Annotated in this window: 32 protein-coding genes (1 of these 32 only partly in view); 19 read left to right on the top strand and 13 right to left on the bottom strand. The window is 66.6% G+C overall.

Annotated elements, in window-relative coordinates; all coding sequences use genetic code 11:
* Window positions 1-435: 435 nt before the first annotated feature.
* Window positions 436-1,467, bottom strand: coding sequence for an AraC family transcriptional regulator (locus G6038_RS10005; protein WP_165037517.1), 1,032 nt, complete (start codon window positions 1,465-1,467; stop codon window positions 436-438).
* A 151-nt stretch (window positions 1,468-1,618) separates the two neighbouring features.
* Here G6038_RS10005 and G6038_RS10000 point away from each other — a divergent pair, with 151 nt between their 5' ends.
* The 9 genes from G6038_RS10000 (at window position 1,619) to G6038_RS31255 (ending at window position 12,036) form a co-directional block, all read left to right on the top strand.
* Window positions 1,619-2,698 carry a TauD/TfdA family dioxygenase gene (locus tag G6038_RS10000; RefSeq protein ID WP_165037516.1) on the top strand — a complete coding sequence of 360 codons (1,080 nt, stop codon included), beginning with the start codon at window positions 1,619-1,621 and terminating at the stop codon, window positions 2,696-2,698.
* Between the two features lie 107 nt (window positions 2,699-2,805).
* Window positions 2,806-3,780, top strand: coding sequence for a quinone oxidoreductase (locus G6038_RS09995; RefSeq protein ID WP_165037515.1), 975 nt, complete (start codon window positions 2,806-2,808; stop codon window positions 3,778-3,780).
* A gap of 91 nt (window positions 3,781-3,871) precedes the next feature.
* Window positions 3,872-4,783, top strand: coding sequence for a TauD/TfdA family dioxygenase (locus G6038_RS09990; protein WP_165037514.1), 912 nt, complete (start codon window positions 3,872-3,874; stop codon window positions 4,781-4,783).
* Between the two features lie 50 nt (window positions 4,784-4,833).
* Window positions 4,834-5,886 (top strand): 3-keto-5-aminohexanoate cleavage protein, encoded by a 1,053-nt coding sequence (locus tag G6038_RS09985; protein ID WP_165037513.1) that lies wholly within the window; start codon window positions 4,834-4,836, stop codon window positions 5,884-5,886.
* Between the two features lie 154 nt (window positions 5,887-6,040).
* A complete protein-coding gene (locus tag G6038_RS09980) occupies window positions 6,041-7,366 on the top strand; it encodes an MFS transporter (RefSeq protein WP_165037512.1) in 1,326 nt (441 codons plus the stop codon).
* A gap of 28 nt (window positions 7,367-7,394) precedes the next feature.
* Window positions 7,395-7,973 carry an alpha/beta fold hydrolase gene (locus G6038_RS09975; RefSeq protein WP_165037511.1) on the top strand — a complete coding sequence of 193 codons (579 nt, stop codon included), beginning with the start codon at window positions 7,395-7,397 and terminating at the stop codon, window positions 7,971-7,973.
* 44 nt (window positions 7,974-8,017) lie between these two features.
* Window positions 8,018-10,009: an acetoacetate--CoA ligase gene (locus tag G6038_RS09970; protein ID WP_165037510.1), complete on the top strand. Its 1,992-nt coding sequence runs from the start codon at window positions 8,018-8,020 to the stop codon at window positions 10,007-10,009.
* Window positions 10,010-10,130: 121 nt separating this feature from the next.
* On the top strand, window positions 10,131-11,660 hold the full coding sequence (locus tag G6038_RS09965) for a long-chain fatty acid--CoA ligase (RefSeq protein WP_165037509.1): 1,530 nt from the start codon (window positions 10,131-10,133) through the stop codon (window positions 11,658-11,660).
* Between the two features lie 133 nt (window positions 11,661-11,793).
* Window positions 11,794-12,036: a recombinase family protein gene (locus G6038_RS31255; RefSeq protein ID WP_240918387.1), complete on the top strand. Its 243-nt coding sequence runs from the start codon at window positions 11,794-11,796 to the stop codon at window positions 12,034-12,036.
* 1,036 nt (window positions 12,037-13,072) lie between these two features.
* Here the strand turns inward: G6038_RS31255 and G6038_RS09955 are convergent.
* Together G6038_RS09955 and G6038_RS09950 are read right to left on the bottom strand one after the other, a co-directional pair.
* Window positions 13,073-14,677, bottom strand: a complete 1,605-nt coding sequence (locus G6038_RS09955; RefSeq protein WP_346772789.1) for an MFS transporter — start codon at window positions 14,675-14,677, stop codon at window positions 13,073-13,075.
* 9 nt (window positions 14,678-14,686) lie between these two features.
* On the bottom strand, window positions 14,687-16,585 hold the full coding sequence (locus tag G6038_RS09950) for a CoA transferase (RefSeq protein ID WP_165037508.1): 1,899 nt from the start codon (window positions 16,583-16,585) through the stop codon (window positions 14,687-14,689).
* Between the two features lie 446 nt (window positions 16,586-17,031).
* Here G6038_RS09950 and G6038_RS09945 point away from each other — a divergent pair, with 446 nt between their 5' ends.
* The 4 genes from G6038_RS09945 (at window position 17,032) to G6038_RS09930 (ending at window position 22,406) form a co-directional block, all read left to right on the top strand.
* Entirely contained in the window at window positions 17,032-17,766 is a 735-nt protein-coding gene (locus tag G6038_RS09945) for an enoyl-CoA hydratase/isomerase family protein (protein WP_165037507.1), read from the top strand.
* A gap of 344 nt (window positions 17,767-18,110) precedes the next feature.
* Window positions 18,111-20,084, top strand: a complete 1,974-nt coding sequence (locus G6038_RS09940; RefSeq protein ID WP_240918386.1) for an NAD(P)/FAD-dependent oxidoreductase — start codon at window positions 18,111-18,113, stop codon at window positions 20,082-20,084.
* Complete coding sequence (locus G6038_RS09935) at window positions 20,081-20,851, top strand: enoyl-CoA hydratase/isomerase family protein (protein ID WP_165037505.1); 771 nt, start codon at window positions 20,081-20,083, stop codon at window positions 20,849-20,851. The genes G6038_RS09940 and G6038_RS09935 overlap by 4 nt, the downstream gene beginning before the upstream one ends.
* 64 nt (window positions 20,852-20,915) lie before the next feature.
* Entirely contained in the window at window positions 20,916-22,406 is a 1,491-nt protein-coding gene (locus tag G6038_RS09930) for an aldehyde dehydrogenase family protein (RefSeq protein ID WP_165037504.1), read from the top strand.
* Between the two features lie 264 nt (window positions 22,407-22,670).
* Here G6038_RS09930 and G6038_RS09925 read toward each other — a convergent pair whose 3' ends face one another.
* The 5 genes from G6038_RS09925 to G6038_RS09900 all read right to left on the bottom strand — a co-directional run bounded on the left by G6038_RS09925 (window position 22,671) and on the right by G6038_RS09900 (window position 28,146).
* Window positions 22,671-23,789: an NDMA-dependent alcohol dehydrogenase gene (locus G6038_RS09925; protein WP_165037503.1), complete on the bottom strand. Its 1,119-nt coding sequence runs from the start codon at window positions 23,787-23,789 to the stop codon at window positions 22,671-22,673.
* Window positions 23,790-24,767: 978 nt separating this feature from the next.
* Window positions 24,768-25,247 carry a MaoC family dehydratase gene (locus tag G6038_RS09915; protein WP_165037502.1) on the bottom strand — a complete coding sequence of 160 codons (480 nt, stop codon included), beginning with the start codon at window positions 25,245-25,247 and terminating at the stop codon, window positions 24,768-24,770.
* Window positions 25,248-25,614: 367 nt separating this feature from the next.
* A complete protein-coding gene (locus G6038_RS09910; protein WP_165037501.1) occupies window positions 25,615-26,655 on the bottom strand; it encodes an NAD(P)-dependent oxidoreductase in 1,041 nt (346 codons plus the stop codon).
* A gap of 64 nt (window positions 26,656-26,719) precedes the next feature.
* Window positions 26,720-27,583, bottom strand: a complete 864-nt coding sequence (locus tag G6038_RS09905; RefSeq protein WP_165037500.1) for a CoA ester lyase — start codon at window positions 27,581-27,583, stop codon at window positions 26,720-26,722.
* Window positions 27,580-28,146: a MaoC family dehydratase gene (locus G6038_RS09900; RefSeq protein ID WP_165037499.1), complete on the bottom strand. Its 567-nt coding sequence runs from the start codon at window positions 28,144-28,146 to the stop codon at window positions 27,580-27,582. Before G6038_RS09900 ends, G6038_RS09905 begins: the two co-directional genes overlap by 4 nt.
* A 158-nt stretch (window positions 28,147-28,304) precedes the next feature.
* Between G6038_RS09900 and G6038_RS09895 the strand changes: the two genes are divergently transcribed.
* From G6038_RS09895 to G6038_RS09880, 4 genes are read left to right on the top strand one after another with little or no spacing between them, the layout of a single operon-like run.
* On the top strand, window positions 28,305-29,471 hold the full coding sequence (locus G6038_RS09895; protein ID WP_165037498.1) for an acyl-CoA dehydrogenase family protein: 1,167 nt from the start codon (window positions 28,305-28,307) through the stop codon (window positions 29,469-29,471).
* A complete protein-coding gene (locus G6038_RS09890) occupies window positions 29,471-30,229 on the top strand; it encodes an SDR family NAD(P)-dependent oxidoreductase (RefSeq protein ID WP_165037497.1) in 759 nt (252 codons plus the stop codon). Before G6038_RS09895 ends, G6038_RS09890 begins: the two co-directional genes overlap by 1 nt.
* A complete protein-coding gene (locus G6038_RS09885; RefSeq protein WP_165037496.1) occupies window positions 30,229-31,401 on the top strand; it encodes a thiolase family protein in 1,173 nt (390 codons plus the stop codon). Before G6038_RS09890 ends, G6038_RS09885 begins: the two co-directional genes overlap by 1 nt.
* Window positions 31,402-31,409: 8 nt before the next feature.
* Entirely contained in the window at window positions 31,410-32,660 is a 1,251-nt protein-coding gene (locus G6038_RS09880; protein WP_165037524.1) for an acetyl-CoA hydrolase/transferase family protein, read from the top strand.
* A 79-nt stretch (window positions 32,661-32,739) separates the two neighbouring features.
* On the opposite strand, the gene G6038_RS09875 is transcribed toward G6038_RS09880, so the two are convergent.
* The 5 genes from G6038_RS09875 to G6038_RS09855 all read right to left on the bottom strand — a co-directional run bounded on the left by G6038_RS09875 (window position 32,740) and on the right by G6038_RS09855 (window position 38,448).
* Window positions 32,740-33,495 (bottom strand): IclR family transcriptional regulator, encoded by a 756-nt coding sequence (locus G6038_RS09875; RefSeq protein WP_165037495.1) that lies wholly within the window; start codon window positions 33,493-33,495, stop codon window positions 32,740-32,742.
* 303 nt (window positions 33,496-33,798) lie between these two features.
* On the bottom strand, window positions 33,799-35,130 hold the full coding sequence (locus G6038_RS09870; protein WP_165037494.1) for an MFS transporter: 1,332 nt from the start codon (window positions 35,128-35,130) through the stop codon (window positions 33,799-33,801).
* Between the two features lie 848 nt (window positions 35,131-35,978).
* Window positions 35,979-37,019, bottom strand: a complete 1,041-nt coding sequence (locus G6038_RS09865; RefSeq protein WP_165037493.1) for a hypothetical protein — start codon at window positions 37,017-37,019, stop codon at window positions 35,979-35,981.
* A 5-nt stretch (window positions 37,020-37,024) separates the two neighbouring features.
* Window positions 37,025-38,206 (bottom strand): tyrosine-type recombinase/integrase, encoded by a 1,182-nt coding sequence (locus tag G6038_RS09860; RefSeq protein WP_165037492.1) that lies wholly within the window; start codon window positions 38,204-38,206, stop codon window positions 37,025-37,027.
* Entirely contained in the window at window positions 38,203-38,448 is a 246-nt protein-coding gene (locus tag G6038_RS09855) for a hypothetical protein (protein ID WP_165037491.1), read from the bottom strand. The genes G6038_RS09860 and G6038_RS09855 overlap by 4 nt, the downstream gene beginning before the upstream one ends.
* Window positions 38,449-39,247: 799 nt before the next feature.
* Between G6038_RS09855 and G6038_RS09850 the strand changes: the two genes are divergently transcribed.
* Window positions 39,248-39,454, top strand: a complete 207-nt coding sequence (locus tag G6038_RS09850; RefSeq protein ID WP_165037490.1) for an IS110 family transposase — start codon at window positions 39,248-39,250, stop codon at window positions 39,452-39,454.
* Between the two features lie 108 nt (window positions 39,455-39,562).
* Window positions 39,563-40,571, top strand: partial view of an AAA family ATPase gene (locus G6038_RS09845; protein WP_165037489.1) — the 5' portion only. Its footprint extends 803 nt past the window's final position; only the first 1,009 of its 1,812 coding nucleotides appear in the window; the start codon lies at window positions 39,563-39,565; its stop codon lies beyond the right edge, outside the window.

The following is a 40,571-nucleotide window of genomic DNA, read 5'->3' as shown; positions in this document are numbered from 1 at the left end:
GTTCTGCCGTCCGGGGCCGGGGGCGAGGTGGTCGTTCACCAAGGACAACTGCGACAGGTCCCGGTCCTCGTGCACGCCGGGGTGCCGACCCAGCACGGAGACGAACGGTGCCGGCGTCGGCTCACCGGCGACGACACCGGCCCCGGTTCGCGCTGCGCCGGCCCCTCTGCCGGACAGCGGTGCGGGCGGTGCCGGTGGGGTGAGGTCCGGGCTCGGACCGGCCGCGGGTGCACGCGGCTCCTCCACGTCCCTGCGCGGCGTCTTCACCCCTGGTCGCCGGCGCCCGGGGGCATTGCGCGGCAGGCCACCGGGCTGCGTCAGGAGATCCTCGAACTGTTCGACCCTCGACCCTCGGCAAGTCGAATTGTCCCAGTTCAAGGCACCATTCTTCGTTTTCGAGACAGGGTTCCGCTCAATCAGCGCGAAAGCGCGAGGCTAGAGGTCGGTTCTCTGGGGCGGTTGAGGTTGATTCTGTCGGGCAGCCCGCCACTGACGGGGACTGCACCCGAACTGGCCGTGAAACCACCGCGAGAAGTTGCTCGGCGCCGAAAACGACAGGAGTTCGGCGATCTCGGCGAACGTGTGCCGCGTATTCCCGACCATGCGTTCGGCGAGGTCGGCGCGCGCCGAGTTCAGTATCGACGAGTACGACTCGCCGGTCTGGGCGAGGTAGTTGTGGACGGTCCGGCGGTCCGATCCGAGGCTGCGGGCGACCTGCTCGGCCGAGCATCTGCCGGTGGGGAGCAGCAGTTCGATCGATTCTCGGACCCGGCCGGCGACGGTCACGTCGTTCGGGGACCCGAAGGACTCGAGGATCTGCTTGGTGTACGGCCGAAGCAGCGGATCCGACATCCGGTTCGGCGCATCGAGGTCGCTGGCGACGAGGACGATTCCGCTGAAATCGTGATCGAAGTTGACCACCGGCCCGAACAGGTGACGATGGGTACCGGTCTGGGTGGGGGCGGGATGGGTGAAGCAGACCGCGACCGGTCGCCAGCGTGCACCGAGGAACCCGACCAGAAGTCGATACGTGACGGCCACTGCCAGTTCGATGAACTGGCGGATCGCCACGGGTTCGCCGACGTCGGCTTCGATGCGGAGGGTCGCGACATTGTTCAGCTCGCTCATGCGCATGTGCAGCGCTTCGTTGTACATGTGCTCGTAGCGCGACAAGATGCGCAGCGCACTGCGGATGTCGGGTTCGTCGCGCACCACCAGGCTCAGGGGACCGAGATTGGAGAACTGTCGATGCTCGGCCATCCGCAACCCGAAGTCTTCGCACCCCGACAGTGCTGCGGACTCCTCGAGGACCTGCGCGACGGCGGCGGCGGGAATCCACCGATCCTGTAGACCGAGGCCGGCCGGATCCAGCCCCGCACCCTTGAGCAGCGGTGCCGGCTCGATCCCGAGGGACCGGCACAGATCGAAATAGCCGTACAGCGAGGCGTAGCGCGCAAGGGGCTTCACGGCTTACTCCCACCGTTCCCAGAATGATAAGAATTCCTCCCGTCAGGATACGTCGAACCCGGGAATGCCACCTAGAGTTACTTACATCACAGCCGGGGCGCGCAGCGACCCGCCTCACCCCATCTGATCTCGATGTCGAACGGAGGACTCGGTGGCCGACCAGCCGAAGAGCGCCGAACACCGCGCCTCCCTCGACGCGACGACCACGTCCGGCGACGTCCGCCCCGAGGAATCGAAGGCGCCCGCACCCTGGACGGCCGACATTCTCACCGCCCCGGACCGGTGGCGCCTCGACCTCACCGCCGCCCACCTCGACGAGCTGAGTTCGGCGTTGAGACTCGTTCGGCAACACGGAATCCCGCTACTGCGGCTCAGCCGAGAGCAGTTCCCGCTGCCGACGCTCGCGGCGGATCTGCACCTGCTCGCGGACATCCTTGAGCACGGTTGCGGGTTCACCGTGATCAAGGGGCTTCCCGTGCAGCGGTACAGCGAGAGCGACCTCAAGACGATCTTCTGGGGTCTGGCACAGCATCTGGGCCTGCCCGTCTCGCAGGATGTCGGCGGTCATCTGATCACGACGATCGGCCCGGCCGGCGAGGAGCCGCACGGCGCGGGGCCGGCGGTGCCGCACTCGTCTCAGCACCTGCGTTTCCGTACCGGCGGTTCCGACGCTGTGGCTCTGTTGTGCGGCTTCGGCGGTGGTCGACGGTCGGTGGCCGGTTCCGCGGCGATCTACAACACGATCCGCCGGCAGCGCCCCGAGCTGATCGACCGCATGTACCGCCCCTTCTCCTTCGACCGACGCGGTGAGCACGCCCCGGAGGAACTCCCGTCGGTGCCCCTGGCGTGCTGGTTTGCGGGCAGGCTGAGCATTCGCTACGAGAGGGCACAACTGGAGTCGGCCCAACGGTTCCCGCAGGTGCCTCGGCTCGAACCTCTCGACATCGAGCTGTTCGACCTGATCGATGCGCTGGCCCACTCTCCCGAGCTCCGAGTGGATCTCGACATCGAGGCCGGTGACATCGAGCTCTACAACAACTACTCCGTACTGCACACCCCCTTGCATCCCGCCGGTCCTGACCGAGCGAGGGTGGGCGCCCAGTACCGGCTGTGGTTGACCCTTCGTGCTGGCCGACCGCTGCCGCCGGAGTACGTGTGGGAATCCCGCCCGCCCGGTGAGCGGTGGGGCCGCGGCGGCGTGTCCCCGCGCGACGTCATCGCTCGCACCTGATCGCAGCGGAGAAGAGGCGCAGGCGCCCGCCGCCTGACACGTCTCGTCCCCGAGACACAACACACCCGGACGGGTGTACCCGTCTGCAACCAATGAGGAGAAAAGTCGTGGCAAAAGCCGTCCGCTTCTACGAGACCGGCGGTCCGGACGTCCTGAAATGGGAGGCCGTCGAGGTCGGCGACCCCGGCCCCGGCGAGGTGCGCATCCGGCACCAGGCGGTCGGGCTGAACTTCGCCGAAATCTATTTCCGCACCGGGCTGTACCCGGCCGCGCTTCCCGCGGGCATCGGCGTCGAGGCCGCGGGAGTCGTCGAGGCCGTCGGCGACGGGGTCACCGACGTCGCCCCGGGAGATCGGGTGACGTACACCGGAAGCCCGCTCGGCGCCTACAGCACCGAGCGGGTGATGCCCGCATCGCATCTGATCAAGTTGCCGGACACCATCTCCTTCGACACCGCCGCGGCGATGACGATGCGCGGGCTGACCACGTCGTACCTGCTGCGGCGCATCGCTCCGCTGAAGGCGGGTGACACCGTGCTGCTGCACGCGGCCGCCGGGGGTGTCGGTCTGATCTTCAGTCAGTGGGCGAAACTGCTGGGTGTCAACGTGATCGGCACCGTGTCGAGCGAGGAGAAGGCCGCGGTCGCCCGGGCACACGGGTGCGACGAGGTCATCATCTACACGCGGGAGAACGTCGCGGAGCGGGTCCGGGAGTTGACCGACGGTGCCGGGGTGCCGGTGGTGTACGACAGCATCGGTGCCACGACGTTCGAGACCTCGCTGAACTCGCTGGCGCGGCGCGGCCTGCTGGTCTGCTTCGGCACGGCCTCCGGTCCCGTTCCCCCGATCGACGCCATGCACCTGTGCCTGACGGGGTCACTGTTCGTCACCCGCCCGGCCCTCGCCGACTACATCGCCGATCCGGCGGAGCGGGCCGAGTTGGCCGGCGAACTCTTCGACCACGTCGGGTCCGGCCGGATCACGATCGAGATCAATCAGCGTTACGGGCTCGAGGATGCCGTGCAGGCGCACCGCGACCTCGAATCCGGCAAGACCACCGGTTCCTCGGTGTTCACGCTGTGAGATTCGGAAACCGCCCATGCCGCACTCGACGACCAGCGAATCCGTACGCCCGGCAGGGCCTCGATCTTCACGCCATGACAGGAGTCCCCAGATGAATGCCCCCGTTGACCTGGCCTCGGATCGGTCGTCCACCGTGACCGTGGCGAGGCCATCCATCACCGTCGAACCGCTCACCTGCTCCATCGGAGCGGAGCTGAGCGGCATCGACCTCGCCGAGGTCTCGCGCGACGACAACCTGTTCGCCGAGGTGCGCTCGCTGCTGCTCGAGCACAAGGTGCTGTTCTTCCGGGACCAGGACATGACCCGGGCCGAGCACGTCGCGCTGGCCGAGCGGTTCGGCCCGCTCGAGGACCACCCGGTGGTCGGCAGCGATCCCGAGCATCCCGGCCTGGTCCGGATCTACAAGGACCTCGACACCGCGCCCGAGCGCTTCGAGAACGCCTTTCACTGCGACGCGACGTGGCGGGAGAACCCGCCGATGGGATCCGTGCTCCGGTGCGTCGAGGGCCCGGAGGTCGGCGGCGACACGATCTGGGTGAACATGGCGCTCGCCTACGAGCGGCTGCCCGAACGTGTCAAGGAGCAGATCGCGGGCCTGCGGGCACGTCACAGCATCGAGGCGACCTTCGGTGCCCGGATGCCGATCGAGGCGCGCCTCGATCTCAAGGAACGGTTCCCGGACCCCGAGCACCCGGTCGTCCGCACCCACCCGGAGACGGGCGAGAAGGTCCTGTTCGTCAACGCCTTCACCACCCACTTCACCAACTTCCACACCCTCGAGAACGTGCGCTGCGGCATCGACTACGCCCCCGGGGCCGGCGACCTGCTGCGCTACCTGATCAGCCAGGCCTCGATCCCCGAATACCAGGTGCGCTGGCGGTGGACGCCGAACAGCGTCGCGATCTGGGACAACCGGTCGACCCAGCACTACGCCGTCCAGGACTACTGGCCGGCCGTCCGCAAGATGGAACGCGCCGGGATCCGGGGCGATCGCCCCTTCTGAGCGTCCTCGACCCCCCGAACTCACACCCCCTCACCGATTGGAGAACCCTCATGCATTTCCTCGACGACTCCCTGTTCCCGGAGAACCAGGAAAAGCTCGTCATCACGGTCGCACCCTATGGGCCGGAGTGGGAGCTCGACGACTTCCGCGACGACCTGCCCCTGACCATGGACGAACACGTCCAGCAGGCGGTGGACTGCTTCAACGCCGGCGCGACGGTCCTGCACATCCACGTCCGTGAACTCGACGGCAAGGGCAGCAAGCGGCTCTCGAAGTTCAACGAACTGCTCGGCCGCCTCCGCGAGGCCGTGCCGGAGATGATCCTGCAGATCGGCGGCTCGATTTCCTTCGCCCCCGAAGGTGAAGGCGCCGACGCCAAATGGCTGTCCGACGACACCCGGCACATGCTGGCCGATCTCGACCCCAAGCCCGATCAGGTGACCATCGCTATCAACACCCAGCAGATGAACCTCATGGAGTTGATGACCCCGTCCGACATCGCCGGCACCTCCTTCGAGCGGCCGGAGATCGCGGAGGCCTACCGTGAGATGACCGTGCCGGCCGGTCCCGGCTGGGTCGAAGAACACCTCAAGCGGCTGCAGGCAGCCGGCATCCAGCCGCACTTCCAGTTGGCCGGCACCCACCAGTTCGAGACGGTCGAGCGGCTGATCCGCCGCGGGGTGTACACCGGCCCGCTGATGGTCACCTGGGTCGGCATCGGCGGCGGCTCCGACGGCCCCAACCCGTACAACATGATGGAGTTCATCCGCCGCACCCCCGACGGCGCCGTGCTCACCCTCGAAACCATCATGCGCAGTGTGCTGCCGATCAACACCATGGCCATCGCCATGGGCCTGCACGCCCGCTGCGGCAACGAGGACACGCTGTGGGGCCGCAAGGGCGAGAAGATGACCTCGGTCCAGCAGGTCGAACAGCTCGTCCGCATCGCGAACGAGCTCGGCCGCGAGGTCGCCACCGGCAAGGAAGCCCGCGAGATCTACAAGCTCGACGAGCACTACACCAGCGCCGACGAAACCCTCGCCAAGATCGGGTTCGCCCCGAACCGCGCCCCGGGCCGGCTCGGCTTCACCCACCACGCCTGACGGCACCGCCCGCCTCGACGGCCACCGCTGAACTGACACCGCGCCGTGCGATCGGGGACACAGCCCACCGGCCGTGTCCCCGATCCCCCTCCCGTCAGGCGAGGCGAGCCCCCCGCCGCCGACATCCTCGATTCGACTCGATCCTAGGAATGACATGGCACTGCACACACCTTTGACCCAGGGCGTCGCGTCGACGACGGCGGGCCCTCGGCGCAGGATCTATCCCTGGCTGATCTTCGCGCTGACCTTCGGGCTGTTGATCTCGGACTACATGTCCCGGCAGGTTCTCAGTGCGATCTTCCCGATCCTCAAGACCGAGTGGGCGCTGACCGACTCGAACCTGGCCTCGCTGAGCAGCATCGTGGCGCTGATGGTCGGGCTGCTCACCTTCCCCCTGTCCATGCTGGCCGACCGCTGGGGCCGGGTCAAAAGCCTGGTCCTGATGGCGATCCTGTGGAGCCTGGCGACACTGCTCTGCGCGGTCGCCACCAGCTTCCACCAGATGCTCGGCGCCCGATTCCTGCTCGGCGTCGGCGAGGCGGCATACGGCAGCGTCGGCATCGCGGTGGTGCTCACCGTCTTCGCACCCCGCGTGCACGCCTCGCTCAGCGGCGCCTTCATGGCCGGCACCTGCTTCGGGTCGGTGATCGGTGTCGCGTTGGGCGGTGTCCTCGCGGTCCAGTTCGGCTGGCGCTGGTCGTTCGCCGCGATGGCCGTGTTCGGTCTGATTCTCGTGGCCCTGTTCCGGGTGGTGGTCACCGAAGGCCGGCTGGCACGGTACGCCCTCGAGGACACCCCGAACACCACCGACGAACCGCAGCCGCCCCACGGCTTCCGCGCCCCGGTCTCGAGCCTGTTCACCAACCCGGCCGTGCTGTGCGCCTACGCCGGCAGTGGCCTGCAGATGTTCACCGCCGCCGTCCTGCTGTCCTGGCTGCCGAGCTTCTTCAACCGGTACTACCACATGGCCCCGAACAAGGCCGGTGCCGTCGCCGCGGTCTTCGTCCTGCTCGTCGGTGCAGGAATGGTCGTCTGCGGCATCATCACCGACGTCGTCAGCCGCCACGACATCGCCCGCAAATGGACCACCGCCATCGTCTTCTGCGCGATCTCCCTGCTGTGTCTGGGCGTGGGCTTCTCGCTGCCGGCCGGCCCACTGCAGCTGGTCCTGATCGGCTGCGGCGCCTTCTTCTGCTCCGCCTCGTCCGGCCCCACGGCCGCGATGGTCGCGAACCTGACCCACCCCACCATCCGATCCTCGGCCTTCGGCACCCTCACCGTCGCCAACAACCTCCTGGGAATGGCCTTGGGCCCCTTCCTCGTCGGGATCCTGGCCGACCGACTCGGCCTGCTCACCGCGCTGAAGCTGGCACCGCTGGTCTCTCTGGTGGCGATCGCGGCGCTGCTGATCGGCAAACGCCTCTATCCCGCCGGACTGGCGCGCCTGGCCGCCCTCCACACACCCGCCGCCGCCCACTGACCACCAGCAGAGAGAATCGGAACCCCACGTGCACGACACCGACTCGCCGACCGTGGTGATCGTCCCCGGCCTGCGCGACCACGTCCCCGATCACTGGCAGAGCCTGCTCGCCGACACCCTCGATCACGTGCGCACGGTGCCGCCGCTCGAACGCAACACGCTCGACCTCACCGCTCGGGTCGCCGCACTGCAGACCGTGGTGGCCGACATTTCCGGACCGGTCGTGCTCGTGGCCCACAGCGCCGGCGTCCTGATCACCGTGCACTGGGCGCACCAGCATCCGCGGCAGATCCGGGGCGCACTCCTGGCCACCCCACCCGATCTCGACACCCCGATGCCCGACGGGCAGATCACCACCGACGAGTTGCGCCGGCACGGCTGGCTCCCGACCCCGCGTGCCCGGTTGCCGTTTCCCAGCATCGTCGCCGCCAGCACCAACGACCCCCTCGCCCGCGTCGACCGCGTGGCCGACCTCGCCGAGTGCTGGGGCAGCCGGCTGGTCGACCTCGGCGCCGTGGGGCACCTCAACCCGGCCGCGGGCTACGGACCCTGGCCCCGGGCCGCCGAGTTCCTGCGTGAGCTCAGTGAACCGGCCCGCCAGAGCTGAGCCCGCGGTGCCCGCCCCGCTCCACGGTTGACCGAAAGGAAACCATGCACACCCCCGCACGGCCGGAGCTTCCCCTGTGGAGTCCGACTGCCGAACAGATCACCGACAGCACCCTGACCGAATTCACCGAGTACGTGCGCGCCACCCACCACCGGCACCTCGGGAACGACTACGACGAGCTCTGGCGCTGGTCCGTCACCGATCTCGACGGCTTCTGGTCCGCCGTGTGGCACTTCTTCGGCCTCGATCAGGTCAGCGGCTTCGACCGGGCGCTGGCCGACGACACCATGCCACACGCCCGGTGGTTCACCGGGGCCCGCGTGAACTTCGCCCAGGTGCTGCTCGACCGCGGCGAACCCGACGCCGTCGCCGTCATCGGGGCCGACGAAACCGGGCACCGCACCTCCCTCACCCGCGCCGAGCTGCGCGACCAGGTCCGCGCCGTCGCGGCGACCCTGACCGCCGCCGGCGTCCGGCCCGGGGACGTGGTGGTGGGATACCTGCCCAACATCCCCGAGGCCGTGGTCGCCTTCCTCGCCACCGCGGTGCTCGGCGCGACGTGGTCCTCGGTCGCCCAGGACTACGCCGCGCCCGCCGTGATCGACCGGATCGCCCAGCTGGCACCGACAGCGTTGATCGCCGCCGACGGCTACCACTTCAACGGCCGCACCCACCCGCGGCTCGACGAGGTGGCCGCCATCGCCGCCGCCCTGCCCACCGTCACCACCGTGGTCCTCATCGACCACCTGGGCATCCGACCCTCCCGGCAGGGGACGAACTGGATGCACTGGTCCACCGCCCTGGAGAACCCGGCACCCGTGGAGGCGGTCACCGCGCCGTTCGACCACCCCCTGTGGGTGTTGTTCTCCTCCGGGACCACCGGCATCCCCAAGGGACTCGTCCATTCCCACGGCGGGATCCTCGTCGAAACCCTCAAACAGATGGGCCTGCACTGGGATCTGCGACCACACGACCGGCTGCTCTGGTACACCACCCCCAGTTGGGTCATGTGGAACATGCAAGTGTCCGCGCTGCTGATGGGTGCGAGCATCGTCTGCTACGACGGCTCACCGACCTCCCCCGACCCGTCCCGGCTGTGGCAGATGATCGACGACCTCGAGATCACCTTCTTCGGCACCAGCCCCGGATTCCTCCAGGCCTCGGCGACCGCCGGGCTGACACCGGCCGATCAGTTCGACCTCTCTCACCTGCGTGCCATCGGCAGCACCGGCTCACCACTGGCCCCGCACCTGCACCAATGGGCGCGCGAGCACATCGGTGACCTTCCCCTGTGGTCGATGAGCGGCGGAACCGACGTCGCCGGCGGCTTCGTCGGCGGGGCACCCACCGTGCCGATCCGGGCCGGCACCATCTCGGTGCGCTGCCTGGGCGCCGCCATCGAGGCCTGGAACGAGCACGGCACACCGGTGGTCGACGAGGTCGGCGAACTGGTGGTCACCCGACCCATGCCCAGCATGCCGATCCGGCTGTGGAACGACCCCGACGGCACCAAATACGAAGACGCCTACTACTCGATGTACCCGGGGATCTGGCGGCAAGGCGACTGGATCACCGTCTCCGCCGACGGAACCGTGATCATCCACGGCCGATCCGACTCGACCCTGAACCGCAATGGTGTCCGGATGGGCAGCGGCGATATCTACGCGGCCGTCGAGACCATGACCGAAGTCGCCGAAGCGCTCGTCCTCGGTGTCGAACAATCCGACGGCACCTACTGGATGCCGTTGTTCGTGCACCTCGCCGACGGACACCGACTCGATCCGGCGCTCGAACAGGCGATCCGCGCCACCATCCGTGACCTCGCCTCACCCCGGCACGTCCCGGACGAGATCATCGAGGTGGTCGGGATTCCCCACACCCGCACCGGCAAGAAGCTCGAGGTGCCCCTCAAGCGTCTGCTCCGCGGAGAACCCCTGTCCGCGGTCGTCAATCCCGACACCGTCGACGACCCCGCCCTGCTGCTGCCGTTCCTCGACCTCGCCGACCGCCGCCTCGAGGCGACCGCCCGCCGCTGACATCAACCGCCCCCGGAGCCCGGCCACCGCCACCCCGCAGGTGTACCGGGCCCTGGGCACCCATCCAGATCGGGACACCACTGCCCACCGGCATCCCGTCCCCGCATGAAATGAGCTCCGCATGTTGAACTTGTCCGTCTTCCTCGAGGACTCCGCCCGGCGATACCCGCACCGGGACGCCCTCGTCTTCGACGGCCGGCGACTGTCGTACAGCCAGGTCGACGGCCTCGCCAACCAGATCGCGAACCTTCTCCACGCCCGGGGCATCCGGCCCGGAGACAAGATCGCCCTCTCCTGCCCGAACGTGCCGGCCTTCCCGATCGTGTACAATGGCATCCTCAAAGCCGGGGCCGTCGTCGTCCCACTCAACATCCTGCTCAAGGCCGACGAAATCAGCTACCACCTCACCGATTCCGATGCCACCGCATACTTCTGCTTCGAGGGCACCCCCACCCTCCCCATCGCAGTCGAGGGCCGCGCCGCCTTCGACCGCACCCCCGGCTGCGAGCACTTCTTCGTCCTCGGTGCTGACCCGCTCGAGGCATCCCTCGTCGACGGCCTCGAATGCCGGCCCACCACCTTCACCGCCGCCACCCGCAGGCCCGACGACACCGCCGTGATCCTCTACACCTCCGGCACCACCGGGAAACCCAAGGGCGCCGAACTCACCCACGCCAACATGGTGATGAACGCGCTCACCGCGAACCGGCTGTTCAGCAGCGACCCGGCGACACCGGACACCCACCTGCTGACACTGCCGCTGTTCCACTCCTTCGGGCAGACCGTCAACATGAACGCCGGATTCTCCTGCGCCGCCACACTGGTCCTGCTACCCCGATTCGACGCACAATCCGCCCTGACGCTGATGACCGACGAACAGATCACCTTCTTCGCCGGCGTACCCACCATGTACTGGGCGCTGCTCGGCGCCCTCAGCGACGATACCGACATCACCGGCATCGCCGGCCACCTCCGGGTCGCGGTCTCCGGCGGCGCCGCGCTACCGCTGGAGATACTCACCCAGTTCCAGACGCGCTTCGACACCCGGATCCTCGAGGCCTACGGGCTCTCCGAGACCTCGCCCCTGGCGTTCTGCAGCGACCCCGCACGAAGCCCACGACCCGGATCGATCGGGGTGCCGATCTGGGGTATCGAAGGCAGACTCGTCGACACCGACTGGAACACCGTCACCGGCCCCGACCAGGTCGCCGAGATCGCGATCCGCGGCCACAACGTCATGAAGGGCTACTACAACCGCCCGGACGCCACCGCCGCGGTGACCCACGACGGCTGGTTCCGCACCGGCGACCTCGCCCGAACGGACGAAGACGGGTTCTACTACATCGTCGACCGCGCCAAGGACTTGATCATCCGAGGAGGGTTCAACGTCTACCCCCGGGAAGTCGAAGACGTACTGATGAGCCACCCGGCCGTCTCCCTCGCCGCCGTGATCGGCATCAATCACGTCAGCCACGGCGAGGAAATCAAAGCGTTCGTGATCCGCGAGCCCGCCGCCCAGATCGACGAACACTCCCTCATCACCTGGGCCCAGCAGAAAATGGCCAGCTACAAATACCCCCGCGAGATCGAATTCGTCGACGCCCTGCCGATGACCGCCACCGGGAAAATTCTCAAACGACAACTCACCTGACCGACTCAGACGTCCGGACACCACTCACTCCTCCGACTCGTCGAGAACAGATCGTTGTCGGACACCCGCTCTGAACGGCAGATTTGACGGGCAAGGGAGGTCGAAAAACCCCTTGCGCGGGCATTGTCGACACATGCTGATCGGCTACACACGGGTCTCCAGCGCAGACCAGAACCCCGACCACCAGGTCGATGCCCTGCGACGCGCCGGCGTGGCCGCCGAGTGGGCGAAGGCCTCACGGCCCCAACTCGATCTGGTGCTGCAGCGGCTATGCGAGGGCGACGACCTGGTGATCACACGACTGGACCGACCCGGGCGGCCGGTACTGCACCTGATCACCCTCGGCGCCGCCCTACGTGAGCGGGGAATCGGCTGAAGGTGCTCGAGCAGGGAATCGATACCGCCACCGCCGAGGGGCGGGCGATGTTCGGGATGCTGCCCGGCTGGCCGAGTTCCAGCGCGAGTTGATCGTGGCGAACACCCACGACGGGCTGGCCGCCGCCCACGCCCGCGGCCGTAAGGGTGGGCGGCCGTCGAATCTCAGCTCGGATCAGATTGAACTCGCTCAACCCCTGTACGACGCGGGAACGTACCGTCGCGCAGATCGCGGGCACGCTGATCTTGTCAGAATCCTCGGACATTCCGGGCAGCGTGACGCCGCGTGATGGCTTTGAGCTGGGGTGGGAACATCGAGGTCAGGGCTTCCTGCCGACACGAAATCGGGAAAGTGACACCGCTCCGTGGAACCGTCCTTTGCCATTCGCTCTGAGGCACGAATGGTTCGCTGACCAGCGGTGCCTCAACAATGTGGCAAACCGGCGCCGTGGCGTTTCTGCCACATTGTTGAGGCAAAGGGACGTCGAGCATGCGGGTTGTCGGCGAAAACATGCAGGTAAAGCGAGTGCCTGTCTCAACTTGGTGGCAGAACCCCTGCATTTGCCTCAGGTGCTAGGGCACTGCCTCAGACCCGATGACACAGGGCAGGAACCTACGATAACGGTCAAATCGGGCGTACTTTACGACCTGGGGGTATGTCACTCCTGGTTTGTGCGGGGTTAGTGACGTAAATTCCCATTTACGCAGCGATTCCCACAAACCCCCAGCTGAGCGCGTTTTCGGTCGCCGGGACTGTCCTTGTCCACGTTGTCGGTGCGATGTCCGAGATAGGTGTCGCATCCGGAAGGCGTCGTCCGAGATAGTTGTCTGACACCCGGCGGGGCCCGCGCTACCGGACCTCGCACCGGCCACCGCCGACCGGATCGCCGCGGCGGTGGCCGGCTCCCGCGCCGCGGGCACCCGCCGCACCTACGCGAAATTCGCCGCGTGGTGCGCCGCCGAGGGGCATGCCGCGTTGCCGGCGCATCCGGTGACCGTCGTCGGCCCGGGTGCTCGCGCCGGAGCCGCCCCACCCGCTACTGCGCGGGGCGGCGGCCGCCGTGCCGTGGAACCGGCGCCCGTTCCTGATGGGGAGAGCAAAGTCGAGCAGCGTCTTCTCCTCGACCGTCAACTGGTCCCCGATGGAGCGCTCGATCCAGGTGCGGCAGGTCAACCGTTCCCTTGTCGACATACTGCGACCGGCCTCCAGCGTTTCGTGCGCCGGGCAACAACAGGAGACCCGATACGGCCATAGCGCCGGCCGTAATGACCGCCCCGGCGGCATATGCGGCGGCAACACGTTCTGCGGTATCGATCGCCTGTGCAGAGACTGCGGTCAGCGCAGCAATACCGAGAGTGCTTCCCAGCTGATGCGCGGTGTTCACCAACCCCGATGCGGCACCGGCATCCTCGGATGGGGCGCCGGAGATTCCTACTGCGGTGAGAGGTCCGAATGTGAGACCTTGACCGACGCCGATGAATACCATGGGTACCAGCACACCGACGACGTACGTGCTGGTGGCGGTGAGCTGGGTGGCGCAGGCCGTACCTGCCGTGACGAGTGCGAGCCCGACGAGAATCAATGGCGGATTGTCGAATCGGGCTGTGAGGCGCGTCGTCCACATCGAGGTGGCGAATTGCAGAACAGTCGCCGGCACCAACGCAAGTCCCGTCTGCAGCGGATTCCAGCCGTATGTGTCCTGCAGGAACTGGGACGCGAAGAAGAAAAAGGGAATCATCGATCCGGCAAAGAGCAACCGCACCACGAAGGCGATGAACCGTTGCCCACTGGCGAAAAGGCGTAACGGCATGATCGGATGCTCGGCGCGCCCCTCGTTGACGACGAACACCGTCAGCACCACAACCGCTGCTGCGACCGGGCCGAACGCGAGAGGCGAGGTCCACCCGGATACGCCGCACTGGACGATGCCGTATGCGAGCAATGCCATGCCTGCCGTCGATGTGATCGCGCCGGTCATGTCGAAGCGCCCGGGTACCGCTCTGGTGCGCGGAAGAAATTTCAGCGCAGCCGCAATCAGGGCCACCCCGATCGGCGCGTTGATCGCGAAGCCTGCGCGCCACGAAACCCAATGCGTCAGTGCGCCACCGACGACGAATCCTATGCTGGTGCCCAGTCCCGCCATCATGCCGTAGGCCGTGACAGCACGAACCCGTGGTTTCCCGGCGGGAACGGCTGCCGTGACCAACGCCAGGGAGGAGGGCGCCGCGAAAGCGGCACCCACTCCTTGCAGCGCTCGGGCAGCAACGATCCACGCGCCGTTCTGGGCGGCTCCGACCAGCAGCGATGCAAGCGCGAACACCGTCAGTCCGGCAATGAGGGTGGTCCTGCGGCCGAGAATGTCCCCGGTCCGTGCCCCGAGCAGGAGCAGCCCGCCGAACACGGCGGTGTACGCATTCTGCACCCATGACATCGCATATGCGGAAAGGTCCAGGTCTTCCGCAATGTCGCGGATGCCCGTGAAGATGATCGAGTTGTCGAACACGATCATGAAGTAGGTCGCGAGGATGATTGCCAATGTCGCGGCCGGATCACGTCGGTGCGGTTCGGTGTTCCTGCCGCCCGGTGGCTCGCCGGCGGTTGGTGTGCCGGTCCGGTTCAGTGCCGACCGGGCACCATCCACCGCGTTGCCTCAGCCGCGCGTCGGAAGTTCGGGTGCGGGTCGCAGTGGTTGCACCTGTTCACCGACGAGCGTCCACGGCAAACCGGTGACTTCGTACCGGCCCACGCTCGGGCTCTCCACGGAACGGAACAGGTCGGTGCTTCTGACGAATTCGTCTCGAACCAGTCCTGCCGAGGTGTGGACCACGGACACCGTTAGTCCTTGCTCGAGCAGTGCCTGCTCGAGGTCATGGCCGTCCTGAGCTGTCGGCACCTGGTCGATGAGGGGAACGCGGCGGTCGATCACCGGCGGCCGAACACCTGTAGCGGCTTCGAAGCGGGCGCGTTCCTCGTCGCTGCGGAGGGTGATCGCGAGCAGCCGTCCCGTGGCGTGTTCGCGCATGAAGAACTCGGTCTCGGCTTCTCGTGGGGCGTAGGGGTCGGCCGCCTCGGGGCCGGCGAGTTCGGCGATCTGGACGGCGACGAGTTCCGCCATGGAGATGTCCAGCGCCAAGCTGGAGGTGTGGGATTCCGCCAGGCACCAGGCCAGTGTCCACGTGACGAGGATGACGCTGGTCAGCGGGTCGGCCCAGGGCGTGCCGATGTCTCCCATACCGCCCCGTGCGTCCTTGGTGGCATTGACGAGGCCGGCGAAGGCGTGGATGTTGTGGCCGTATGCGCGGTAACCGGCCCAGGCGCCCGTGCGCCCGAACCCACTGGAGGAGAGCAGGAGTTTCGGTGAGTGTTGCGCCAACACGGAAGTGGTGTCGACACCGATGGCCCGGGCGCGATGGGGGCTGAGGTTTTCCATCACGACGTCGAACGAGGCGAGGTCCACAGCGCGAGACGAGTCGCCGCCCGAGAACTGCAGTGGATGTTTGCAGAAATTGAGCTGATTGAAGTATGCGCTGCGGTTGGGGCCGGGGGTGCCGTCGACGAACGGGCCTCGGCGGCGGTAGACGTCGAGCCGGTCGAGGTCTTCCAGTTTGGCGACATGCGCGCCCATCGCGCCGAGCCAGGCTCCGGCGAGTGGTACTGCGAGAACATGTCCGGCGTCGAGCACCCGAAGGTCCGACAGGCGTCTGCGCCCGGCGGTGTCGTCGGTGTCCTTCGGCACTTCGGTGATCTGGGTGGGAAGCACGGGGCAGTCGGGTCCGGACAGGTCGAAGTTCCGCCCGAGCGCGCGTGAGCGCTCGGCGAAGGTCTCGACGGCATTGACGGCGGTGCAGGGGACACCCGCCGCCTGGAGGACTTGCTCGCACTCCTGTGCCGTGCGGGTCGATGCCCAGGCCGTCAGCTGGGCATTGACGTGGTCGGACTGCTGCCGGGCGTCTTCCAGGGTGGTGACCGATTCGAGCGAGGACCCCATGACCGACCGGAAGGCCCGCCACTGGTGTTCTTCCAGCACGAGAACGTAGACCGCCCCGTCGCGACAGTCGACGAAGCCCGAGGGTGCGCCGTAGCGGGCACTGCCGCCTTCGTCCGGGCAACGCGACAGTGCGTGCGCCATCTCAAGCGACAGTCCCGTCGCGATGATCGCGGCTTGCGCCGAAACGTCCGCGTGCACCGGGCCTGTTCCGGCGCGGCGGGCGTGAAGTCCGTGGAGGGCAGCGACGGCGGTGACGTGACCGACGAGCTTGAGTGCCACCGTGCCCGGCGGCACCGTAGGGGCGAATTCGTCCCCGATGCGCGAGTGCCCGAGGATGCCGCCGGCGGCGAGCAGTGTGAGATCGGATGCGAACATGTCGGCGCGGATATCGGTCAGCCCGAATGCGCTGGCGGTGACCCAGACGTTGCGGTTGTTGGCGGCGACGAATTCGCGGTATTCGTCGGCGCTGGGGGCGTGTCCGTCCGGGAGGACTGCCGGTTGTTCGATCCGGTCGACCAAGACGACGTCGGCGTTGGTGTCGACGTCTCGCAGGGTGGCCACCTGTTTGACGACGGCGCCCAGTTGTCCCAGGGCAGAGCCGGCAATCTGGAGAGCGACCGACCGCCCTACCTGGACCACATGCACGCCGGCAAGCCACCGCATTGTCGCGTCACGTTTCATATTGCTGCGTCCTCTCATAGGCCGGTCGCATTCGTGCGAGCGGAAACAGTCGCCGCTACCGGTTCGCGTTCGGACCCACACTCGTGGCCCGTGGAGATCTGTGCTTTCGGGCTACCGAATTCGCGGTCGATGCACTGCCCCGGGGCACCCGTCATTCATCTTATCGTATTTGCATACGAGATTACAAACACATAAGGTCGGGAATGTGACCGGTGAAGCGTTCGGGTCCGCAGGCGAAGGCGTGGTCCGTCCTGCGTTCACGACCACCGCAGGCTGAGCGGACATGCCCCTGCCGCAACGGAAGACGGAACCCTTCGAGGAGTGAGATGACCCGATCGACATCCGAGGGGCACAACACCGTGCTGGTCGAGGACGAGGAAATCGGCAGCGGTCGCGTGCGCGTCATTTCGCTCAACCGGCCCGCCAAGCGCAATGCGCTCGACACGCAGCTTCTCACCGAATTACGGGAGGCGTACACCGCCGCCGCCGCAGACGCGGCCGTGCGGGCGATCGTGTTGAAGGCGTGCGGCCCGGTCTTCTGCGCAGGTGGCGACACCTCGGAATTTCGCACGGGACCCACGGAAGCCGTGATCGACCGTGCCAGGATCATGGCGGATGTCCTGGCGTGTCCGAGTACGCTCGCCGTTCCCGTCGTGGCGGCGGTCCACGGTCCGGCGCTCGGTGCCGGTGCCGCGTTGGCGCTCAGCGCCGACCTGGTCGTAGCAGGTGAGGCATTCTCCCTCGGCTACCCCGAACTACCCAACGGCGCCTATCCGCCGCTGGTGATGCCCAGTGCTCTCGCGCACATGAACCGCAACCTGGCCTTCGAACTCGTCACCACCGGTCGCCGGCTCGGTGCCGACGAAGCGTTGGCGTACGGCGTGGTCAATCGCATTGCCGACCAGCGTGCCGACATGGAGGCGCTCGCGCTGGCTGCGGCGTATACGCGATTCGACGCCTCCCTCGTCGCGGCAACCAAAAGACTGTTCTACCGGCAGGTCTCGCTGCCGACGGATGTCGCCTTGCGGGAGGGTCTCCACGATCTGATCGCGAGGCGGTGATTGCACAGCACCGGCCGACTCTCGGTTCCGCCGGGCGCGATGCAGCTCGGATTCTTCGGGAAACTGCACTCCATCCTGCGACAAACCACTCGGTTTGACGTCGTGTTCGCCACTTTCCGGCGTGGACCTCGTGCCGCGGTGCATCCCCGCGGTGGTCGCCGCAGCACTTCATCCACCCCGCTTCTGGGCCGAAACCGCCTCGATCCACGTATTGACCGGAACGGAACCCGGCCGTACGATCTTCGATATACCGTATGGGTATTCATAATATCGTATGTCACTGGATCGGCGATCGCGGAGCGCGAACATCAGGCGCCCGCTCATCAAGAGGGGAAGGTGTGGCTTTGTCCAACACGACCACGGAATCCGCAGACCGGGACCAGCCGGAAGCCAACGACTTCGACCGCCGGCTGCGCGAAGCACTCGACATCGCCAACATCCCCACGCTGCTTCTCGTGCTGGTGCAGCTGACCGGCGACAAGCGGTGGCTCGAAGAGCCGTACCGGCCGGTGCGCAGTCGCGGTGTCGACGACAACGACACCGGCGGTCTGCCCACCGAAATCCAGGACCGGATCCGCAACGGTGCATTCGACGCGATCCGCGCCTGGCACCGCAATGGTGAGATCGCGATCTCGGAACCGGCGCCGCAGCTGCTGCTCGAGATGATGGCGGCCTCCGAAGGAGCACCTGTTCCCGACAAGTACGCCGGGATCATGACCGCCCGCCTGAAGGCCTTCTCCGAACCGGACACCGCCTCGCTGGACGGACTCGTTCCGCCGGGCTTCACCGCACTGATCGTCGGAGCCGGGATGTCCGGAGTCTGCGCGGCGATCAAGTTCCAGCAGGCGGGCATTCCGTACATCATCGTCGAGAAGCAGAACGACACCGGCGGTGTCTGGCACTCGCACCACTACCCGGGGTGCAGTGTCGACACGCCGAGTCACCTGTACTCGTACACCTTCGACGGGGGCGACTGGAGCCGGTACTTCCCGCCGCAGGCGGAGATCGACGACTACTTCCGTGGCGTCGCCCGGCGCAACGGCATCTACGACCACATCCGGTTCGGAACCGAGGTCCTCGCTGCCGACTACGACGAGAGCGAGCACGTCTGGGTGAGCCGCCTGCGCGGCCCCGACGGCACCGAAGAGACCGTCCGTACCAACGTCCTCATCAGCGCCGTCGGGCTCTTCGCCGAGCCGATCGTTCCCGATATCCCCGGCCTGGACGGGTTCGACGGCCCCGTGGTGCACACCGCGCGCTGGGATTCGACGCTCGACCTGACCGACAAGCGGGTCGCGATCATCGGCACCGGCGCGAGCGCCATGCAACTGGCGCCCGCCATCGTCGACGACGTTCGGTCGCTCACCATCTTCCAGCGGACCAGGCAGTGGGCGGCACCCTTCCCGAAGTTCCACAAGCCGGTTCCGGAACCGATCCGGTTCCTGATGCGCGAAATCCCCCTGTACCAGCACTGGTACCGCATCAGGCTCAGCTGGATCTTCGACAGCAAGGTGTATCCGTCGCTGCAGAAGGACCCGAACTGGGAAGACCCGCAGCACTCCATCAATGCGATCAACGCCGGGCACCGACGGTTCTTCGAACGCTACATCCGGGAAGAACTCGGCGACCGCCAGGAACTCGCGCCGCGCGTCATCCCGAACTATCCGCCGTACGGCAAGCGCATGCTGCTCGACAACGGCTGGTTCCGGATGCTGACCCGTCCTGAGGTGACGCTCGTCGACAACGCCGACGACGGGATCGACCACATCTCGGGAAACACCATCCACACCCGCAACGGGAACAGCTACGAGGTCGACGTCATCGTCCTGGCGACCGGCTACAACGTCGCCCGCATGCTCTCGACCCTGCCGATCAGGGGCCGCGACGGCCTGAGCATCCGCGATGCCTGGGACGACACCGACCCGCGCGCCTACCTGGGGACGGTCGTTCCCGACTTCCCCAATCTGTTCGTCCTGTACGGCCCCAACACGCAGCTCGGACACGGCGGCGCCTTCATCTTTGTGATGGAATGCCAGATCAATTACGTCCTCAAGAGCCTGCAAGCGATGTTCGAGGCCGGCATCGGCGAAGTCGAGTGCCGGCAGGACGTCTTCGAGACCTACAACGAGGCCGTGCAGGAACGTCACCAGCAGATGATCTGGACCCACCAGGGAATGACCACCTACGTCCGCAACGACAAGGGACGCGTGGTCGGGAACAACCCCTGGGAGCTCGTCGAGTTCTGGCACCTGCTCAACAACGCCGACCTCGGTGACTACCACGTGGTCGAAAGCGCCGTCGAGGTGGCAGTGCGGTGACACCCGACATCGCCCTCGACACCGAGCTCGACAGCTCGCACGTCGGTACCGTCACCTTCGCCCGAGGCCCCTACAACTATCTCAGCGCTGCTCTGCTGACCGCGCTCGCAGATGCCTTCGACGATCTGAGCGCCCGCGGCGCCCGCGCAATCGTGCTCTACGGCGACGGCCGGCACTTCTGCGCGGGAGCCGATTTCGGCAGCAACGACACCGCCGCACCGGGCGCCGCCACCTCGCCGATCTACGAGGTGGTGCCGAGACTGTTCGAACGATCCGTTCCGGTGGTCGCGGCGATGCGCGGTGCGGCCATCGGCGGCGGCCTCGGGTTGGCTCTCGCCGCGGATTTCCGCATCGCCACCGCCCAGAGCCGCTTCGCCGCCAACTTCGCACGACTGGGCTTCAGCCAAGGATTTGCGCTCTCGCTCACCCTTCCGCGTCTGATCGGGTTACAACGGGCGAGCGACCTGCTTTACACCGGTCGCATGGTCTACGCAGACGAAGCCCTGCAGATCGGGCTGTGTGATCGACTCACCGACGACGAGAAGTTGCTCGGCGAGGCCCAGTCCTATGCCGCCGAGATCGCCACCTCGGCCCCACTGGCGGTGGCGGCGATCCGTCGACGACTTCACGGTGACCTCGCCGATGCTGTACGCGATACGCTCGAAAGAGACTGGAGGGACCAGACTGCTCTCAAGCTGACGGCCGACTTCCGTGAAGGCATCGCCGCGGCTCGGGAACGCCGTACACCGCAGTTCCGAGGCGAGTAGCACGCGGTGACCACGCCTCGACCGGCGCGCCTCACGCCTTCCTGACGAAAGCGAAACACCTCTGATGACAGATATCGTCGTAACCCCACAGGTCGGACGCTTCGATCCGGCCACTCCCCTCGGAATGATCATCGACGGAGCCGAAACCGCATCGCTGACGGGTGAGACCTTCGACGTGTTCGACCCCGGCACCGGCGACGTCATCGCCCGGGTTACGCGGGGGAACGCCGAAGACGTGGACAAGGCCGTCGCCGTGGCACGGAGATCGTTCGAGGATGGTCGGTGGCGGCGACTGTCGCCGGCCGACCGCGGCGTTGTGCTCTGGCGCGTGGCGGATCTCCTCGAATCCCACCGCGACGAATTGGCGCGACTCGAGAGTGCGAACGTCGGTCTGCCGCTCGCGCACGCCTATGCGATGGTGGGCGAAGCGATCAGCGCGTTCCGCTACTACGCGGGGTTCGCGGACAAGATCCACGGCAGAACCCTCGAGCTCGGCCCGGCGGAGCAGCGTGTGCATGCGTACACACTGCGCGAGCCGATCGGGGTCGCAGGGTTGATCACCGCGTGGAACGCCCCCGTGGTGATGGCGGCGCAGAAGCTTGCCCCCGCCCTGGCCGCGGGCTGCTCCTGCGTCCTCAAACCGGCGATGGAAGCGCCGTTGACGACGCTGCGTGTCGCCGCACTTCTCGAAGAGGCCGGGGTACCCGGCGGTGTCGTGAACGTGGTCACCGGATCGGGGACGGAGGTCGGGGCGGCGATTGCCGCACACCGCGGTGTGGACAAGGTGTCCTTCACCGGTTCCACCGAGGTCGGCAAGCTGATTCTCGGCGCTGCTGCCGGAAATCTGAAGAAGCTGACCCTCGAGCTGGGCGGTAAATCCCCGGTGGTGGTGTTGGCGGACGCGGACATCTACAAGGTGATCCCTGCGGTGGCCGCGGCCGTCTTCTACAACGCGGGGCAGATCTGCACGGCCGGGACGCGACTGTATGTCCACGATTCGGTGTACGACGCGGTCGTCGACGGTGTCGGCGAAGCGGCGCGCACGTTGAAGATGGGCCACGGTAGCGAACCGGGAGTCGAGCTGGGACCGTTGATTTCGGCGAGGCAGGTGAGCCGGGTGGCCGAGTACGTCCGCAGCGGCGTCGAGGACGGTGCGCGTGTCGTCAGCGGTGGATCGCCGGTCGACGGCAAGGGATTCTTCTTCGAACCGACCGTGATGGCCGAGGTGAACCATGAGATGAAGGTGGTGCGGGAGGAGATCTTCGGCCCCGTGATCGGTGCGATGCGGTTCAGCTCGGTCGACGAAGCGGTCGCGCTGGCGAACGACACCGACTACGGGTTGGCCGCGAGCGTGTGGACCAGGGACATCGGGTCGGCGCACGCGGTGGCACGGCAGTTGCGTGCCGGCCGGGTCGGGGTGAACGTCCACCGGGCGGGTGGAATTCACATCCCGCAGGGCGGATATCGGCAGTCCGGCTGGGGCAGGGACGGCAGCGTCGAGGGACTCGATGCCTATCTCGAGACGAAATCGATTCTCGAGGCCCTCGATCGCTGACCGACGATCGACCACGCCGGCGGCACCCGCATACGGGGACCGTCGGCGTGGTCGATCGTGCACCGGCCGGTGGGCCAGCACCGCAGCCGGCAAGGGCCGGTGATGTAGATGGTGGGGCGCAGGAGACCGACAGCGCACAGACGTGAGGATCCCGCACCGCGAACATGCTCCTACACAAAGAACATGCCCTGTCCGGCCAGGTCCGGACAGGGCATGTTCGTCACTGCGCGGCTACACTCCGCTGGGGAGGGCCGGCCAGGCGTCCTACGGTGTGTCGTGCAGGACAATGCCGCGCAGTGTGGACCCGTCGTACATCGCCGCCCATCCGTCGTTGATCTCGTCGAGAGTGAAGGTGCGGTTGACCAGTTCGTCCAGTTTCAGGCTCCCGGCGCGGTAGAGATCGAGGAGCCTCGGCACGGCGAGGGTGGGCGACATGGCGCCGTACAAGCAGCCCTGGATGCGCTTCTGGAAGAGGGGGAACTGCGCGAGATCGATGGGAAGCTCGCCGGGGTTGCGGCCGGGAACCGCGGTGACAACCAGTGTTCCGGCTTTCCGGACTGCCTCGAGCGCTCGGGCGACCTGGACGCCTTCGAGGATGCTGGTCGTGATGATCGCGACGTCCGCACCCTGACCGTTGGTGAGGGAGCGTGCGAGGTCCGTGGCTTCCTCGATCGAGGACACGGCGTCGGTCGCACCGAACGACAGTGCACTGGTGCGCCGGAATTCGATCGGGTCCGCAGCGATGATCCGCGCGGCACCGGCATGCTTCGCGCCCTGAACGGCGTTGATTCCGAGACCGCCGGTACCCATCACGATGACGACGTCACCGGGCACCACCCCGCCGGCGGTGACAGCGGATCCCCAGCCGGTGGGTACGCCGCATCCGAGGAGAGCCGCCGCGATGAGAGGGATGTCCTTGTCGATCGGAATACAGCTGCGTTCGGGGACGACGCTCCACTGTGAGAACGTACCCAGAAAGCACGCCTGAGAGACGTCACGGCCCTCGTGATGCATGCGGTGCGTCCCGTCGAGCATCGCGCCGGTGGGGATGAGGGCACCGACATCGCACAGATTCTGCATGCCTCGCGCACACCAGCGGCAGCGGCCGCAGCTCGGGAGAAATGCCGTGACCACGTGGTCGCCGGGCTTGACCGTGGTCACCCCCGGGCCGATCGCTTCGACGATCGCCGAGCCCTCGTGCCCGCCGCAGTACGGCAGGTGCTGGCGGTCGCTGTCTCCGGTGGCGTGGTGCTCATCGGAATGACACAGCCCGGCCGCGATGTTGCGAAGCAACACTTCGTTGGCCCGGGGCTCGTCCACGTCGACTTCGACGACCTCCCACTTTCCCGGAACCTCCATCAGGAGTGCAGCCTTGGACTTCATCGGTTCGTTCCTTTCGTTCCTCTGGCGCGGAGGCGACACGTGCCCAGTGGTGGGTGGCGGGGTGGCTCTGCTCGGTCTGCGGGGTCCGAGCGCCGTAGTCGCGTGGTGGTCGCGCCGCGGTTCGTGCGATGGCTGAGTCCGCGGCGCCGCCGCCGGTGTATTCACGAGTGGGGAGCGGCGTCAGGAGTTCGGGAGCAGGCCTTCGCGATTACGTACTTGCATACGATATAACGTACCTCACAGTCGGTCAACGCTTCGGCAGGGTTCTTCGCCGGCCGGCGAACCGGCATCCCGGACCGGGAGAGGTCACCTCGACGCGGAGGCGGGAAAACCTCAGGTCTTTACCGGACCGTGAGCCAATATCGCTGTTGTGCGGGTCCACCCGAGCCGGCGGGCAGGTCGTCTCCGCCCTTCTGCAACGAGGGATCCGCCCTCGGCAGCAGTGCGCGGAGGAGCTCGTAACCCATCTCGATGGGCCGAGTATTGCCGTGTGTCAGAAAGCATCTGTCGCCGACGTCCGGGCCCCCCGTATGCGGGAGCGCTCACGGTGGCGGGCCTGTCGCCCACCGACAGAATCCTCCTGGCGGCCGCACCCTCCGTTCCCGAGTTTGTGAGGGCGTATAGGGGAATTGGCGGCGGGTGCGGCGGGGTCGCGTGAACACGGTGTCCACCCGGTCCGAGACCGAGTGCGTCCTCGCTGGCGGCGCGCTCGGCGTGTGGCACGAACTCGGGCCCGCGATCGGCGCCGCCGTGTCAGCGTTGGACAAGTTGACGAAAATCGTTGGCGTGGTCGTGACATCACTGCCGAGCTGACGCGTGATACGCAGTGGCGAGGCTGGACTTGGCCGCAGCACATCGAGCGACCCGTCCAGTTTCTCAACCGTATGGACGCTCGCGCCCGACGTCGCGGCACCGTGCGCCGAGCCGGTTCACGTCGCCGAGCGGAACCGCGGAGACCGCCGCCATTCGGTATCAGGGTTATCCGGCTTCGACGACGCGGGCGACGGACTCGGACACGACCACCGGCTTGTCGGAGCCTTCGCGCTCGACGATCTGGCTCATCGTCACCTGAATGCCGCCCCCGACCTGTTCCGCCGACTGCACGGTGGCGCGCATCCGGATGCGTGAACCCACCGGCACCGGCGCGGGGAAACGCACCTTGTTGTAGCCGTAGTTCAAGCTGTGGGCGAAACCGTCGAACCGCAGCAGGGTCGCCGACAGTGCCGGTCCGAGGGACAGGCTGTACAACCCGTGCGCGATCGTGCCGCCGAGCAGGCTGGCGGCGGCGCGCTCGGGATCGATGTGAATCCACTGGTGGTCGCCGGTCGCGTCGGCGAAGGCATTGACGCGTTCCTGGGTGACGTCATGCCAGTCGGTGGGTCCCAGCTCCTTGCCGATCAACGACGTGAGCTCGTCGAAACTCGCGGGGCGAACGGGCAGTGCGGTGGTGTCGGTCATCTGTCTCCCTCAATTCCGGGTGGTGCAGGGCCTGGATGTGTCACGTTGGACCCGACCGCTTCGACGATCGCCCAACCTGCTGCCGCATACGCCAGGTCGCTTCGTGGGCCCGGGGCTCGTCCACGCCGACTTCGACGTCCTCCCACCTTCCGGAAATCTCCATCAGGAGTGCAGCCTTGGACGGCCACACCGCCGGTGTATCACGATTCGGGAGCCGCTTCGTGGGCTCGGGGGGGAACTAGCGTGGTTTAGGTTTAGGGTCGGTCGGGATTACATATGTGCATGCGATATTACATACGCCGCGGTCGGTCGGCTCCGGCCGAGGTGCTTAGGTGGTCGGCGAGTCGGTATCCCGGAGCGGCAGAGGTCACCTCGCCGCGGGGCGGGAAACTTCCGGTAGCCCTGCATACCGGCGATACTGGCTCACGGTCCGGTAGAGACCTTCTTCCATCGAGTAACGGCTGCGAATGCCGAGTTCGGCCTCGGCCCTGCTCGCGTCGTAGCGACGAGCCCACGCCATGGTGGAGCCGGCGGGCAGGTCGGCTCCACTACCGTTCTCCAACGAGAGATCCGCCCCCGGCAGCATGGCACGGAGGAACTCGTAACCCTCCTTGATGGGACGGTAATCGCCGTGTGTGAGAAAGCATCTGCCGCCGACGTCCGGACCTTCCAGTGCCCGGACGAAGGCGTCGGATACATCCTCGACGTAATGGAAGTCGAGGCTGTGATCCCCGAAGAGGAACCTCGCTGGGCCGGACTCGACAGCCGCGGCATGAAGCGCGTCGAGCAACCACGTCGTACCGGATCCCCGACCCGCCTTGACGTGCTCACCGAAGCCGTAGACCCGGCTCAAACGCAGCCCGACGGTGTCGAGCCCGAAGTTCTCGTAGTACCGGGTGGCCAGATACTCGGAGAACACCTTGGTTGCCCCGTAGACGCCGTCTGGGTCGTAGTCGCTGTCGTCGGTGATGACGCCCTGCGGTCCCTTCGAACGGGGTCCGAAGACCGTGACCGAGCTCGCCCAGACCACCTTGTTCAACTCGAGCTGGGCGGCGGCCTCGAAGACGTTTGCCGTTCCCCCGGCGTTGACCCGCACGGCGGCCGGCGCGTTGGCCTCCGAGGCGGCGCCGACCATCGAGGCGAGATGCACGACCGAGTCGATGTCGTTGGTTTCGACGGCCGACCTGACGGCCGCCTGGTCCGAGATGTCACCCACGATGACGGAGACCTTGTCGAAAAGATCTCCCCCGAGCAGGTAGTCGAGGAATTTCAGATCGGGCAGCTCGATGTCCGCCGGTTCTCCCCTGCCGCCGAAGTAACCGTAGAGGACGACCTCCTTGCCGGCTTTCAACAGGTCTCTGACGACGTAGCTTCCGACGAAGCCCGTTCCGGTCACCATTACTGCCATGTCCGAGTCCTTCACTTCCTGGTGTGCAGCGCGTCCGCGCTGAACATTTCTCTCGACGGGGGTGTCAGGCCGTCGCCGGCTCGGTCGCGCGTTCGCCTCGCTCGCCGGTGTGGCGCGACCGAGCGAGGATGCGGCGTGCCTGCGCATAGACCGGACCGTCGACCATCCGACCTTCGAAGGTGGTCACGCCGCGGCCGTCATTCGTCGCCGCCAGCAGGTCCCGGGCCCATCGCACTTGATCGGCGGGCGGCGCGTACGCATCGCGGATGACGTCGACCTGTGTGGGGTGGATCGCGACGGTGGCATCGAAACCCACCGCCACCGCGTCGAGGCACTCGGTGCGAAGGCCATCCACATCGGGGATGTCCATGTAGACGGCATCGATGGCGATCAAGGAGCGGGCTTTGGCGGCAACGAGAACCCGCGACCGGGCGTATCGGGCAATGTCGCGATACCGACCGTCGGGGTGTCGGGACGACAGTCCGCCGAGGCCGGCGACGAGGTCGTCGGCGCCCCACATCAGAGCGGTGACGCACGCGGCGTCCGCGAGCGATGAGCATTGATCCACACCGAGCGGCGTTTCGATCAAGGCGATCACCTCGAGGTGGCCGAGTGGCGCGAGGTCGTCGGCCCGCTCGGCTTTGGCCAGCATGATGCGCACGATGGAGGTCTCGCGCAGCAGTTGCAGGTCGGCTGTGTGTTCGGAGCTGCCGGCACCGTGGATGCGAAGCACGGTTCGTTCGAAGTCGTAGACGCCGTCGTTCACGAGCTCGGCCACGGCCCGGCGGGCCACGTCCTTACGTTCGGGTGCGACGGCGTCCTCGAGGTCGAGGACTACTATGTCGGCCCGCTGCAATGCTTTTCGGTATCGTTCCGGTCGATCGGCGGGGCAGAACAGCCATCCGGGAGGCGGGGTCCACTGCGTCATGGCTGTTTCCTCACGAGCGTGGCGCGGGTCGCTTCGGCGACGATCTCGCCGCGTTGGTTGCGTGCCGTGTGGGTGAAGGTAACGATGCCGGCGTTCGGGAGACTGCGGGATTCGCGCTTGTTCGCGATGACGGTCTCGGCGTAGATGGTGTCGCCGTGGCGCACCGGATGGGGGAACTTCACCTCGGAGAACCCCAGGTTGGCCACAATTGTGCCCTGGGTCAACTGCGCCACCGACAAGCCCACGAGCGTGGACAACGTGAACATCGAGTTCACCAGGCGGTCATGGAAGGGCGCAAGGTGCTCGCTCTCCGCCTGGTCGAGGTGGAGCGGTTGGGTGTTCATGGTCAGCGTCGTGAACAGGACATTGTCGGCTTCGGTGACCGTCCGGCCCGGCCGGTGCTCGTAGACGGTGTCGAGTTCCATCTCGTCGAACCACAGGCCGCGCTGTACGATTCGCCGGGAGCCTCGTCCGGTCGTGTCGAGTGCCGGTTCGGCGGTCAGCACCTCCTCGGTCACAGCCGACCGGGCGCGGCCCGGGCCTCCTACATCTTCGTTGCGCATGGAGCCTCCGCTCTATCGATCTCGATCTCTAGCGCGGTCGCGCGAATCGCCGGTCCGCTATCTGGGATCAGAACCGTCGTCGACCGCCCGTTGACCATACCGTGCATTCACTATATCGTATCGACATTCATACTTACGAATGCTGAGGAGGCCGGGACGTGGACTTCGAGCTCACCGAGGACCAGCAGACAATCCGAAAAGCAGTGGCCGAACTGGCCGCGAAATTCGACGACACGTACTGGCTCGAGAAGGACCAGGCCCACGAATTCCCCACCGAGTTCTACGACGCGTTCGCGCAGGGTGGGTGGCTCGGCATCACCACACCCGAGGAGTACGGCGGCAGTGGCTTCGGAATCACCGAGGCGTCGATCCTGCTCGAGGAAGTGGCCGCGTCGGGAGCCGGCATGAACGGTGCCAGCTCGATCCACATGTCGATCTTCGGCATGCACCCGGTGATCGTGCACGGCTCCGAGGAGATGAAGAAGGAGAACCTTCCCCGGATCGCCGACGGCGACCTGCACGTCTGCTTCGGCGTCACCGAGCCGGGTGCCGGTCTCGACACCACCCGCATCACCACCTTCGCTCGCCGCGACGGCAGCGATTACGTCGTCAACGGCCGCAAGGTGTGGATCTCCAAGGCGGTCGAGGCGGAGAAGATCCTGCTTCTCACCCGCACAGCGAAATACGAGGACTCGGCCCGCAAGACCGACGGCCTGACGCTGTTCTTCACCGACCTCGACCGCGCCCACGTCGACATCCGCCCGATCCGGAAGATGGGGCGTAACGCGGTCACCTCCAACGAGTTGTACATCGACGATCTGCGCATCCCCGAAGAGCATCGCGTCGGAGAAGAAGGCCAGGGTTTCAAGTACATCCTCGACGGCCTCAATCCCGAACGATGTCTCATCGCCTCCGAAGCACTCGGCATCGGACGCGCCGCCCTGCGCGCCGCGGTCCGGTACGGCAACGAGCGTGAAGTGTTCGGTAGGCCGATCGGCAAGAACCAGGGCATCGCATTCCCGCTCGCCGACTCGCTGGCACGACTCGACGCCGCCGAGCTGATGCTCCGCAAGGCCACCTGGCTCTACGACAAGGGATTGCCCTGTGGCCGTGAAGCCAACACCGCGAAGTACCTCTGTGCCGACGCCGGGTTCGACGCTGCCGACCGCGCGCTGCAAACCCACGGCGGTATGGGCTATTCGGAGGAATACCACGTCGCTCGCTACTTCCGGGAAGCGCGGCTGACCCGGATTGCGCCGATCAGCCAGGAAATGATCCTCAACTTCCTCGGAGAGCACGTTCTCCGACTGCCCAGGAGCTACTGATGTCCGATTCGTTTACTCTTACCGGTCGCTCGGCTCTGGTCACCGGTGCCGGCGGCGGCATCGGTGCCGCCGTCGCGACTGCCTACGCCGCCGCCGGTGCAGCCGTGCTCGTCACCGACATGGACAAGGACGCGGCCGCTGCGGTCGTGGACCGGATCACCGCGGCCGGCGGGCACGCCCAGGCGGCCGCCCTCGACGTGACAGACGCCGACCAGGCCGCTGCCGCGGTCGAGCAGGCAGCGAATCTCAACGACGGCGTCCTCAACATCGTGGTCAACAATGCCGGAGTCATCGCTCCCGCGATGTTCCCCAAGATGACCCCCGAAAAGTTCCGACTCGTCCTCGATGTGCACGTCGGCGGCACGTTCACGGTGACCCAGGCCGCGCTGCCTTACCTGCCGGACGACGGTACCGGCCGCGTGATCAACGTGACCTCGGCGGCCGGTCTGGTCGGCACGATCGGGCAGGTCAACTACAGCGCCGCCAAGGCCGGCATCGTCGGTCTGACGAAGTCGTTCGCCAAGGAACTCGCCAAACGGAAGATCACGGCCAACGCGGTCGCGCCACTCGCCGCGACGAAGATGACGACGACGATCCGCACAGACGAAAAACTCGCCGCCACAACGCTTGCGCGTATCCCTCTCGGCCGATGGGCGTACCCGGACGAGATCGCCGACACGTTCGTATTCTTCGCGAGCGATGCAGCGTCGTACATCACCGGGCAGGTGCTGCCCGTCGACGGCGGGATGGTGATCTGATGGCTTTCGCCGGCCGGAACGCCTGGATCGTGGAAGCCCTCCGCACGCCCATGGGACGCGGTCACCGGCAGAAGGGGTGGTACCGCGAGATGCACCCCACCACGATGCTTGCCGAGGTCTACAAGGCGCTGCTCGCGAGCACCGGCCTGGCCGACACCGACGTCGAGGACCTCGTCGTCGGCACCACCTCGCCCTTCGGTGAACAGTCCCGCAACGTGGGCCGCAACGCCTGGCTGTCGGCGGGCTACTCACCCACCGTGCCCGCTGTCCAGGTGGACCGTCGCTGCGGGTCCGCGCAGACCGCGGTCGCCATGGCCGCCGCATTCGTCGCCTCCGGTACCCACGACGTCGTGATCGCCGGTGGCGTCGAGCACATGGGTCACATCCCGATGTCCGCGGCCGGGGAGATCGAAAAACTCTACGGCCCGGCATGGCCGGCCGCGCTGCTCGAGGCATGGGACTTTCCGTCCATGGGCGAGGCCGCCGAACGGATCGCCGAGCAGTGGGGCATCAGCCGCGAGGCCATGGACGAATTCGCCGTGCGGTCGCACCGGCGTGCCGCCGACGCGGTGGCCGAGGGACGGTTCGAACGCGAAATGGTGCCGCTGCATCTCGACGGTGCACTGCGCACGTCGGATCAGGGCATCCGCCCCGGCACCAGCACGGACTCTCTCGCGGTGCTGACGCCGGTGTTCCGGCCCGACACCGGTCGCGTCACCGCAGGGACGTCCTCACCGATGACCGATGGTGCCGCCGGTCTGGTCCTCGCCTCGGACGATGCCGTCGACCGGTTCGGGTTGGCGAAGCGTGCCCGCATCGTCGACCAGACGACAGTCGGCGTCGACCCGTCCATCATGTTGACCGGTCCGATTCCCGCGACACGGAAGTTGCTCGAGCGCAACGGCATGACGATGGACGACATCGACCTCGTCGAAATCAACGAGGCCTTTGCCTCGGTCGTGCTCGCCTGGGAGCAGGAACTCAAGCCCGACATGGAGCGGGTCAACGTCAACGGAGGCGCCATCGCCCTCGGACATCCGGTCGGCACCACCGGGTCACGCTTGTTCGCGACACTGCTGGCCGAAATGGAGCGTCGAGATGTGGAGATCGGACTGGTGACGATGTGCTGCGGCGGAGGCCTCGGCACGGCCACCCTCGTCCAGAGAGTGTGAGTGCAGCCGTGATGGATCTTGCGGGCCTGATCCGCTCGGGAGACGGCATCTGGTGGGGCCAGGGCGGCGCCGAGCCGACTCCCCTCGTCGACGCGGTACTCGACGCCGCCGATCGGATCGGTCCCGTCACGGCCTTCGTGGGCGCGTCCTGGAATCCCCGGCTGAAGGGGGAGCTGCCCGATACGCTGACGATGACCTCCTACGGGGCCCTCGGCGAGCTGCGCCATCCTTCCCGCGGTGGCCGGCTCGAGGTGGTGCCCTGCCATTACTCCGCGCTGCCACGCATGTTCGCCGCCGGCCGACTTCCATGCGATGTCGGCATCGTCCAGGTTTCACCGCCGGAGAAGAAGGGGCTGGTCACGTTGGGGGTGGGGGTCGACTACATGGCCGACGCTCTACCCCACACGCGGACCCTCATCGCGGAGATCAACCATCGGATGCCGGCCACCACAGGCGGCCCTCGCTTGCCGCTGTCGATGTTCGCTGCCGTGCTGGAGACCGATCGCCCCCTCCTCGAGGTTCCCGTCAGGGCTCCTGACGAGGTGGATCGACGGATCGCCGACCATGTCGCCTCGCTCATCGACGACGGGGACACGCTCCAGATGGGAGTGGGGTCGTTGCCCAACGCGGTACTCGACGCGCTGACGGGCCACCGCGATCTCGGGTTCCACAGCGGCATCATCACCGACAGAGTGCTCGACCTGATCGACAAAGGCGTCCTCACCGGGGCCCGCAAAGAAATCGACCCGGGCGTCGTCGTCACCGGATCGGCCTTCGGCACCAACGACGGATATCTCCGAATTTCAGAGCTGCCCATCGAGTTTCGCGCTACGTCCTACACCCATTCACCGGTGGTGTTGTCACAGCTGCGCTCGTTCGTGTCCGTCAACTCGGCGATCGAAATCGATCTGTCCGGCCAGGTCGGTGCGGAACTCGCACGCGGACGGTACATCGGAGCTGTCGGCGGTCAGGTGGATTTCAGCCGGGCCGCGGCGCTCACGGGTAGCCGATCGATCATTGCGTTGCGTTCGACGGTGTCCTCGCCGGCCGGGGGTACGACCTCGACGATCGTCCCCACATTGTCCGGGCTCGTCACGACGGGACGGGTGGATGTGGATGCGGTCGTCACCGAGTACGGTGTCGCCGTGCTCACGGGGTGCACCGATGCCGAGCGTGCCCGGAAGCTGGCCCGGATTGCCGCGCCGGAGCACCGAGAGGCGCTCGACCGTAGCGTCAGGGACCTGCACGGCACCGCGTAAAGATGATCACGGACAACGGCTCGCGCCGCTCGAAATATGTTCGGGCGGCGCGAGCCGTTGTCCGTGATCGAGTCGAGCCTCAGCCTCGGACACCTGCGTTCGACAGCAGCTCCGCGGCTTCGAGGACGCTCTTCGATATTTTGTCGAGTTGTGCTTCCATCCTTGCGGCCGGTCCGGCCAGGCCGATGGCCATGGTGACGTCCCGGCCTTGCAGCAGGATCGGGCTCGCCACGCCGAAAAGATCCGGGTAGCGTTCGCCGCGGTTGTAGCCGATGTGGGTGTCGTGCACGGTCGCCAGTTCCTCGGTGATCCGGGCTCGTTCGGCGGGGTCGTCGGTGATCCGCCGGACGTAGGCTTCTCTGCGCCGCGGCTCCATGAAGGCGAGGAAGCATTTGCCGTAGCTCACAGGCCACAGCGGGTTGCGCTGGTGCAACGGCGGTGATGCGCGGATGGTCTGGGTCGGCTCGACGAGATCAACGATGATGGCGGAGTCACCCACGAGCATCGAGAGGATGGCGGTTTCGTCGCACGCCTTCGAAAGTTGCTCCAGCGCATGATGGTACCCGACGGGGACCTGCTGTCCCCCGATGGCGAGCAACGTCGACACTGCGGGTCCTTGTAGGTATCGACCCTCGTGCTCGCGGAGGTAACCGGTGGCGACGAGCCCTCTGGCGTATCCGTGGATCGACGATTTGGGCGCCCCGATGGCGTCCGACAGTTCACCGAGACGCAGACCTTCCGGTTCGCTGGCGATGACGACCTCCAGAATCGCCATCACCCGGCTGACCGTTCTGTGCTCGGCCCCGCGGGCCGGCGCGTTGTCCGTGCTGGGCATTCCCACTCCACCTCTTCGTTGATTCGTCTGCACATCTTTGCAGGGCTTCGTCGGCCCACCCGGATGACACTCACGCGAGTGCGGACCGTCCCCGACGGGGCAGTCCCCGCCCCTCCAATGTACGGAATCGTGAATCAGGATACGAGGGTGTGAAAGCTTCGGGTACGTACACCGAGGCGGGGGCGGGAGCCGGGTTGCTACCCTCGGTTCTCGCCCCCGCCACCCCGGCGGCAGAATGGGTGCTGCCGGGCGGAACTGCTGGACTTGTCGCGCCGGGCCTATCCGACCCGGCGCGGGACTACCTCACACCGTCTGTCGGGCCGGGGCTGACTCCGAGTCCGATCCGTTGTCGCCTGTCTTCTTGATCTCGGTGTAGGCGGCGAGGTCCAGGTGGCGTCCGTCGCGGGTCCGTGTCACGGCGATGGTCGAGACCACGAGGATGGCCAAGGTGAATCCGGCGACCAGTCCGGTGCCGCCGACCGCTCCCAGAGCTGCGGCGACGAACGCGGACGGTGAGGCGAAGATCAAGTTCGAGATGGAGTGCGAGAGCGCCGCCCCCGAGAAGCGCACCTCGGTGGGGAATTGTTCGGCGAACAGCGCCGGCTGCACGCCGGCCATGACCTGGATGGATGTGAGCACCAGGGCCATGCTGGCACCGGTGATGACGACGTGGTCAGGTCCCGAGAATGGGAAGAACGCCGCGATGCCCGTGATGCATCCGAACATGCCGGCGACCATCACCGGTTTGCGTCCGATGCGGTCGGACAGCCAGCCGCCACCGAGGCAACCCACGATCGACACCGCGTTGGCGATCATCAGCAGCAGGAAGCCGCTGTCGCGGGACATGCCGGTGTTTTTCGTCAGATGGCTGAGCCCGTAGACCGCCACGAGATAGAAGGACAGTGCGGGACCGCCCCAGACCAGGATGAGTGTGATGACTGTACGCGGATGCGACCACAGCACGGCCAGTCCCTTGCCGCCTGGGCTGGGCGCTGCAGCGCGGGTTTCCTCTTCCGCAACGAAGGCCGGGGTCTCCTCGAGCTTGAGGCGGATGAAGATGGCGACGACCACCAGCAGAATGCTCGACAGGAACGGAATGCGCCAACCCCACGACTCGAACTGTTCCGTGGTGAGCGAGGTACTAAGTGCGACAAGCGCCAGATTGGCGAGCACCTGACTCAAGGGTGAGCCGACGGTGATCACCGATCCGAGCAGACCACGCCGGCTCTGATCCCCGTGTTCCATGGTCATCAGCTGATTGCCCACCAGCTCGCCGCCGAGCGAGACGCCCTGGATGAAGCGCAAGCCCACGAGAATCGCTGCGACGCCGATCCCCTGCCCGGCAGGCAGGAAACCGATCGACATGGACGCGATCCCCATCATCACCAGCGTGGTGAGCAAGATCGGCTTGCGCCCGAACCGATCTCCGAGGTAGCCGAAGACCAGGGCGCCCAGTGGCCGGGCGGCGAATCCGACACCGAAGGTGGCAAACGAGGCGAGCAGACTTCCCGTCGGCCCCAGGTCACTGAAGAACAGCTGGGGAAAGAGCGTTGCGGAAAGCACGCCATACAATGCGAAGTCGAAGTACTCGAGGGCAGAACCCAGTGCACCGCTGGTGACGGCGCGTATCTCCATCCTTTTCGAGTGCGTACTCGAAGCGGGAGGACGAGACGATTCGGGACCGACCGCGTCGTGGGACGTCATTAGAACACTCCATTCGATTTCTGTCGCATGTGATTCGGTTCTTTCACCCGCTGCCCGGTGACTGCTTCTCGTCCAACCGGAGCGTCAAGGCGCGGAACCCCCCCACAGAGTTCCTCTGTGCCAAATCTCACAGGCAAGGTTGCGTGTGTTCAGTATCATGCATTCGCATACAGTATGTTGAACGACAGAACGTGTCAACGGTCCTCCGGGACTTCATAGAGGAACGCCCCAAGGCTCCTGTTTCTACCGGCTGCCGGAGGCATCAGCGGCGACCGCCGAACTGCGCACAGCATGCAACGGGGAATCCCAATGGGTTCGACACCCTCGAGAGTTGCTCATCCGTGCGTCAGCAGCCCACCCCAGGCCGGGTGAGGATGCTATCGGAGGCTTGGTCAGCGAGACGGACGGTGGCATCTGTCACTGACGCAGGCCCTTGACCTGCATTTTCTCACCGACCTGTACCTAGCGGATTCTCACCAAGCTGTCCCAATCCTCCGGAATTCCGCGCGCTGAGTCCATGCTTCCTCATGGCGACCTACGCAACACCGAGACGACGCCGGCTGGTCGTGGGCGCGCCGAGGTGATCCAGGACCCCCGTTCCGGCTATGCCCCCGAACCCGATCCCGAGCCCCACACACTGGACGGGAGGATCAGCAGGCCGGTACACGAGGAAGCTCCGTCGACACTGTTGCGAGAGCCCCCCGGTGGCCTCCCCAGCTCGGACCGCTGCGGACGCTGTGCGCGCGAAAGCCAGGAAGTTCCGGCCGCCCCTGCTGTGCCTACTTCACGGGCAAATCCACCCGGCCAGGCTCTCCACTCACGTCGTCCAGGAGAGTTAGAAGTTCCTCGAGCAGGGCGTCAGCTCGGTGTCCGATCTCGTCGAACACCTCGGCGATGTCGCCGAGTCGTTGCTGGGCGGCGTGTCGGGCCGCGACCCCGCGCTCGTAGTAGTCGGGATCGAGGGTGACGTCCTGCGTGAACGACGCGTCCCGACCATCCTCATCAAGCTGTACGCGGATCGGCAACGGTCGGTGCACAGGCACCCGGCCGATCAGGTGTGCCCGCACCACAGCGGCAACCGACTGAGCGGTCATCGCGAGCGGCATCAGCGGCGTGTGACCCCACCGGTCGATCGGGGTCAGCAGCGGCCAGATCCGGCGCCGATCGGGCACCACGGTGCCGAAGGATTCGTCCGACTCGGTCAGGTGCTGGGCCAGCAGTCGGGTGTTGGGATGCTCGTCGAGGAAGGACTGCACCTCGGCCCAGTCCCGATACACCGCCACCGCATCGACCCCGGCAACCACCTGCGTCAGCTCCACCGGATGGCCGTCGCCCGTGTCGACAGACACGGTGTCGCCGGTGCAGTGAACATCCCCGCGCCGCAGCCGGCTGCTCTGGACGAATCCGAGCCCGCCGGCGGCCAGCACCAGCAGCAGCCGGTCGCGCCGACCGAACAACCCCTGCGGCCATCCGGTGGTGGGGATTGACGGCACGCGGTTCGCGACAAGCGCGGCGATCTCGCGGAATCGGTCGCGGCGGGCAGCATCGAGCAGCTGCCGGACGGTCTCGCTGCGGCCGGGTGGGGGTAGGCCGGCGCGGGTGTGGACGGTGTTGATAACGCTGAGTCGCCGGCGCTGGGTGGCCGCGGCGGCGGGGTGGGCGCGCACGAACTGTGCCACGGTCAGCGGGTCGGCGGGCAGCACCTCGTGGCCGAAGGCGGTGCACCAGTCGGTGAACAACGCCCACGGATGCCGGTCCCGGACCGGCAGCGTCTCGGCGGGGTCGGCCGCGGCGGCCGTGGTGTCGACGGAGCTGTTCATGCCGGTCACAAACCTAGATTCGTCACAGCGTTGTTGACGAGGGGGGCCTGTTCGCGGGCGTAGACCTCGAGCATCGCGGGCGTGGTGTGGCCGGTCTGGCGCATGATGGCGTGGGCGTCGGCGCCGTTGCGGAAGGCCTGGGTGACGAACCCGGCGCGCAGCGAGTGTCCGCCGAGCTGGGCGACCAGCTCCGGGTCGTAGCCGGCACGCTCGGCGCGGCGGCGGATCGCCTGGTGCACCGCCGCCCCGGACAGTGCGGTGGGGGAGAGGTTGCCGTTCTTGCGGATTGCCCGCAGCAGCGGTGCCTCCGCGGCGGTGCGGGGCCGTGGGCCGCGGCAGAGGTGCTCGTCGAACGGCGCCGCGGTGCCGAGGAGGCGGATCACCGCGGGCCGGCCGCCGGTGTCGAACGCGGCCACGACCTGGGCCCAGCGCAGATACGCGCACGGCGGGCAGCTGGTGTGCGACGCGGTGAACGGCAAGGCTTTGACCGTGCCGCGGCCCTCCTGGTCGGTCTTGGACTTGCGCAGCCGCAGGTGCACCCCGTCGAGCCGGTGGATCCGCACATCCGAGCAGGTCAATCCGACGAGTTCGCTGCGGCGCAGCGCCCCGGCGTACCCGAGCAGCAGGATCGCACTGTCGCGGCGTTCGAGGACCTCGTCGGCCCAGCCGCCACAGTCGGCGCGGGCCTTGGCGACGATCGTGACGATGTCCGAGGTCAACAGCGGCGCCCGGACGGCGCGGGGCCGCTCGCCCGCGGTGGCGTAGTCGCGGCGGATCCCGGCCAGGGTGGCGGCGACGAGCTCGTCGGCGCCGGGGGCGGGATGCCCGGCGCGGCGGTGGTGGTGCCCGATCCCGGCGACCCACCGGGCCAGGGTCGTGGGGGAGTAGGCGCGGGTGCCGGTCTGCGTGACGGTGTCGGCCGCGGCGAGCAGGTAGGCGGCGACGGTGAGCGGATGCGCCGGCAGTGCACGGTGCCCCTCGGCGTGGCACCAGGTGGTGAAGCGGCGCCAGTCGCCGGCGTAGTTGCGGCGGGTGGACTCGGCGCGGGAGCGCTGCACCGACCCCGCGATCCGGGCGAGGGTCTCGGAGGGCAGCACCGGCCCCGCCGCAGCCCCGGGTGTCAGTTCGCCAGGTATCTGGCGGTGCAGACCTGGCTTGACCTGCGGTGCGCCACTTGCGTCAGTCATGCCGCCATCAACTCCTTCTCATCCGATGTGGCGGATTCTTGGCGGGTACCGCGCCGATCTGCTTCGTCCACGATGTACCGACCTGCGGTTCCGCCGCTTCCGCCAGATCGGATGAGAAGCCGCGCCAACGCCGTGCCACGTACGCGAGAAACCCGCCAGATGCACTGAGAACCGACACCGGGCACCCGATCGAGGCCGGCGGCGTCGCGGCTGGGCTGGATGTCCTGCTTGTCGACGGTCACCGCCGCAGCCTAGCGGGCCGCACCGACAGTCCTGCGGCAGAAAACGCGCTGAGGTGAGGTTTCGTCGGAGACGGTGCGATAAGGACGATTCTCGTCACCGACCGCGCACACACCATGAGTGACAAACCCCAGGTGACCGAGCTTGCCCGATTTGTCGGTTGTTGTGGTTTCTCATCGATCTTGTCGATTTCTCAAGATCATATCGAGGACGACATCGCCTCGACGTTTGCGCAGGTCGCAGCGAGGATACAGAGGCGTAGTGCCCGGAATGTCCGAGGATGGGGGCAACTTGTTGAGAATCCAGCAGGGATAGGACGGTGAGAAACCGCAGGTCAAGCTCCTGAGTCAGCGGCAAGTCGCCGATAACCTACAAGTTATAGGTTTCGCGGAACGGTGTCACCTTCCTGTGCCATTCGATCCGAGGCATTGCCAGAGCACCTGAGGCAAGCGCAGCGTTAATGCCATTAATTTGAGGCAGACCGTCGGTCTACCTGCATGATGGGGGGTTTCGGGACGGTCGATGCGCGAAGCGCTAATCGACAGGCACCGTGATCCTGATCAGCTCGCGGAGTTGGCCAGGGGCGGATGCGCGTAAAGGTCCGGCGTTGATCGAGGCGACGCCCGGGCAGTTGACCGACCATCACGGGTTCTTGATCCGCATGTACCTGGAGCTGATCGACCGGTACGGGCAGGCACTGATCGATCTTGATAACAGGGGATCGCCGAGGCGGTGGCACGTTTTCGGGCGGCCGGGAGCTGTTGACAGGCATCCCGGGCTTCTCGACGAACCATTGCTGAGATGTGCGGTGACATGGGTGTGTTCCCCACCGCCGGGCATCTCGCTTCCTGGGCCGGCACCGCCCCGGCTCCCACGAGTCCGCCGGCCGGGTCGAGTCCACCACGACCCGACCCGGAATGTCGGCACGGAAGACGTGGCCACCGTCGATCCTCGGCAGTAGCGTTGCGACAATGCCTGCGACTGGAAGGGTGTCGCGCACACGCGTAAGCGCGAGCATTCGATAATGTCGGGCAGGAGGGGCCGCCACTCTCAGTGCCCTAACCTCAGCTCGGCACGGAGGAGGGCATCAAGAGCATGTGGATCTCGAGGATTCGAGTGACCGGAGGGTTCCTCAACGGCATCGACGTCTCGTTGAGCAACGGGCTCAATATTGTCGTTGGCCCCCGAGGTGCTGGCAAGACCACTTTCCTCGAACTCCTGCGCCATGCCGTCGGTGCCCAGCACGCGGAGCAAAGTCCGGCGGCGCTGCGTCAGCGCCAGGCCTTTATAGACGCGGTACTGGGGGCAGGAGAGGTAGTTATCGATGTGGAGACCGAAGACGGAGGCAGACGTCTTGTGGTTGATGCAAAGGGCAGTGGCCAGCGGCAAGACCTTTCGCGCTCGGTCCTGGTGCTTGGGCAGAACGAGCTTGAGGAGATCGCGTCCGATGCGCCCAGTCGCCTCAATCTACTGGATCTCCGGACTGGCGCGTCGACGAACCTTCCAGATCGTAGTCAGGCCGCCATACTGACGGGCGAGATCTTCGAGATCCGAACCAAGTTAGAAGATCGTCGTGAAGAATCGATGAAGCGTGAGCGTCTCGTGGCGGACCGGGAACTTCTTTCATCCCAAGAGGCAGCCCTATTGGGCGGCAGCACTGCTCAGCTGTCCGATCAACGTGAGCGACTTCGCCAAGCTGAAGAACATGTCATCCAAACAGGCCGAGATCTGGAGAATATTGAAGCGGTCCGGGCTGAGATCGCTGACCTCCTGACATCGCAAATGCAACAGATTGACCACCTGAGCGCAACAGCCCATCGCGCTGTCAACCTCTCGACGATACATTCTGTCCGGGATGCTCTAGTAGAGGCCGCAAGCCTGTCGCGACGTGTTGTTGAGATGCTTCAGACCGCCCAAACCGATCTGGACCAGGTTAGAGCCGCAACGCGGGAAAACAACATCGCGGCCAGAGAGACAGCCGCCCCGATTAGGGATGAACTTGAGCGAGCGGAGGCTGGTCTTGGGCAGATCACCGCGCAGTTGCGGAACATAGACGCGGCGCTGCGTGCCCTCGACGAGAACGACGTCCTCATGCACGACCTGGAGGATCGCCGAGCAAACCTTA

Source organism: Rhodococcus sp. 14C212, from assembly GCF_011058195.1.
GTDB classification, from domain to species: Bacteria; Actinomycetota; Actinomycetes; order Mycobacteriales; family Mycobacteriaceae; genus Rhodococcus; species Rhodococcus aetherivorans.
This window is presented reverse-complemented; position numbering and strand designations above follow the sequence as displayed.

What these genes read in the sequence shown, in the direction of transcription:
- G6038_RS09990 (WP_165037514.1), top strand. Translation starts at nt 3,872, where the DNA reads ATGAATGCCCCCGTTGACCTGGCCTCGGATCGGTCGTCCACCGTGACC.
- G6038_RS09985 (WP_165037513.1), top strand. Translation starts at nt 4,834, where the DNA reads ATGCATTTCCTCGACGACTCCCTGTTCCCGGAGAACCAGGAAAAGCTC.
- G6038_RS09980 (WP_165037512.1), top strand. Translation starts at nt 6,041, where the DNA reads ATGGCACTGCACACACCTTTGACCCAGGGCGTCGCGTCGACGACGGCG.
- G6038_RS09970 (WP_165037510.1), top strand. Translation starts at nt 8,018, where the DNA reads ATGCACACCCCCGCACGGCCGGAGCTTCCCCTGTGGAGTCCGACTGCC.
- G6038_RS09965 (WP_165037509.1), top strand. Translation starts at nt 10,131, where the DNA reads ATGTTGAACTTGTCCGTCTTCCTCGAGGACTCCGCCCGGCGATACCCG.
- G6038_RS31255 (WP_240918387.1), top strand. Translation starts at nt 11,794, where the DNA reads ATGCTGATCGGCTACACACGGGTCTCCAGCGCAGACCAGAACCCCGAC.
- G6038_RS09945 (WP_165037507.1), top strand. Translation starts at nt 17,032, where the DNA reads ATGACCCGATCGACATCCGAGGGGCACAACACCGTGCTGGTCGAGGAC.
- G6038_RS09930 (WP_165037504.1), top strand. Translation starts at nt 20,916, where the DNA reads ATGACAGATATCGTCGTAACCCCACAGGTCGGACGCTTCGATCCGGCC.
- G6038_RS09925 (WP_165037503.1), bottom strand. Translation starts at nt 23,789, where the DNA reads ATGAAGTCCAAGGCTGCACTCCTGATGGAGGTTCCGGGAAAGTGGGAG.
- G6038_RS09915 (WP_165037502.1), bottom strand. Translation starts at nt 25,247, where the DNA reads ATGACCGACACCACCGCACTGCCCGTTCGCCCCGCGAGTTTCGACGAG.
- G6038_RS09910 (WP_165037501.1), bottom strand. Translation starts at nt 26,655, where the DNA reads ATGGCAGTAATGGTGACCGGAACGGGCTTCGTCGGAAGCTACGTCGTC.
- G6038_RS09905 (WP_165037500.1), bottom strand. Translation starts at nt 27,583, where the DNA reads ATGACGCAGTGGACCCCGCCTCCCGGATGGCTGTTCTGCCCCGCCGAT.
- G6038_RS09900 (WP_165037499.1), bottom strand. Translation starts at nt 28,146, where the DNA reads ATGCGCAACGAAGATGTAGGAGGCCCGGGCCGCGCCCGGTCGGCTGTG.
- G6038_RS09890 (WP_165037497.1), top strand. Translation starts at nt 29,471, where the DNA reads ATGTCCGATTCGTTTACTCTTACCGGTCGCTCGGCTCTGGTCACCGGT.
- G6038_RS09885 (WP_165037496.1), top strand. Translation starts at nt 30,229, where the DNA reads ATGGCTTTCGCCGGCCGGAACGCCTGGATCGTGGAAGCCCTCCGCACG.
- G6038_RS09875 (WP_165037495.1), bottom strand. Translation starts at nt 33,495, where the DNA reads ATGCCCAGCACGGACAACGCGCCGGCCCGCGGGGCCGAGCACAGAACG.
- G6038_RS09870 (WP_165037494.1), bottom strand. Translation starts at nt 35,130, where the DNA reads ATGGAGATACGCGCCGTCACCAGCGGTGCACTGGGTTCTGCCCTCGAG.
- G6038_RS09865 (WP_165037493.1), bottom strand. Translation starts at nt 37,019, where the DNA reads ATGAACAGCTCCGTCGACACCACGGCCGCCGCGGCCGACCCCGCCGAG.
- G6038_RS09860 (WP_165037492.1), bottom strand. Translation starts at nt 38,206, where the DNA reads ATGACTGACGCAAGTGGCGCACCGCAGGTCAAGCCAGGTCTGCACCGC.
- G6038_RS09850 (WP_165037490.1), top strand. Translation starts at nt 39,248, where the DNA reads ATGTGCGGTGACATGGGTGTGTTCCCCACCGCCGGGCATCTCGCTTCC.